Annotated in this window: 52 protein-coding genes and 2 tRNA genes (2 of these 54 only partly in view); 32 read left to right on the top strand and 22 right to left on the bottom strand. The window is 73.0% G+C overall.

Annotation, left to right across the window (positions count from 1 at the left end; genetic code table 11):
- The 5 genes in view from ACA514_RS10725 to ACA514_RS10705 are tightly spaced (at most 11 nt apart) and all read right to left on the bottom strand, a layout consistent with a single transcriptional unit that may run on beyond the window.
- On the bottom strand, positions 1–348 hold the 5' portion of the coding sequence (locus ACA514_RS10725; protein ID WP_375040900.1) for a hypothetical protein. 138 nt of this gene lie to the left of the window's left edge; 348 of the gene's 486 nt are visible here — the first part of the coding sequence; its start codon is at positions 346–348; its stop codon lies beyond the left edge, outside the window.
- A gap of 11 nt (positions 349–359) precedes the next feature.
- On the bottom strand, positions 360–1,433 hold the full coding sequence (locus tag ACA514_RS10720; protein ID WP_375040899.1) for an alanine racemase: 1,074 nt from the start codon (positions 1,431–1,433) through the stop codon (positions 360–362).
- Complete coding sequence (locus tag ACA514_RS10715) at positions 1,430–3,022, bottom strand: IucA/IucC family protein (RefSeq protein ID WP_375040898.1); 1,593 nt, start codon at positions 3,020–3,022, stop codon at positions 1,430–1,432. The genes ACA514_RS10720 and ACA514_RS10715 overlap by 4 nt, the downstream gene beginning before the upstream one ends.
- Positions 3,013–4,587: an IucA/IucC family protein gene (locus ACA514_RS10710; RefSeq protein ID WP_375040897.1), complete on the bottom strand. Its 1,575-nt coding sequence runs from the start codon at positions 4,585–4,587 to the stop codon at positions 3,013–3,015. Before ACA514_RS10710 ends, ACA514_RS10715 begins: the two co-directional genes overlap by 10 nt.
- Positions 4,584–5,726: an ATP-grasp domain-containing protein gene (locus ACA514_RS10705; protein ID WP_375040896.1), complete on the bottom strand. Its 1,143-nt coding sequence runs from the start codon at positions 5,724–5,726 to the stop codon at positions 4,584–4,586. The genes ACA514_RS10710 and ACA514_RS10705 overlap by 4 nt, the downstream gene beginning before the upstream one ends.
- A gap of 132 nt (positions 5,727–5,858) precedes the next feature.
- Here ACA514_RS10705 and ACA514_RS10700 point away from each other — a divergent pair, with 132 nt between their 5' ends.
- Positions 5,859–6,515 carry an HD domain-containing protein gene (locus ACA514_RS10700; RefSeq protein WP_375040895.1) on the top strand — a complete coding sequence of 219 codons (657 nt, stop codon included), beginning with the start codon at positions 5,859–5,861 and terminating at the stop codon, positions 6,513–6,515.
- Here the strand turns inward: ACA514_RS10700 and ACA514_RS10695 are convergent.
- Positions 6,512–6,802 carry a DUF4031 domain-containing protein gene (locus tag ACA514_RS10695; RefSeq protein WP_375040894.1) on the bottom strand — a complete coding sequence of 97 codons (291 nt, stop codon included), beginning with the start codon at positions 6,800–6,802 and terminating at the stop codon, positions 6,512–6,514. The two genes, ACA514_RS10700 and ACA514_RS10695, sit on opposite strands and share 4 nt — an antisense overlap.
- Before the next feature lie 73 nt (positions 6,803–6,875).
- Between ACA514_RS10695 and ACA514_RS10690 the strand changes: the two genes are divergently transcribed.
- Complete coding sequence (locus ACA514_RS10690; protein ID WP_375040893.1) at positions 6,876–8,261, top strand: dipeptidase; 1,386 nt, start codon at positions 6,876–6,878, stop codon at positions 8,259–8,261.
- Positions 8,262–8,313: 52 nt separating this feature from the next.
- A complete protein-coding gene (nudC, locus tag ACA514_RS10685; protein WP_375040892.1) occupies positions 8,314–9,231 on the top strand; it encodes an NAD(+) diphosphatase in 918 nt (305 codons plus the stop codon).
- Positions 9,232–9,323: 92 nt separating this feature from the next.
- Here the strand turns inward: nudC and ACA514_RS10680 are convergent, their stop codons facing one another.
- The gene (locus ACA514_RS10680) at positions 9,324–9,608 is read right to left on the bottom strand and encodes a mycoredoxin (protein ID WP_375040891.1); all 285 of its coding nucleotides are present in this window, start codon (positions 9,606–9,608) and stop codon (positions 9,324–9,326) included.
- Positions 9,609–9,783: 175 nt separating this feature from the next.
- Between ACA514_RS10680 and ACA514_RS10675 the strand changes: the two genes are divergently transcribed.
- The 5 genes from ACA514_RS10675 (at position 9,784) to ACA514_RS10655 (ending at position 14,102) form a co-directional block, all read left to right on the top strand.
- Positions 9,784–11,850 (top strand): ATP-dependent DNA helicase UvrD2, encoded by a 2,067-nt coding sequence (locus ACA514_RS10675; RefSeq protein WP_375040890.1) that lies wholly within the window; start codon positions 9,784–9,786, stop codon positions 11,848–11,850.
- 85 nt (positions 11,851–11,935) lie between these two features.
- Entirely contained in the window at positions 11,936–12,811 is an 876-nt protein-coding gene (gene tesB, locus ACA514_RS10670) for an acyl-CoA thioesterase II (protein ID WP_375040889.1), read from the top strand.
- Between the two features lie 247 nt (positions 12,812–13,058).
- On the top strand, positions 13,059–13,409 hold the full coding sequence (locus tag ACA514_RS10665; RefSeq protein WP_375040888.1) for a hypothetical protein: 351 nt from the start codon (positions 13,059–13,061) through the stop codon (positions 13,407–13,409).
- A gap of 122 nt (positions 13,410–13,531) precedes the next feature.
- Positions 13,532–13,810 carry a WhiB family transcriptional regulator gene (locus ACA514_RS10660; RefSeq protein ID WP_173099222.1) on the top strand — a complete coding sequence of 93 codons (279 nt, stop codon included), beginning with the start codon at positions 13,532–13,534 and terminating at the stop codon, positions 13,808–13,810.
- 97 nt (positions 13,811–13,907) lie between these two features.
- Positions 13,908–14,102: a hypothetical protein gene (locus ACA514_RS10655; protein ID WP_375040887.1), complete on the top strand. Its 195-nt coding sequence runs from the start codon at positions 13,908–13,910 to the stop codon at positions 14,100–14,102.
- Positions 14,103–14,333: 231 nt separating this feature from the next.
- Here the strand turns inward: ACA514_RS10655 and ACA514_RS10650 are convergent, their stop codons facing one another.
- Positions 14,334–15,665: an ABC1 kinase family protein gene (locus ACA514_RS10650; protein ID WP_375040886.1), complete on the bottom strand. Its 1,332-nt coding sequence runs from the start codon at positions 15,663–15,665 to the stop codon at positions 14,334–14,336.
- Positions 15,666–15,875: 210 nt separating this feature from the next.
- On the opposite strand from ACA514_RS10650, the gene ACA514_RS10645 reads away from it, so the two are divergent.
- The 3 genes from ACA514_RS10645 (at position 15,876) to ACA514_RS10635 (ending at position 18,089) form a co-directional block, all read left to right on the top strand.
- Positions 15,876–16,676 carry an enoyl-CoA hydratase/isomerase family protein gene (locus ACA514_RS10645; RefSeq protein WP_375040885.1) on the top strand — a complete coding sequence of 267 codons (801 nt, stop codon included), beginning with the start codon at positions 15,876–15,878 and terminating at the stop codon, positions 16,674–16,676.
- 106 nt (positions 16,677–16,782) lie between these two features.
- The gene (locus ACA514_RS10640; protein ID WP_375040884.1) at positions 16,783–17,382 is read left to right on the top strand and encodes a M48 family metallopeptidase; all 600 of its coding nucleotides are present in this window, start codon (positions 16,783–16,785) and stop codon (positions 17,380–17,382) included.
- Positions 17,379–18,089 carry a hypothetical protein gene (locus ACA514_RS10635; protein WP_375040883.1) on the top strand — a complete coding sequence of 237 codons (711 nt, stop codon included), beginning with the start codon at positions 17,379–17,381 and terminating at the stop codon, positions 18,087–18,089. Before ACA514_RS10640 ends, ACA514_RS10635 begins: the two co-directional genes overlap by 4 nt.
- On the opposite strand, the gene ACA514_RS10630 is transcribed toward ACA514_RS10635, so the two are convergent.
- From ACA514_RS10630 to ACA514_RS10620, 3 genes are read right to left on the bottom strand one after another with little or no spacing between them, the layout of a single operon-like run.
- Positions 18,086–18,643 carry an NUDIX hydrolase gene (locus ACA514_RS10630; protein ID WP_375040882.1) on the bottom strand — a complete coding sequence of 186 codons (558 nt, stop codon included), beginning with the start codon at positions 18,641–18,643 and terminating at the stop codon, positions 18,086–18,088. The genes ACA514_RS10635 and ACA514_RS10630 overlap by 4 nt on opposite strands.
- Positions 18,640–18,825 carry a hypothetical protein gene (locus ACA514_RS10625; protein ID WP_190852697.1) on the bottom strand — a complete coding sequence of 62 codons (186 nt, stop codon included), beginning with the start codon at positions 18,823–18,825 and terminating at the stop codon, positions 18,640–18,642. Before ACA514_RS10625 ends, ACA514_RS10630 begins: the two co-directional genes overlap by 4 nt.
- Positions 18,822–20,273 carry a zinc-dependent metalloprotease gene (locus ACA514_RS10620; RefSeq protein WP_375040881.1) on the bottom strand — a complete coding sequence of 484 codons (1,452 nt, stop codon included), beginning with the start codon at positions 20,271–20,273 and terminating at the stop codon, positions 18,822–18,824. The genes ACA514_RS10625 and ACA514_RS10620 overlap by 4 nt, the downstream gene beginning before the upstream one ends.
- An 89-nt stretch (positions 20,274–20,362) precedes the next feature.
- Here ACA514_RS10620 and ACA514_RS10615 point away from each other — a divergent pair, with 89 nt between their 5' ends.
- Entirely contained in the window at positions 20,363–21,445 is a 1,083-nt protein-coding gene (locus tag ACA514_RS10615; protein WP_375040880.1) for an NAD-dependent epimerase/dehydratase family protein, read from the top strand.
- A gap of 59 nt (positions 21,446–21,504) precedes the next feature.
- On the opposite strand, the gene ACA514_RS10610 is transcribed toward ACA514_RS10615, so the two are convergent.
- Complete coding sequence (locus tag ACA514_RS10610; protein WP_375040879.1) at positions 21,505–24,432, bottom strand: UPF0182 family protein; 2,928 nt, start codon at positions 24,430–24,432, stop codon at positions 21,505–21,507.
- A gap of 120 nt (positions 24,433–24,552) precedes the next feature.
- Here ACA514_RS10610 and ACA514_RS10605 point away from each other — a divergent pair, with 120 nt between their 5' ends.
- The 6 genes from ACA514_RS10605 (at position 24,553) to ACA514_RS10580 (ending at position 30,716) form a co-directional block, all read left to right on the top strand.
- Entirely contained in the window at positions 24,553–25,083 is a 531-nt protein-coding gene (locus ACA514_RS10605) for a PPA1309 family protein (RefSeq protein ID WP_375040878.1), read from the top strand.
- Between the two features lie 32 nt (positions 25,084–25,115).
- Positions 25,116–25,562 (top strand): molybdenum cofactor biosynthesis protein MoaE, encoded by a 447-nt coding sequence (locus ACA514_RS10600; protein WP_375040877.1) that lies wholly within the window; start codon positions 25,116–25,118, stop codon positions 25,560–25,562.
- Positions 25,563–25,590: 28 nt separating this feature from the next.
- On the top strand, positions 25,591–26,640 hold the full coding sequence (locus tag ACA514_RS10595; protein ID WP_375040876.1) for a PDZ domain-containing protein: 1,050 nt from the start codon (positions 25,591–25,593) through the stop codon (positions 26,638–26,640).
- 56 nt (positions 26,641–26,696) lie between these two features.
- Positions 26,697–26,770: transfer RNA gene (locus ACA514_RS10590), tRNA-Met, on the top strand.
- A 339-nt stretch (positions 26,771–27,109) separates the two neighbouring features.
- On the top strand, positions 27,110–29,107 hold the full coding sequence (locus ACA514_RS10585; protein WP_375040875.1) for a SpoIIE family protein phosphatase: 1,998 nt from the start codon (positions 27,110–27,112) through the stop codon (positions 29,105–29,107).
- 46 nt (positions 29,108–29,153) lie between these two features.
- Entirely contained in the window at positions 29,154–30,716 is a 1,563-nt protein-coding gene (locus tag ACA514_RS10580) for an acyl-CoA synthetase (protein WP_375040874.1), read from the top strand.
- Here ACA514_RS10580 and ACA514_RS10575 read toward each other — a convergent pair whose 3' ends face one another.
- Positions 30,717–31,823, bottom strand: coding sequence for a PucR family transcriptional regulator (locus ACA514_RS10575; RefSeq protein WP_375040873.1), 1,107 nt, complete (start codon positions 31,821–31,823; stop codon positions 30,717–30,719).
- Between the two features lie 107 nt (positions 31,824–31,930).
- Between ACA514_RS10575 and ACA514_RS10570 the strand changes: the two genes are divergently transcribed.
- The 3 genes from ACA514_RS10570 to ACA514_RS10560 all read left to right on the top strand — a co-directional run bounded on the left by ACA514_RS10570 (position 31,931) and on the right by ACA514_RS10560 (position 36,124).
- A complete protein-coding gene (locus ACA514_RS10570; RefSeq protein WP_375040872.1) occupies positions 31,931–32,845 on the top strand; it encodes a proline dehydrogenase family protein in 915 nt (304 codons plus the stop codon).
- Positions 32,846–32,857: 12 nt separating this feature from the next.
- Positions 32,858–34,489 carry an L-glutamate gamma-semialdehyde dehydrogenase gene (gene pruA / locus ACA514_RS10565; protein ID WP_375040871.1) on the top strand — a complete coding sequence of 544 codons (1,632 nt, stop codon included), beginning with the start codon at positions 32,858–32,860 and terminating at the stop codon, positions 34,487–34,489.
- Positions 34,490–34,645: 156 nt separating this feature from the next.
- Positions 34,646–36,124: a serine/threonine-protein kinase gene (locus ACA514_RS10560; protein ID WP_375040870.1), complete on the top strand. Its 1,479-nt coding sequence runs from the start codon at positions 34,646–34,648 to the stop codon at positions 36,122–36,124.
- Positions 36,125–36,139: 15 nt separating this feature from the next.
- On the opposite strand, the gene ACA514_RS10555 is transcribed toward ACA514_RS10560, so the two are convergent.
- Positions 36,140–37,342: a cytochrome P450 gene (locus ACA514_RS10555; RefSeq protein ID WP_375040869.1), complete on the bottom strand. Its 1,203-nt coding sequence runs from the start codon at positions 37,340–37,342 to the stop codon at positions 36,140–36,142.
- Between the two features lie 62 nt (positions 37,343–37,404).
- On the opposite strand from ACA514_RS10555, the gene ACA514_RS10550 reads away from it, so the two are divergent.
- From ACA514_RS10550 to ACA514_RS10540, 3 genes are all read left to right on the top strand, one after another.
- A complete protein-coding gene (locus ACA514_RS10550) occupies positions 37,405–38,049 on the top strand; it encodes a TetR/AcrR family transcriptional regulator (protein ID WP_375040868.1) in 645 nt (214 codons plus the stop codon).
- A 45-nt stretch (positions 38,050–38,094) separates the two neighbouring features.
- A tRNA-Met gene (locus ACA514_RS10545) sits at positions 38,095–38,168 on the top strand.
- 304 nt (positions 38,169–38,472) lie between these two features.
- Positions 38,473–38,922 carry a hypothetical protein gene (locus tag ACA514_RS10540; RefSeq protein ID WP_375040867.1) on the top strand — a complete coding sequence of 150 codons (450 nt, stop codon included), beginning with the start codon at positions 38,473–38,475 and terminating at the stop codon, positions 38,920–38,922.
- A 5-nt stretch (positions 38,923–38,927) separates the two neighbouring features.
- Here ACA514_RS10540 and ACA514_RS10535 read toward each other — a convergent pair whose 3' ends face one another.
- Together ACA514_RS10535 and ACA514_RS10530 are read right to left on the bottom strand one after the other, a co-directional pair.
- Entirely contained in the window at positions 38,928–39,728 is an 801-nt protein-coding gene (locus tag ACA514_RS10535; RefSeq protein WP_375040866.1) for an SAM-dependent methyltransferase, read from the bottom strand.
- A gap of 49 nt (positions 39,729–39,777) precedes the next feature.
- Positions 39,778–40,446: an alpha/beta hydrolase gene (locus ACA514_RS10530; protein ID WP_375040865.1), complete on the bottom strand. Its 669-nt coding sequence runs from the start codon at positions 40,444–40,446 to the stop codon at positions 39,778–39,780.
- A gap of 68 nt (positions 40,447–40,514) precedes the next feature.
- Between ACA514_RS10530 and ACA514_RS10525 the strand changes: the two genes are divergently transcribed.
- The 5 genes from ACA514_RS10525 to ACA514_RS10505 all read left to right on the top strand — a co-directional run bounded on the left by ACA514_RS10525 (position 40,515) and on the right by ACA514_RS10505 (position 48,094).
- On the top strand, positions 40,515–40,889 hold the full coding sequence (locus ACA514_RS10525; protein WP_375040864.1) for a DUF3054 domain-containing protein: 375 nt from the start codon (positions 40,515–40,517) through the stop codon (positions 40,887–40,889).
- 130 nt (positions 40,890–41,019) lie between these two features.
- Positions 41,020–42,669, top strand: a complete 1,650-nt coding sequence (locus tag ACA514_RS10520; RefSeq protein ID WP_375040863.1) for an AMP-binding protein — start codon at positions 41,020–41,022, stop codon at positions 42,667–42,669.
- A gap of 157 nt (positions 42,670–42,826) precedes the next feature.
- A complete protein-coding gene (locus ACA514_RS10515) occupies positions 42,827–45,778 on the top strand; it encodes an AMP-binding protein (RefSeq protein ID WP_375040862.1) in 2,952 nt (983 codons plus the stop codon).
- A 139-nt stretch (positions 45,779–45,917) separates the two neighbouring features.
- A complete protein-coding gene (locus ACA514_RS10510; RefSeq protein ID WP_375040861.1) occupies positions 45,918–47,288 on the top strand; it encodes a cytochrome P450 in 1,371 nt (456 codons plus the stop codon).
- The gene (locus tag ACA514_RS10505; protein ID WP_375040860.1) at positions 47,285–48,094 is read left to right on the top strand and encodes an SDR family oxidoreductase; all 810 of its coding nucleotides are present in this window, start codon (positions 47,285–47,287) and stop codon (positions 48,092–48,094) included. Before ACA514_RS10510 ends, ACA514_RS10505 begins: the two co-directional genes overlap by 4 nt.
- 3 nt (positions 48,095–48,097) lie before the next feature.
- On the opposite strand, the gene ACA514_RS10500 is transcribed toward ACA514_RS10505, so the two are convergent.
- Entirely contained in the window at positions 48,098–48,937 is an 840-nt protein-coding gene (locus tag ACA514_RS10500) for an oxygenase MpaB family protein (protein ID WP_375040859.1), read from the bottom strand.
- A 104-nt stretch (positions 48,938–49,041) separates the two neighbouring features.
- Between ACA514_RS10500 and ACA514_RS10495 the strand changes: the two genes are divergently transcribed.
- Positions 49,042–49,713, top strand: a complete 672-nt coding sequence (locus ACA514_RS10495; RefSeq protein ID WP_375040858.1) for a TetR/AcrR family transcriptional regulator — start codon at positions 49,042–49,044, stop codon at positions 49,711–49,713.
- A gap of 79 nt (positions 49,714–49,792) precedes the next feature.
- Positions 49,793–51,265 (top strand): carboxylesterase/lipase family protein, encoded by a 1,473-nt coding sequence (locus ACA514_RS10490; RefSeq protein ID WP_375040857.1) that lies wholly within the window; start codon positions 49,793–49,795, stop codon positions 51,263–51,265.
- 4 nt (positions 51,266–51,269) lie between these two features.
- Here the strand turns inward: ACA514_RS10490 and lhgO are convergent, their stop codons facing one another.
- The 3 genes from lhgO to hisN all read right to left on the bottom strand — a co-directional run bounded on the left by lhgO (position 51,270) and on the right by hisN (position 53,595).
- Positions 51,270–52,457: an L-2-hydroxyglutarate oxidase gene (gene lhgO, locus ACA514_RS10485; protein ID WP_375040856.1), complete on the bottom strand. Its 1,188-nt coding sequence runs from the start codon at positions 52,455–52,457 to the stop codon at positions 51,270–51,272.
- A gap of 48 nt (positions 52,458–52,505) precedes the next feature.
- A complete protein-coding gene (locus ACA514_RS10480) occupies positions 52,506–52,697 on the bottom strand; it encodes a hypothetical protein (protein WP_375040855.1) in 192 nt (63 codons plus the stop codon).
- A 94-nt stretch (positions 52,698–52,791) separates the two neighbouring features.
- Positions 52,792–53,595: a histidinol-phosphatase gene (gene hisN / locus ACA514_RS10475; protein ID WP_375040854.1), complete on the bottom strand. Its 804-nt coding sequence runs from the start codon at positions 53,593–53,595 to the stop codon at positions 52,792–52,794.
- 126 nt (positions 53,596–53,721) lie between these two features.
- Between hisN and ACA514_RS10470 the strand changes: the two genes are divergently transcribed.
- On the top strand, positions 53,722–54,585 hold the full coding sequence (locus tag ACA514_RS10470) for a hypothetical protein (protein ID WP_375040853.1): 864 nt from the start codon (positions 53,722–53,724) through the stop codon (positions 54,583–54,585).
- Positions 54,586–54,603: 18 nt separating this feature from the next.
- Here ACA514_RS10470 and ACA514_RS10465 read toward each other — a convergent pair whose 3' ends face one another.
- Together ACA514_RS10465 and rsgA are read right to left on the bottom strand one after the other, a co-directional pair.
- Positions 54,604–56,220: a serine/threonine-protein kinase gene (locus ACA514_RS10465; protein WP_375040852.1), complete on the bottom strand. Its 1,617-nt coding sequence runs from the start codon at positions 56,218–56,220 to the stop codon at positions 54,604–54,606.
- Between the two features lie 72 nt (positions 56,221–56,292).
- On the bottom strand, positions 56,293–56,742 hold the 3' end of the coding sequence (rsgA, locus tag ACA514_RS10460; RefSeq protein WP_375040851.1) for a ribosome small subunit-dependent GTPase A. It continues 516 nt past the right edge of the window; only the last 450 of its 966 coding nucleotides appear in the window; its start codon lies beyond the right edge, outside the window; its stop codon occupies positions 56,293–56,295.

Genomic DNA, 56,742 nt, shown 5'->3' with positions numbered 1-56,742 from the left:
GGCGCGGGCGCCGAGCCATTCGAGGAGCGGGTCCACGTGGTCGTAGTAGTCGGGGTGCAGCTCCTGGCGGGCGGTCAGGGCCCAGCCGCCGCCCTCGCGGGGTTCCAGGGCGGCGAAGAGGGCGCCGCCGATCTTCCAGCCCGGGCCGCGCTGGGCGAGCTGGGGTTCGGGGGTCTGGACGACCGCGGGCTCGCCGTCGTCGTCCACGACGACCTCGGAGAAGTCGATCGGGATCGTCAGGTCCTCGGGCTGCGGGCCGAGGCCGAGGTGCCAGCGGAGTTCGGCGACCTCGGCGTCCGGCAGCTCGCGCAGGTTGATCGCCAGGAAGAAGTCGTAAATGTCGGCCACGGACCGTGACCCTAGCGGAGGTAGTGGAACGCCGGTTCGGGATGCATGAGGAAGTCGTGGTGCGAGATGTTCCAGGCGTAAGCGCCGGCCATGGCGAAGGCGATCAGGTCGCCGGGGCGCAGCGGCGGGACGGGGACGCGGCGGGCGAGGACGTCCTTCGGGGTGCAGAGCTGGCCGACCAGGGTCGCGGGTGATTCCGGGCCGTTCGCGGTGAGTACGTGGAAAGGCTGGTCGTGGCCTTTCGCCACCGGGGTCCTGAGGTGGTGCGTGCCGCCTCGGAGAATGGCGTAAGTCTCGCCTCGCGTCGTTTTCACGTCCAGGACGTCGGTGACGTACCAGCCGTGATAGGCGGTCATGGCGCGGCCGGGTTCGATGCGGAGGCGGGCGGGGATGTCGGCCAGTCCGGCGCCGTAGGCGGACCAGTCGAACCGGGTGACGGGTGAGGTGTAGTCAACGGCCATTCCGCCGCCGATGTTCAGTTCGGGATCGTCCACGCCTTGGGTTTTCAGCCAGGGGATCGCCCATTCGGCTATCTGGTGGGCGAGGTCGAGCATGGTGGACGCGTCCAGGCCGGAGGCGAGGTGGGCGTGGACGCCGCGGAGGGTGATGTGCGGGATCCCGGCGATTCGTTCGGCGCAGGCGTCGAGGGCGTCCTCGTCCATGCCGAACGGGCCGCTCATGGTGAGCGCAGCACCCGGCACTCGGAACGGGAGATTGGCTCGGAGGAGGACGTTCGCGGGACCTCGCAGCCGGTCGAGTTCCCTGGGGCTTTCCACGTGGACGCGGTCGATGCCGGCGGCGAGAGCCAGTTCTTCGTCGGTTTTCCCGGGACCGCCGAAGGCGATCCGGGCCTCCGGGAGGGTTTCGCGGACGTGGGTCAGTTCTCCGCCTGACGAGACCTCGATTCCGTCCACGTGCGGTGCGAGGGCGCGGAGGATTTCGGCGTCGGGATTGGCCTTGGCGGCGTAGAACAGCTCGGTGCCGCCGAGAGCGGCGCGGATGGATGCCACGTGGGCTTTCAGGCCGGGCAGGTCGTAGACGTAGGCAGGGTGGCGGTCGAGGCCGCGAAGGTCGTCGAGGTTCACAGCGGAAGCGGTGCGGCGAGCGGGTTGGGGGCGGGGACGTAGGCGGCGCCGCGGTCGGCCGACCGGGACCAGCGGGCGCGCAGGTTGGCCTTCGCGGGCAGCGGGACGCCGGCGAGCAGGGCCCTGACCTGCGGGTGGTGGTCGAGGGACGCGAGGTGGGTCCGGGCCGCGGCCCAGAGGTCCGGTTCGAGCGCGGGATGCAGGTCGGCGACGGCCGCCGCCGTCTCGGTGAGGTGGTTGACGAGGAGGCAGTAGACGACGCGGTTCCAGCCGTGCGCGGGGGCGTAGGTGAGGCCTTCGGCGACGCGGGCGGGCAGGTGCGACAGGTCCCAGCGGCCGGCGGTGAGCTTGGTGCCTTCCAGGTCGCGGAACGCCGCGTGCACGGGCATGCCGTCCGGGTCGACGCAGACGAGGACGTTCTGGAGGTGCGGTTCCAGGACGACGCCGTGTTCGAGGTAGGCCCGCAGTACAGGGGGAGCCACGTGGGCGACGTAGGCGTTCCACCACGCTAGGGCGCCGTCGGGAGTCGCCAGGGCCGGCAGGTCGTCCAAGAGGGTGTTGTACGGGTCGGCCAGTGCGCCCGCCAGCAGCGGCGTGCCGGGGAGGTGTTTCACGCCCTCCCGGACGATGACGCCAAGGCCCTCGTAGAGACGGCGGTCGGCGAGGGCGACGCTGCGGTAGGCGGGCTCCGCGAGAAGCGTCGCACCCAGGGACGTGAACACGCGGGGCAGTAGTTCGTTCAACGCGACGGCGCCGGACAGCTCGTACCAGGCGTTCTTGCGGACGCAGTTGGTGATGCGCACGTCCAGGCTGAACTTGCAGAACAGGTCGGCGTCCGGCAGGTACACCGTGCGGACGGACGACGTGGGCACGGCCTCGACATCGGACGGCCCCAGGTCGCGCACGAGCCCCCGCGCCAGCGCCTCCCGGAGCAGCGGATTCCCCGCCAGCAGCGAGAACTGCCACGGGTGGACAGGAAGCGTCCGGCAACCTCGCACGGACGGCCCGCCCAACGCCGCGAACGCCTCCGGATCGCCTTCCTCCGCGACGACGTCGTCCCGCACGGCCAGCCAACGCGGACGGAAGCGGGCCCTCGTCTCGGGCGCGTACCGGAGCCAGTCGGCAGGCGCCCCCTGCCGGGACTTCGGCGAAGGGTGAAAGCGGTGGCCCGCCACAAGCGACTGCTCGGATTCCAGATACCGGTCGCCCTGGGGTTCGTGGCGCGCGGCGATGATGGCGGCCAGCGCGCTGTGGCTGTCGTCGACCTGCGCCAGGAACTCCGGGTTCGGCTGTCCCGTGGCCAGTTCGAGCTCTCCGGCGACGAGGTCGGCGAGGCGGTCCCAGGAGGCGGGGATCCACGCGTCGCCGCGCCGCTCCTCGTACGGCGGCGCCAGGCGGTAGGTGGGGCCGGCCGGCGGGCGGGCGAGGCCGGTGCGCAGCACGACGCCGGCGCGCGGCAGCCGGGCGACGAGGTGCCCGCCGTCCGGCCACACCTGCTGCTCGGGCCCGCACACCTCCCGGATCAGGCAGTTGAGCAGCGCGGTGGAGGTGGCGTCGTCGGCCGTCAGGGCCCGTTCGGTCAGAAGCACGTCGCATCCCGTAGGTAGTTCGGCCCGGGCGGGCCGTAGTGCTTGTTGATGTCGGCGGCGCCGGTCCTGGCCTTGTCGACGAGGGTCCCGGCGGTGACCATGGCCTTGCCCGGCAGCGCGCCGGCGTCGAGCGTGCGCGAGCGCAGGAACGCGTCCGGCGGGCCGAGCGCCGCGTCGAGCCGGTCGCGGATCAGGGCGCGGCCGGTGCGCCAGGGCAGCAGGCCGCGCTCGGCGAGCCCGAGCGCGGGCGCCGCCGCGCACAGGTGCAGGGTGATCGTGACGAACACGCGGGCGAGCGCGCCGGGGTCGGCGGTGACCATCCGCCGGTCGACGAGGTCGCGGGGGTCGGCGCCTGGGGACGGGCCGAGCCGCTCGCGGAGCCGGGCCGGGTCGATGAGCGCCCCGTCGTTGTCCTTGACGAGCAGCCGCGGCGGACCGTCGTCCAGGACGAGTGCCACGTTCTGCTGGTGGGCTTCCAGGGCGATCCCGTAGCGGAACAGCGTGACGTTCCACGAGAAGAGCGCCGACAGGTAGGCGTCGAAGAGCGGCTCCACATCCCAGCGCTCAATGACGTGGCCCCCGTCCGGGGCCGCCGCCAACAAGGCCGCGATGGGGACGATGTGCGCGGGCGCGGTTTCCGGTGGGAAACGCCGCACGAGGTAGGCCAGGAGCGGGTTGTCGGCGTGCCCGTAGGTCTGCTCGTCGGCCAGCAGTACGGGCAGGTGCGGTTCCCGGTCGAGGACGCGCCGCAGGATGCGTTCCACCAGCGCGCCGTCCGGGAGGGTGCCGGGCACGATCGTGCGGCGGTTGCGCAGGCCGAGCGTGCTCGTCGGCAGCGGAACCTTCACGTGCTCCAGCGGCGCCGCCGCCACCGTCCGCATCGACAGCGTCGGTGCCACTTGCAGGTACGGTTCCGGCGCCATGGTGGCGGCGGGCTCGTCCCGGACCAGGCGGACGGCCAGCGGGTGGACGGGGAACAGCGCGTCCGCCGAGCGCAGCCCCACATCGTCCGGGGCGGGCCACCAGATCGGCGTCTCGCCCACCAGCGTCGCGCCGCGGACGGCGGCCCACCGCAGCGGGAACGCCGGCGCGAACTCGGGGGCGTAGCGGCTCAGGTCCGCCATGCTGAGCCCGGAACGGCAGCGGCTCGTCGGATGGACGGGATGGTCGTTGTAGGCGGCGAGGCTCTCGTAGAACGTGCCGGGGCCCGTCCTCAGCTCGTCCGGTATCCGCGCCAGGCGCCGGTGCACGGCGGGACGCGCGTCGTTGTGGAGCTTCACCGTCGCCAGGGCGTCCAGGCACTCCCGCTCGAACGCCTCGGTGTCGTCGCGGGGGTCCGCCACGTGCCGCACCAGCGCGAAGACGTCATGTAACGCCAGCTTCTGCGAGGGGTCGACGCACAGCTCGGACAGGAAGACCGGGTCGGCGTCGACCAGACGCACCGAACGGCCCGGCAGCGCGAGCGTCCGATCGTCGACGAAGCGCCGCAGCCCGCCGTAGTCCTCCCGGAGCAGGGCGTCCAGAACCCGGGCCGCCAGCGGGCCCTCGATGTCGGCATCGGTCACGTGATGGTCCAGTGGTGCGCGGAGCGGAAGCGCGCCAGCGCGGCCTCCACCTCGTCTTGCGCCGGACCGATGGCGCGGACGGTCCCCAGGTAGTCGCGGTTCGTGCGTGTGAGGGCGACGGAATCGCCTACGGCGCGCTGCGGGCGATAGGCGAGCCGTACGGTGCCGTCGTGCAGCTCTATCGGACCGGGCGCGGCCCGCAGGACTCCGGCGCGATCCGCGATGACGGCCTCCGCGACGGCATGCCCCCGCACGGACGGGGCGTCGAGAGACAACGGCTCCCCTAGGTGGATGCCCAGGATCCGCTCGAACAACGGGATGCCCAACAGGTCCGCCAGGAGGAAGTCGCAGTGGTCGCCGATGAGTCGGTAGTTCACCTCGATGATGCGGGCGCGGCCCTCGTGCACGACGAACTCGGTGTGGCACGCGCCGAACCCGACGCCCAGCGCGTCCAGCTGCGCCAGGATCTGTGGCGTCTCCGGCGGCGGGGCCGCCCATTCGAGGCGTTCCTCCACGAAGAACGGCGGCGGCGACAGCGTCGTCCGGTACGAGCCCAGCACGTGCAGCCGCCGCCCGTCCCCGAGCGTCTCCAGCGTGTGCAGCTGCCCCGGCAGGTACTCCTCGGCCACCAGCGGGTCGTTGCGGCGCGCCGCGATCTCCTCGCGCCGCATCTCCAGCTCGCGCGCGTCGTGGACGAGGAACACGTCCTCACTGGCCACGCCCTCACGCGGTTTCAGGACGAGCGGGTACGGCGCGTCCGGCGGCACATGCCAGGCGTCCGACGAGAAGACCGGGTCCAGCGCGGAGAGATGGCGGCGCATCAGCGCCTTGTTCTTCGCGCGGGTCGCGGCGCGCCAGTCCTTGCCGGGCAGCCCGAAGTAGGCGGCGGCCAAGGCGGCCGGGGCCTGCAGGAAGTCGCTGTTGGAGAAGATCCCGGCGGGCTCGCCCCCGACCCGGTCGATGATGTGCCGGAAGTCGGAGACGTCGCATTCCACGACCCGGCCGGCGACGTTCCCGTGGGCGGCGGGACGGTCGGTGAGCAGGACCACGTCCAGCCCGAGGCGCGCGGCGGCGGGCAGGAACCCGTGCGTCACCGAGTCGGTCGCCTTGCCGGCGACGACGTAGAGGGAGGCGGCCACGGTCGGCCTTTCCAGTGAGTTCGGTGAGGTAAGCCTTGCCTAACTCGCAACCGTCACCATAGTGGCGGCGCCCGGGGCCCCAGGCAAGAACGATGGCACCGCGTGTCCCGCCGCGTCCGGCGATCCGGGAGGATGGTCCGCGTGGACGCACGGATGGACCTCGTCGGGCGGTGGGCGGCGCTGGCCGGCCCGCAGACCCGGCACATCGGGGTGGAGCTGGACAGTCGCTACGGCGAGCCGCACCGCAGGTACCACACCCGCGAGCACCTCGCCGCCGTCCTCGACCTCGTGGACGAGCTGGCCGGCGAGGAGGGCGGCACGGCCGCGGAGCCCGGCACGTTCGACCCGGACACCGTCCGGCTCGCCGCCTGGTTCCACGACGCCGTCTACGACCCCGAGCGCGCCGACAACGAGGAGCGCAGCGCCCGCCTCGCCGCCCGCATGCTCGCCGACACCGACCTCCCCGCGGCGACGGTCGGCGAGGTCGTCCGGCTCGTCGAGTTGACCGCCACCCACGCGCCCGAGCCCGGCGACCGCGCCGGCCAGGTGCTGTGCGACGCCGACCTCGCGATCCTCGGCGCCGATCCCGACCGGTACGCCGCCTACGCCGCCGCCGTCCGCGAGGAGTACGCCTTCGTCCCCGAGGACCTCTTCCGCGCCGGACGCGCCGAAGTGCTCAACGGCCTCCTCGCCCTTCCCCGCCTCTTCCACACCGCCACCGCGCGCGAACGCTACGAGGAGCGGGCGCGCCGCAACATCGAGACGGAGCTGATGCTCCTCAACGCCTAACCCACGCCCAGCCCCCCGGCGGCCCGCCGCCGGACCGCCTTCCGGCGCCGCAGCCCCGCACGGGTCAGACGCAAAAGCAGCTCTTGGCAGCCGACCGCCTCCGCCCCCTGCGAGACTGCGGCCTCGTACAGCTCGGACGGCACGTCGTAGTGGTCGCGGTCGAACGCCCGCACCGGCATCCCGAGACCCGCCGCGAACGCGTGCAGCTCGTCGTACGACACGTCGCTCACCATGTGCGACCACACGCGCCCGCGCGCGGGCCACAGCGGCGGATCAATGAGGATCAAAGCGCCTCCTGGGGGACGGGGGACCGGGATCCCATACAGTGCCTGACAGTACGACATGCGAAGGGGCATGCAGGTGAACGACGTAATCCAGTACATCGAGGCCGACCGCGACCGGTTCGTCGCCGACCTCAAGGAGTGGCTCGCGATCCCGTCGGTGTCGGGCGACCCCGCCTACGCCACCGAGGTGCGGCGGTCCGCCGGATGGCTCGCGGAGTACCTGCGCGGGCAGGGGTTCCCCACCGTGGAGGTCTGGGAGACGCCCGGCCTGCCGGCCGTGTTCGCCGAATGGCCCGCCGCCGACCCGGACGCCCCGGCCGTGCTGGTCTACGGTCACCACGACGTGCAGCCGGTCGAACCGCTGGACGAGTGGGACACCGCGCCGTTCGAGCCGGTCGAGCGGGACGGGCGGCTCATCGGGCGCGGCTCGTCCGACGACAAGGGCCAGGTGTTCTTCCACACCCTCGGCATCCGCGCCGGGCTCGCCGCGTCCGGCGCCGACGCCCCGCCCGTCACCATCAGGCTGCTGGTCGAGGGCGAGGAGGAGTCCGGCTCGGTGCACTTCGCCGACCTGCTCCGGGAGCGCCGCGACCGGCTCGGCTGCGACGCCATCGTCATCAGCGACACCACCATGTGGGCCGCGGACGTCCCGTCGATGTGCACCGGCATGCGCGGCCTCACCGAGGCGGAGGTCACGCTGCGCGGGCCGTCGTCGGACCTGCACTCCGGCTCGTTCGGCGGCGCCGTCCCCAACCCGCTGCACGCCATGGCGACGATGATGGCCGCGCTGCACGACGCCGACGGCCGCGTCACCCTCCCCGGCTTCTACGACGACGTCGTCCCGCTGACCGACGAGGAACGCGCGCTGTTCGCCAAGCTCCCGTTCGACGAGGCGGAGTGGCTGCGCACCGCCGGCGAGAGCCGCGCCGCGTACGGCGAGAAGGGCTACACCACCCTCGAGCGCGTCTGGGCGCGGCCGACCGCCGAGATCAACGGCATGTGGGGCGGGCACACCGGCCCCGGCGGCAAGACGATCGTGCCGCGCGAGGCGCACGCCAAGATCTCCTTCCGGCTCGTCGCCGGCCAGGACCCCGCCAAGGTGCAGCAGGCCTTCCGGAACTGGGTCGCCGCGAACACCCCGTACGGCGTCGAGGCCGAGGTGCGGATCCCGGGCGGCGGTGTCCGGCCGTGCTTCTCGCCGATCGACTCGCCCGGCGTCAAGGCCGCGCGCCGCGCCATGGAGCGCGCGTTCGGCCGCGAGGTGCTGTTCACCCGCGAGGGCGGCAGCGGCCCCGAGGCCGACCTCGCCGACGTCCTCGAGGCGCCGCTGATCTTCGTCGCGGTCGGCCTGGACGACGACCGGATCCACGCCCCCAACGAGAAGGTCGAGATCCCGCTGCTGCTCAAGGGCGCCGAGGCCGCCGCCTACCTGTGGGAAGAACTCGCCACCGCACTCCGCTGAACCTGTCGTGCAGGACCGCGGGACCGCAGGACCGCCGGAAGAGAGGAGCCCGATGACGGTGACCGAAGGACCGCTCGAATGGCTGGCGCTCGCGCGCGGCACCCTCGACCGGGTCGCGCTGAAGCGGCGCGACGACGCGTGGCTCGCCGCCGCGTGGGCCGACCCGGGGACGCGGGTCCTGGTCGTCCAGGACGGGCGGTCGCTCGTCACCCACGAACCGGAACCGGCGCTGGTGCTCCTCGCCCCGGACCGGGCCCCGGACGGCGACCGCTGGCTGCTCGGCGTCGACGGCGACGGGACCGCCTACTTCGGCGTGCCCGGTGAGCTGCCCGCGATCGAGGGCGCCGCACCCGCCGGGCTGCGCCGCGTCGGCGCGGTGCTCCCCGACCGCGACTCCGGCCTGCTCACGCACGCCGTCGCGCTGGAGCACTGGCACCGCACCCACCGGTTCTGCCCGCGCTGCGGCGCGGAGACCCGCGTCACCGCGGCCGGGCACGTCCGGGTCTGCCCGCAGGACGGCTCGCAGCACTTCCCCCGCGTCGACCCCGCCGTGATCATGCTGGTCACCGACGCCGACGACCGGATCCTGCTGGCCCGCGGCCCGCAGTGGCCCGCCGACCGCCGCTCGATCCTCGCCGGCTTCGTCGAGCCCGGCGAGTCCCTCGAGCAGGCCGTCGCGCGGGAGGTGGAGGAGGAGGTCGGGCTGGCCGTCCGGGACGTCCGCTACCTCGGCAGCCAGCCGTGGCCGCTGCCGCAGAGCCTGATGCTCGGCTTCACCGCCACCGCCGACGGCACCGTCCCGCTGCGTCCCGACCCGGAGGAGATCCTCGACGCCGCCTGGTACACCCGCGACGAGCTGCGCGCCGCGATCGAGTCTGGGGAGATCGTCGCCCCGGGCGTCCTGTCGATCGCCGCCCAGCTCATCATGCGCTGGTACGGCGGCGAACTCCCCGGCATGCCCGCGTTCTGACGGATGCGGACCGTAGCCTGAAGGCTGCTCCCCGCGCACGCGGGGATGCGAAAGGCCCGCCGACCGCATGGTCGGCGGGCCTTCGCTCGGCTCTACTTCGCGAGTTCCGCGAGGCGACGCTTGACTTCCTTCGCGCTGGGGTTCGTGGCGGCGCTGCCGTCCGGGAAGAGGACCGTCGGGACCGTCTGGTTGCCGCCGTTGACGCTCATGACGAACTCGGCGGCCTTCGGGTCGCGCTCGATGTCGACCTCGACCATCTCGATGCCGTCGCGGGCCAGCTGGCTCTTCAGCCGCCGGCAGAACCCGCACCAGGTCGTCGTGTACATGGTGAGCTGGCCGGTCGGGCCCTCGACCCGCTCGGTCGTCGGCGTCGCCATCGGTACGTCGTCTCCCTCGTTCGTTCGTACGGTCTGTGGACCTCGCCTCCCGGAGAACACTAGATACCCCTCCCGCATTCCGCGAGCGGCGCCGCGTCCGCCACCGGCGCGGCCGTCCGTCCACAATTCGTGTGGCGGGCGGATACGGTCGAGGCGGACTGGGAGTATGGGGAGCATGGTGGCTGAGTCGGTGCTGGAGGGACTGGACCCCGAACAGCGGGCGGTCGCGGAGGCGGTGCAGGGGCCGGTGTGCGTCCTGGCGGGCGCCGGGACGGGCAAGACGCGCGCCATCACGCACCGCATCGCCTACGCCGTGCACACCGGCGTCGTGACCCCCCAGCGCGTGCTCGCGGTGACGTTCACCACCCGCGCGGCGGGGGAGCTGCGCAGCCGGCTGCGCCAGCTCGGCGCGCCCGGCGTGCAGGCCCGCACGTTCCACGCGGCGGCGCTGCGCCAGCTCAGCTACTTCTGGCCGCGGGTCGTCGGCGGCGACCCCCCGAAGATCATCGACTCGAAGATCAAGCTGGTCGCGGACGCGGCGCGGATGTGCGGGCTGTCGCTCGGCCGCACCGAGCTGCGCGACGTCGCCGGCGAGATCGAGTGGGCGAAGGTCACCCAGAACCGCCCCGAGGACTACCCCGCCGCCGTCGTGCGGGCGGCCCGCAGGCCGTCCACCGAGGTGGTGGACGTGGCGCGCGTCTACGCGATGTACGAGCAGCTGCGGCGCGAGCGCAACCTGCTCGACTTCGAGGGGATGCTGGAGCTGACCGCCGCCGTGCTCACCGAGCACCGCGAGGTCGCGGGCCAGGTCCGCGAGCAGTACCGGTACTTCGTCGTGGACGAGTTCCAGGACGTCAACCCGCTGCAGAAGATGCTGCTGGACGCCTGGCTCGGCGGCCGGCACGACCTGTGCGTCGTCGGCGACCCGAACCAGACGATCTACTCCTTCACCGGCGCCAGCCCGTCCTACCTGCTCGGCTTCACCCGCGAGCACCCGGACGCGAAGGTCGTGAAGCTCGTCCGCGACTACCGGTCGACGCCGCAGGTCGTCCGGCTGGCGAACGGGGTGATCGGGCAGGCGAAGGGCGGCCGGCACGGGCTGGAGCTGGTCGCGCAGCGCGAGAACGGCCCCGATCCGGTGTTCAACGAGTACGACGACGAGGTCGCCGAGGCCGACGACACGGCGCGGCGGGCCCGCAAGCTGATCGACGAGGGCGTCCCGGCCCGCGAGATCGCGATCCTGTTCCGGATCAACGCCCAGTCGGAGACCTACGAGTCGGCGCTCGCGGCGGCCGGCGTCCCCTACGTGCTGCGCGGCGCGGAGCGGTTCTTCGAGCGGCCCGAGGTGCGCGAGGCGGTCGTCCGGCTGCGCGGCGCGGCACGGGCCGGCGCGGACGCCGAGACCGACGGGACGGGCCTGATCATGACGGTCCGGCACGTGCTGTCCGGCGCGGGGTTCTCCGACCAGCCGCCGGAGGGCGCGGGCGCGGCCCGCGCGCGCTGGGAGTCCCTCGCCGCGCTGGCGCAGCTCGCCGAGGACATGGCGGCCGACGACCCGAAGGCGGGCCTGCCCGAGTTCGTCGCCGAGCTGGAGGAGCGGGCCGCGGCGCAGCACGCGCCGCCGCTGGAGGGCGTCACGCTGGCCTCGCTGCACGCCGCCAAGGGCCTGGAATGGGACGCGGTGTTCCTCGTGGGCCTGGCCGAGGGCACGCTGCCGATCATCTACGCCAAGACGCCCGAGCAGGTCGAGGAGGAACGCCGGCTTCTCTACGTCGGCATCACGCGCGCGCGCGTCCACCTGGGGCTGTCGTGGGCGCTGGCGCGCTCGCCGGGCGGGTCGCAGCTGCGCCGCCCGTCCCGGTTCCTCGACGGCCTGACCGACAAGACCACCACGCACATGCCCGCGCGCGTCGACCGCGCCAAGCGCCGCGCCAGCAAGGGCCCGCAGCCGTGCCGGGTGTGCGGGCGGCCGCTCACCGCCGCCGTCGAGCGCAAGCTCGGCCGCTGCGAGGACTGCCCGTCCGAGCTGAACGAGGAGCTGTTCATCGCGCTGAAGGACTGGCGCGCCGAGATGGCGGCGGAGCAGCGGATCCCGGCCTACGTGGTGTTCACGGACGCGACGCTGCAGGCGATCGCCGAGCACTGCCCCGAGTCGGTGGAGGAGCTCGCCCGCATCCCCGGCGTGGGCCGGGTCAAGCTCGACCGCTACGGCGAGGCCGTGCTGAAGCTGTGCGGGGTCTGAGGCCGCCGCGCCGGCGGCCTCGGCGGAGGGTGTGGCGCAGGGGTGAGAGCCCTGTCACATGGGACGATACGGAAGACTGGCGGTCGTGAGCGAATCCCTGAAGGCACTGCTGGACCTGCTGGACCTCGAGCAGATCGAGAACGACATCTTCCGCGGCCGCAGCCCCGAAGAGCGCAGGCAGCGTGTCTTCGGCGGGCAGGTGGCCGGGCAGGCGCTCGTCGCCGCCGGGCGCACCGTTCCGGTGAACCGCCCGGTGCACTCGCTGCACGCCTACTTCATCCGGCCCGGCGACCCCCTCGTCCCGATCGTCTACACCGTCGACCGGGTCCGCGACGGCCGGTCCTTCACCACCCGCCGCGTCAGCGCCATCCAGCACGGCAAGGCGATCTTCACGCTGTCGGCGTCGTTCCAGGTCGTCGAGGACGGCCCGGCCCACCACGCGCCGATGCCCGACGCCCCCGACCCCGAGACGCTGCCGGACTCGCTGGCCCGGTTCACCCCGCTGTTCGGCGAGGCCGGCGCCCGCGCCTTCGTCGAGCGGCGGCCGTTCGACGTGCGGCACGCGACGCCGCTGACCTGGGAGGCGGCCAAGGACCCGGCGCTGGCCACGCCGGAGTCGGTGGTGTGGCTGAAGGTCATCGGGGACCTGCCCGACGACCCGCTGCTGCACGTGTGCCTGATGACCTACGCCTCGGACATGACGCTGCTCGACACCGTCCTGCTCAACCACGGGCTGGCCTGGGGCGACAAGCGGACGATGGGCGCCAGCCTGGACCACGCGATGTGGTTCCACCGGCCGTTCCGCGCCGACGACTGGCTGCTGTACTACCAGGACACCCCGTTCGCGGGCGGCGCCCGCGGGCTGGCCCGCGGCCAGGTGTTCACCCGTTCCGGGGAGCTGGTGGTGTCGGTGATGCAGGAGGGGCTCGTCCGCGTGTCCGACTCCGGCCGGGAGCGGTGACGGGACGCGCCGCGCCCCGTATGCGATGATCGTCTTGTAAGGCGCTCCCGGGAGTTTCGACGCCGCGCGAGCGGCGCCGGTTCCCGGGAACGAGGGTGAAGTCACCCACGAAACCGCAGGTCAAAAATATCTTGATTGCTTCGGCGGGATGCCCGTACGCTCGTCGCGAGCAATCAACCGGCCGACCGGTGTGGATCTTGGATCCGCCGGCCCCGGCCCGAGGAGCCAGAGAGGTGGTGTCAGTCCGGTGACCAACACGTCGATGAAATCGCTGTCGTCCTGGACCGCGGCATGCCCCGGCGCCTCGAACACGTATTCCGTCTCGAGCTTCCGGACCCCGCTCGGCGTGAAGCCCGGCGGCCCGGCGCGTCTCGGCGTCGCCCCGTCGGCCAATGCGGCCGGCCGGAGGCTCCACGTCGACGGCACCCGTCTGCGCGATCTACGTGATCTGCGCATCGAGCAGCGAATCCAGGACGAGCAGGGGCGGAGTGTCTTCGCATCCGAAGGCATGACCTCCCAGGCTCCGGCCACGGCCCACATGGGCGCCACCCCGCAGGGTGGCGTGTCGGGTCCGTACCCCTGGAGGCGACCGGTCTAGCAAGACACCGGCAAGCCCCCAGGCCGCGGATCCCGACACCGGATCCGCGGCCTTCTCTTTTGCCCGGACGACCCAACCGACACGCCCGTTGAGATCCAACGAGAGGAACAAGGGTGACTGTGATGCAGGGGGCTCTCGCGATCAGCGAGGAGGACCTCACTCTGCCGTGCCGGACCGACCCCGAGCTGTTCTTCGCCGAGGCGCCCGCCGACGTCGAGCTCGCCAAGGCGCTGTGCCTGGAGTGCCCGCTCCGCAAGGAGTGCCTCGCCGGCGCCCTCGAGCGCAAGGAGCCGTGGGGCGTCTGGGGCGGCGAGCTGTTCGTCCGCGGCGTGATCGTCGCGCGCAAGCGGCCCCGCGGCCGCCCGCGCAAGCACCCGCTCCCGGACGAGGCGGCGGTGTGAGGCCCTGATGCCGACCGCACCGACGATCAGCCGGATCGAACCCGCAGGCGCGGTCCCCGCGCGGGGACCGCGCCCGCGGGCGGCGAGGGAGAACGAGATGACGTTGCTCAGCCAGGACCTGTTCCGGGAGCGAATACCCGTGGCGGTGCCCGACGAGCTGGCCGCCCGCGTGCGCGCGCTGAGGCGCGCGCGCCGGGAGGCGCGGACGAGGGCGTCGCGGGTGCGGCGCGTGCTGCTGGCGCCGACCGCGTCCCGCGACACCGACGCGCACGTGTCGAAGCAGCACCGATGATCCACTGATGAAGCACCGATGGACCACTCCCGGTCCGCCGGTCGCAGGCCGTCCGCCCGCCGCTTCTTGGATGGTTTCGGCGGGCGCCACCTGAAATCCAGGGCGCGCCTCCCGGTGGACACCGGTGCGTCCGGTGACCCACTCGCCGGACGCACCGCAACGGGCCCCGCCCGCGCCTCATCAGCGCGGGCGGGGCCCGTTTCGTCGTCCTCGCGGTGGATCTACGGAGTTCTACGGGGTGACGAGCTCGCCGTCCTCGTCGTCGGCGAAGCCGGGCACCCACTTCAGCGACTCGGCGCGGGCCGGGATCTCGCACTCCAGCTGGCACAGCACCCCGGTGCCGGCCGACAGCACCCGGTGGATGATCACGTACTCGGGCGGCAGGTTGAGCTGCCGGACGACGTTGGTCGGCCGCAGGTCGGTGACGCGGGCGGCCATGTCGCGCAGCCACTCGCGGTTGAACTTGAAGGTCTCGGTGACGAACGGCTCGGTGATCGGGGCGAGGAACGCCTGCAGCTCCTCCGCGTCGACCTCCACGCCCTCGCGGATGAAGTCCTCGTCGCGCAGCGCGTCCTCGATCTCGTCGATGTCGGCCATCGTGCCGATCCGCAGCAGCAGCCCGAGCCGCCGCTGGAAGCCGCCGGGGATGCGGTCGACCGCGCCGAAGTCCAGGACGCCGAGCCGGCCGTCGTCCAGCAGCCGGAAGTTGCCGGGGTGCGGGTCGCCGTGCAGCATCCCGGACCGCTTCGGCCCCGACAGCAGGAACCGGCAGTACAGCAGCGCCGCGTGGTTCCGGGTCTCCTGGTCGCCGTCGCTGATGATCTTCGACAGCGGGGTGCCGTCCATCCACTCGGTGACGAGCACGTCGCCGGACTGGGCGATCACTTCGGGCACGTAGAAGTCGGGGTCGTCGAGGTAGGCGTCCCGGATGATCGTCTGGGACTCGGCCTCGATGGTGTAGTCGAGCTCCTCGACCACCCGCTCCTTCAGCTCGGCCAGCATCGACTTGACGTCCAGGCCCGGCATCAGCACGCCGAACAGCCGGCCGAGCCGGGCGAGCTGGTTGAAGTCGCTGATCAGCGCCTTGCCGGCGCCCGGGTACTGCACCTTCACCGCGACCGGGCGGCCGTCGGCCCACACGCCGCGGTGCACCTGCCCGATGGACGCGGCGGCGGCCGGCCTGTCGTCGAACGACGCGAAGTTGTCGCGCCAGTCCTCGCCGAGCGCCTCGGCGAGGACCTTGTGCACGGTCGACGCGGGCAGCGGGGGAGCGGCCTCCTGCAGCCGGGTGAGGGTGGCGCGGTACGGGCCGGCGATCTCCGGCGGCAGCGCCGCCTCGAAGATCGACAGCATCTGGCCGAGCTTCATCGCGCCGCCCTTGAGCTCGCCGAGCACCTTGAACAGCTGCTCGGCGGTGCGCGTCTGGATCTCCATGGCGACGGCCTCGGCGGGCCGGCCGATGGTCCGCTTCCCGATGCCGAGGGCGGTGCGCCCCGCGAAGCCGAGGGGGAGGGACGCCAGCTTTGCTGACCGCGTCACCGCGCGGCGGGGAAGATCGCTCACGCGGACCATTGTCCGTGATCGGCTGTCGTTCGCGCCACAACGACCGGGCAGCAAATCCGCGAGCCCGGCGGGGCGAACCGCCGTGACCTGCGGACCCTTGGTAAGTGTGCGCTTTCTCACGCAGGTCGCACGGCCGGACACGGCCCGCCCGGGACGCCGGCGGGGGGCGCGTGCGCGCGCCGCGGGCGCCGCACGGTACGGTGCGGAGCCATGTCCGGAGAACAGTCCGCTCCGCTGCGGGTCGAGCGCCGCCCCGACGGCGTCGCCGTCCTGACGCTGAACGACCCCGGCCGCCGCAACGCGATGTCCGACGAGATGACCGCCGCCTACAAGGAGGCCGTCGCGGACCTGCGCGGCGACACCGGGCTGCGCTGCGTCGTGCTCACCGGGGCCGGCACCGCGTTCAGCTCCGGCGGCGACCTCTCCTGGCTCGCCGACACCAACTCCGTCGCCGTCCCCCCGCTGCGCGACCGGATGCTGGAGTTCTACCGGACGTGGCTGACGATCCGGAGCCTCGAAGTCCCCACGATCGCCGCCGTCAACGGGCACGCCGTCGGCGCCGGGCTGTGCCTCGCCCTCGCCTGCGACCTGCGCTACGCCGCCGAGGACGCCAAGCTGCTCGCCCCGTTCACCGCGCTCGGCCTGCACCCCGGCATGGCCGCCACCTGGCTGTTCCCCGAGGTCGCCGGGCTGCCGCTGGCCCGCGAGATGCTGCTGGCCGGACGCGTCCTCACCGGCGCCGAGGCCGAGCGGCACGGCCTGGTCAACCGGGCCTTCCCGCGCGCGGACGTGCTGGGGGAGACATTGCAGATCGCCGAAAGGATCGCCGCCAACGCGCCCATCGCGACCCGCCTCACCAAGGTCGCCCTCGCGGACGGCGGGCACGCCGACATGGACGCCGCACTGCGCTGGGAATCGCTCGCGCAACCCGTCACCATGGCGTCGCAGGATATGAACGAGGGACTGACCGCCCAGCGGGAGAAGCGCGCCCCGCGCTTCACCGGCACTTGAACAGCTTGTGGAAAGTACCTGAGAGTCGAGCAAAAGATGGGCTCTGACCTGGGCTGACGTCAAACACCCCCTGTGGAGGACGCAAAATTTTGGGTACGGTTGCGCCGTGCCCCCTAACGTTGAGGTCCGCCGCAGCACCAGGCGCCGTCGGACCGTGTCCGCCTACCGCGACGGGGACAAGGTGGTGGTGATGGTGCCCTCCAGGCTCAGCAAGGCCGAAGAGGAACAGTGGATCGCCACCATCCTGGAACGGCTGGAGGAGCGCGAACGCCGCCGCCGCCCTTCCGACGCCGCCCTCCAGTCGCGCGCCCACGAGCTGTCCCGCCGCTACCTGGCCGGCCGCGCCGACCCGGTCAGCGTCCGCTGGGTCGCCAACCAGCGCACCCGCTGGGGCTCCTGCACCCCCGACGACGGCACGATCCGGCTGTCGACCCGGCTGCGGGGCATGCCGTCCTGGGTCGTCGACTACGTGCTGGTGCACGAGCTGGCGCACCTGCTGATCCCCGGGCACGGCGCCGACTTCTGGCAGCTCGTCGGCAACTACCCCAAGGCCGACCGGGCCCGCGGCTACCTGGAGGGCGTCGCCGCCGCCGCGCACCTGCCGATGGAGGCGGACGCGCCCGACGAGGAGCCCGTCCACGACGACGGCATGCACCACGGCGACGGCCTGCACGGCGAGGAGTTCCCGCACGAGGTCGCCGGGTGACCCTGCCCGGCAACCCGCCCGCCGCACAGATCACGGGCCGCTGCGCCGCGGTCCTGCCGTTCGACCCGTCCGGCCCGTCCGCCGCTCCCCCCGGGGTGGACGACGCCGAGTTCCGGCTGGCCATGCTCGAGGACGTCTACGAGGTCGCCGCCGGCCTGGAGTTCGTGGCGGCCGCGCTCGCCGTCGACCCGGACGGCCCGCCGGACGCCGAGACGATCACCTGGCCGGGCACCCCGATCGTCCGCGAACCCGCCCCCGCCGCCGCCTTCGCCGCCCTGCACGCGCTCGGCGCCGAGGAGGCCGCGCTGATCGCGCCGGACGCCCCCGACCTGCCGCCGCTGCTGATCGGCAAGCTGTTCCGCGCCCTCGGCAGCGCCCCCGCCGCCGCCTGCCAGGACACCGGCGGCCGCGGCCTGGTCGCGCTCGCCGCCCGGCTCCCCCTGCCCGGCTGGCTCGCCACCGCGCTCGACGACCTCTCCGCCGCGCCCGACTCCTCCGGTCGCGCCTCTTCCGGTCACGGTGCCGCCGCCCTCGACGTTCCGGACGCCCTGGCCCGGCTGCGCGCCGCCGCGCCCCGTCCCGGCCTCGTCCCGCAGGGCCCCGCCTGGCACCGCATCCGCACCCCCGGCGACCTGCGCCTTCTCGACCCCGGCCTGGAAGGCTGGGAGAACACCCGCGCGCTCCTCGAAGGCTCCCCGCTCCACTAGCCGCCGATCGCGCGGCCGACGAGGCGGCGCAGGGCGTCGTCGGAGTCCGCCGGAAGATCGTCCACGGGGAACCAGGCCAGGTCGTCCGACTCGTCCGACACCACCGGCCGGGCCCCGCCGGGGGCGATCACGACGTACTGGACGTCCAGGTGCCAGGTCCCCCGCGGGTGGCAGCGCACCCGGTGCCGGTCCAGCTGGACCGGCCCGGGCAGCGGCCGCAGGCCCGGGATGCCGGACTCCTCCGTCGCCTCCCGCAGCGCCGCGCCGGCCAGCGTCGCGTCCCCGGGCTCGCAGTGCCCGCCGAGCTGCAGCCACGCCTTGATCTTGGAGTGCAGCGTCAGCAGCACCCGGGACCGGGACGCGTCGAGCACCGCCGTGCTGGCGGTGATGTGCGCCTCGGCGCACTCGCGCCACATCCCGTCCGCCGGATGCTCCGCCAGGTGCGCCAGGAACTCCCGCCGTAGCCGCTCCTGATCCGCATCGGGCGCCCGCCACGACGACAGGACCTCGAAGGCGTCGGCGTGGAGCGGGGCCGTCGCGGACGGAGCGGTCACGTGCGGTTGGCGCGGGCGTAGGGCGAGCTGGCCGGATGCCGGCGCCGCCGCTCCTGGTCGACGGGCCGCTGCCAGCACAGGCTCTCCCGCGCGACCCGCCGCCGGATCACGTTCGTGGACGAGCCCGGCTCGTACCGGCAGCCGTTCACCCGCGACGCGTGCGGGACGCGCGTCCCGCTCACGACCGCGGCCCCGCGTCGTCCGGCCCCGCGCCGCCCGCGCCGGGGTCGTCGTCCGGCTTGTCGTCCGGCTTGTCGTCGGGCTTCCCGCCCGCCTCGGCGGAGCCCGCAGAACCCTTGGAGCCCTCGGAGCCCTCGGAGCCTTCGGAGGCGTCCTCCTCGGCGGCCGTGGTCAGGTTGGTCAGGTCGAGGTCGGACAGCCCCTCGATCTCCCGGCCGTGCACGAAGCCGTCCGGGTCGTCGAGGTCGTCGGCCGTCGGCAGCAGGTCGGGGTGCTCCCAGACCGCGTCGCGGCCCTGCGTGCCGCGCACCTCGGTCAGCCTGCGCCACAGCGCCGCCGCCTCGCGCAGCCGGCGCGGCCGCAGCTCCAGGCCGACGAGCGTGGCGAACGTCCGCTCGGCCGGGCCGCCGGTCGCGCGCCGCCGCCGCACCGCCTCGGCCAGCTTCACCGAGTTCGGCAGCCGGCCCTCGGCGACCTCGTTGACGACGGTGTCGACCCAGCCCTCGACCAGCGCGAGCGTGGTCTCCAGCCGGGCCAGCGCCGCCTTCTGCCGGGGCGTCTCCTCCGGCTGCAGCTGGATCTCGCCGCCCAGCGCCTCCTGGAGCGCCTCCGGGTTGCTCAGGTCGAGCCCCTGCACGGCCTGCTCGATGCCCGACAGGTCCACGGTGATGCCCCGCGCGTACTCCTCGACGGCGCCGAGCAGGTGCGCGCGCAGCCACGGCACGTGCGCGAACAGCCGCTGGTGCGCGGCCTCCCGCAGCGCCAGGTACAGCCGGACCTCGTCCTCGGAGACCTCCAGGCCCGCGCCGAACGCCTCGACGCCCGCGGGCAGCAGCGCGCCGACGCCGTCGGGCGCCAGCGGCAGGCCCACGTCCGCCGAGCCGGTCACCTCGCGGGCCAGCGCGCCGAGCGCCTGCCCCGCCTGGCCGCCGACCATCGCGCCGGCCATCTGCTTGACCATCCCGATCAGCGGGCCGGCCATCGCCTGCATCTCGGCGGGCATCTCGCCGCCGCCGAGCGCGCCGCCCATCGACTCGACCATGCGGGACGCGATCGGGTCGCAGACCTTCGCCCACACCGGGAGCGTCTGCTCGATCCACTCCGACCGGCTCCACGCCTTCGGCGCCCGGATGCCGGCGGGCAGCGTCGTGCCCGCGTCCAGCCACAGGTCGGCCAGCCGCAGCGCCTCCTCGACCTGGCGCCGCTCGGTGTCCACGACCGACGGGTCGCCCTGCTCGACCACCTGGTGGCGGGCGATGTTCTTGGCCAGGTCCCAGTTGAGCGGCCCGCCGGGCGCGCCGCCCTGCCCCTGCGCGCCGATCATGTCCGCGAACCGGTGCAGCATGTCGGCGAACTGCGCCATGTCGCCGCCCATGCCCTTGAATGGATCCTGGGGACGGTCGTCGTCTCCGTCGCCGGGACGGTTGAAGCCGAAGGGAGTGTCACTCATCGGTTCGCCCCTGGGATGCATGATGGGCTCATATCCGCAACGTTAGCCGGTCCCGGCAAGGTCGCGTACTCAAGGAAGGGGGCACCTCCGTGGCAACGGGCAAGGTTCGCCCTCGGCGTAGCAAGGCTCCGGTCGTCGCCGTCACCGGCGCGGCCTCCGGAGCGGGTCGGCTGCTGGCCGCCCGGCTCGCCGAACGGGAAGACATCCGCAAGGTCGTCGCCATCGACGGGCACCGCGGCGACGTGACCGGCGCCACGTGGCGCGTCGTCGACATCCGCGACCCGCTGCTGTCCAACCGGCTCTCCGACGTGGACGTGATCGTCAACCTGGACGTCGAGCACTCCCCGGACGCCGGCGGGAAGGAGCGCCGCACCCACAACGTGCGCGGCGCCCAGACGGTCGTCACCGCCGCCGCGGCGGCCCGCGTCCGCCGGGTGGTGCTGGTCACCAGCGCCATGGTCTACGGCGCCGGGCCCGGGAACGAGGTGCCGCTGCCCGAGGACGCGCCGCTGCTCGCCGAGGCCGACGTCAGCATCGCCGGCGACCACCTGGAGATCGAGGAGCTGGCCGCCACCGCGCCGCTCACCCACCCCGGGCTGGAGATCACCGTCGTCCGGCCCGCCGCCCTCGCCGGGCCCGGCGTGGACACCGTGGTCACCCGGCACTTCGAGGCGCCCCGGCTGCTGTCGGTGAAGGGCAGCACGCCCGGCTGGCAGTTCTGCCACATCGAGGACCTCGCCTCCGCGCTGGAGGTCGTCGTGGCCGAGGACCTCGCCGGGCCGGTCGCGGTCGGCTGCGAGGGCTGGCTCGGCCCCGAGGAGGTCGCCGAGATCACCGGCAAGCGCAGCTTCGAGCTGCCCGCCGCGCTGACCTTCGGGATGGCGCAGCGGCTGCACCGCCTCGGCATGACCCCGGCGCCCGCCACCGACCTGCACTACGTCGCCTACCCGTGGGTGGTCGACTGCGCCCGGCTGCGCGCCGCGGGCTGGAAGCCCGCCTACGACAACGCCGCCGCGCTGCGCGCGGTGCTGGAGGAGACCGCCGGGCGGCACGCCGTCGTCGGCCGCCGCGTCGGCGGCAAGGAGGCCACGATGGCGACCGCGGCCGGAGCGACCGTCGCCGCCATCGGCGCCGCCGCCGCGATCCGCCGCGCCCGCAAGCGCCGCCGCTGAACCGCCGCTGAACCGCCGGGGAGGCCGCCGCCGGGCCGGTGCACGGCCCGGCGGCGACGTCAGCCCGCCGACGCCCCGGCGGGCCCCGGCGGCGAGGCGGTGGGCGACGGCGAGGACGCCGCGGCGGTCTTCGGCTTCGCCTGGTTGCCGGCGGTCCGCTGGGCGGCCGTCAGCTGCTCCTGCGCCTCCTTGATCCGCTTCCAGGCGTTGCCCATGCCGGGGTAGTCGCCCTTCTTCTGCGCCGTCTCGTAGTCGGTCACGGCCTTCTGCAGCTCGTTGATCGCCTGCTGCTCCTGCGGCGTCAGCCGGCCGCCCTGCCCCGGCTCCGATCCCGTCACCGCCGGCGCCCCCGGCCCGCCGAGCACCTGCTTCAGCGCGTCCTCGAACGTGGCGGCCGCCGCGACCTGGTTGCCGTACCGCACCAGCACCTTGCCGAGCAGCGGGTACGGCTGCTGTTCCTTGCCTCCGGACGCCTTGGTGTACATCGGCTCCACGTACAGCAGGCTCCCGCCGAACGGAATCGTCAGCAGGTTGCCCGCGACGGTCTTCGTCCCGCCCTGTCTCAGCGCGAACAGGTCGTTCTTCACCTGCGAGTCCGTCTCGAACGAGTTCTGCACCTGCCCCGGACCGGGCGGCTGCGCGTTCCGCGGCATCTGCAGGATCCGGATCTGCCCGTAGTACGGGCTCGACGGGTCGGAGTCGACGGCCATGAACGCGGCGAGCTGCGGGTTGTCGCGCGGGTTGAACACCGTCGTGAGCGAGAAGGCCGTCGAGCCCTCGAACGGCGAGGGCATCTTCACGCTCTGGTAGTACGGCGGCTGCAGCTTGCCCTTGGTCGTCGGGTCCTGCGGCACCTCCCAGAACCCCTCGCCGTTGTAGAACGCGGACGGGTCCGTCACGTGGTACTTGGTCAGGATCTTCCGCTGCACCTTGAACAGGTCCTGCGGGTAGCGGAAGTGCGCCTCCAGCTCCTGGGGAATCGACGCCCGCTTGTCGACCGTGCCCGGGAACACCTTCATCCACGTCTTGAGGATCGGGTCCTCGGTGTCCCACTGGTACAGGTGGACGGCGCCGCTGTAGGCGTCCACCGTGGCCTTCACCGAGTTCCGCAGGTAATTGATGTGGTCGTCGGCCTGCCGCGCCACCGACGAGCGGGTGTCGGTGATGGTGTCGCGGGTCGCCTGCCCGAGGCTCGTCTCCTCCGAGTACGGGTAGCCGCCGGACGTGGTGTAACCGTCCACGATCCACACGATGCGGCCCTGCACCACCGCCGGGTACGGGTCGCCGTCCAGCGTCAGCCACGGCGCCGCCTTCTGCACCCGCTCCCGCGGCGACCGGTCGTAGAGGATCTTCGCGTTCTTCTTGATCGCGCCGGACAGCAGCAGGTTCTTGTCCTGGAACCGCGCCGAGTACAGCAGCTTGTGGAAGAACGAGTCGATCGGGACGCCGCCGTCCCCCTCGTAGGTGTTGCTCTGCTGCCCGTCGGGGCTGTTGTCGGGGTAGTCCAGCTCCTGCTGGCCCTTCCCCCCGACCACCGAGTAGCGCGGCGACCGCTCCCCGAAGTAGATCTCCGGCTTGGTCACCTGGATCTGCCGGGCGGACGAGGCGGGCATGTCGCGGGTGATGAAGGCCGGGTTCCCGCCCTGCGCCATCTGGTCGCCGTACGCCGACACGAACCCGTAGCCGTGCGTGTAGACCATCCGGTCCTTCACCCAGCTGCGCTGCCCCGACGGCGCGCCCGACAGCTCCCGCAAAGCCACGACCGTGTCGGTGGTCCTGCCGTCCACCGGGTAGCGGTCGACGTCCAGGGTGTCGGGGAACTTGTAGAACGGCCGGACCCGCTGCAACTGCTCGAACGTCGGACCCACCACGTTCGGGTCCAGGACCCGCACGCCGCCGAGCCCGTCCGCCTCGTCCTGCAGCTTCCCGGCGTCCTTCTCCGGCTGCGACCCGTACGGCACGACCTGCGCGTCCTTCACCCCGTAGGCCCGCCGGGTGAAGTCGATGTTGCGCTCGATGTACCTGCGCTCCTTGGCCAGCTCGTCCGGCTTCACCTGGAACTGCTGGATCAGCAGCGGATACACCCCGCCCAGCAGGATCGCCGACAGCACCAGCAGCGTGAAGCCCACGCCCGGCAGCATCATGCCGCGCCGCAGCAGGTTGCTGAAGAACATCACCGCGCACAACAGCGCGATGACCGCCAGAATCGTCTTGGCTGGCAGCAGCGCGTTCACGTCGCCATAGGACGCGCCCGTCGCCACCCCCCGCTCCGAATGGACGAGCCCGTACCGGTCCAGCCAGTACGCGACCGCCTTCAGCAGCACGAAAAGCCCCACCAGCACCGACAGATGGGCGCGCGCCGGCGGGCTCGCCTTGTCGCCCGGCCCCTGGAGCCGCAGACCGCCGTACAGGTAATGCACCATCACGGCGGCGAGGAACGACAGGATCACCGTCGCGAACACCACGCCCAGCACCAGCCGCAGGAACGGATAGGTGAAGACGTAGAACGACACGTCCTTATGGAACTGCGGGTCCTTCACATGGAACGGCGTCCGGTTCAGGAACGCCAGCCACACCTGCCACCGGCCCGCCACCGACGACCCGGTCAGCACGCCCAGCAGCGTCAGCAGCCCGGCCGACACCAGCCGGCGGCGCGGATCGATCACCGACCGGTACCGCTCCAGCCCCTGCTGCTCCACCGACAGCGGCCGGTACGCCGGCCGCAGCCGGTACGCCACCACCACGTTCGCGCCCACGACCAGCGACATCAGCAGGCCCGAGCCGAAGAACAGCACGGCCTCGGCGCGCAGTTGCGTCGTGTAGACCTCCGAGAAGCCCACCGAGCGGTACCACAGCAGATTCGTGTAGACCGCGGTGAAGACCAGGAAAGCGACCAGCAGGAACGCCAGCCCCACCAGGGCCGGCAACATCAGCCGGGTGCGCCCGGCGCCGAACCGGCGCCCGGTACCGGCAGTCCGGAAGGCCAATTGCCCCTCCGATCGAGATCGCCCCCCACCGGCCGCCGGCCGGTGCTGTGTAAGGCAACTTACCGACTACCGCCGGGGTTCCCGCATTTCCCGGCCCCCGGACGGGGAAAGATGGGGCCCGTGAGTCTTCTGGAAGAAGTCGTGCTGGACCTCGAACGCCACTCGGCGCAGGAGGGCTGGGACACCGCGCCCCGCCTCTACGCCCTCGTCCGCAGCACCGAACTGCGCCGCGCCGAGCCCGAACTCGCCGACCAGCTCGGCCTGCCCCCCGACACCGAGACCCTCGCCGCCCTCGAGCAGCCCGCCCTGCCGGAGAAGGCCGGCGTCGAGGACGCCCTCGCCGCCATCGCCTGGCCCGACACCGTCGAGGGCTGCGCCCTCGTGATCGAACGGGTCGTGCTGCCGCCGGACGCCGAGGAGGAGATCCCCGAGGACGAGGCGGAGGCCGCCGCGTACGCCGCGAACCATCCCGGGCGCGAGGACGTCCGCATGATCGTCGGCGTGCTGCGGGACGGCGCCCGGCACTCCGCGCTCCGGCTGCGCCGGCACGACGCCGACGACGAGGTCCTCGCCGGGCCCGACCTCGTCCCCGCCCTCGCCGAGGCCCTCGCCGCCACCTTCGAGCCGGACGAGCCCGTCCCCGCGCACTAGCCGCGGCGCGCGGGGAAGGTAGCCTGCGGAACGTGAGCGAAGACAGCGCCGCCGCCGGGAACGTCATCCGGCTCGCCGAGATCCGCGACACCCCGCTGTCGGTCGACGAGGTGTTCGGCGCCGTCGGCGACCCCGCCGCCGGCGGCGTCGCGCTGTTCGTCGGGACCGTCCGCGACCACGACCACGCCCGCGACGTCAGCGCCCTGTCCTACAGCGCCCACCCCACCGTGCGGCGCGAACTCCGCGCCGTCATGGAGAAGGTCGCCGCCGACCTCCCCGTCCGCGCCCTCGCCGCCGTCCACCGCGTCGGCGACCTGGAGATCGGCGACCTCGCCGTCGTCGTCGCCGCGTCCTGCCCCCACCGCGCCGAGGCGTTCGAGGCGTGCCGCCGCCTCATCGACGACCTCAAGGCGCAGGTCCCCATCTGGAAGCACCAGACCTTCGCCGACGGCGGAGACGAGTGGGTCGGGGCCTGCTGAAGCCCCGCGGGCGCATAGAGTTCCGACCATGTCTCGTCGTGCCGCCACGCTCACCGTCGCGAGCGTCCTCGTCCTCGCGCTGGCCCTCGTCGGGTCCCTCATGCCGGTGCCGTACATCGCGCTGATGCCCGGCCCGACGAGCAACACCCTCGGCACCAACGAGAAGGGCCAGCCGGTCATCGTCATCGACGGCCGCAAGACCTACCCCGACGAGGGGCACCTCAACTTCACCACCGTCACCTACCGCGGCGGCCCCGGCGGGCGCATCGACCTGTTCACCGCCCTGCGCGGCTGGTTCGACCACGACACCGCGATCGTCCCCGAGGAGCTCTACTTCCCCAAGGACGAGAGCCAGAAGCAGGTCGACCAGGAGAACACCCGGCAGATGCAGGACTCCCAGCAGAGCGCCAAGGCCGCCGCCCTGCACGAGCTCGGCGTCCCGCTGCAGACCCAGGTGATCGTCCAGGGCGTCCAGAAGGGCCGCCCCGCCGACGGAAAGCTGCAGCCCGGCGACCAGGTCACCGCCCTCGACGGCGCCAAGGTCACCAGCACCGCCCAGGTCACCGGCGCCATGGCCAAACGCAAGATCGGCGACAAGGTCGCCCTGACCGTCCAGCGCGGCGGCAAGGAGAGCACCCAGGCCTTCACCACCGTCGCCGACCCCACCGGCAAGCGCGCCGTCGTCGGCGTCGTCCTCGGCGACCAGTACAAGTTCCCCTTCAAGATCGACATCAGCGTCGGCGACATCGGCGGCCCCAGCGCCGGCCTCATGTTCGCCCTCGCCATCTACGACAAGCTCACCCCCGGCCCCCTCAGCGCCGGCAAGTTCATCGCCGGCACCGGCGAGATCGACCCGAACGGCCAGGTCAGCCCCATCGGCGGCATCCAGCAGAAGATGGTCGCCGCCCGCCGCGCCGGCGCCACCGTCTTCCTCACCCCCCAGAAGAACTGCTCCGAAGCCCTCGGCGCCCGCCCCGACGGCCTCCGCCTCGTCCGCGCCGATACCCTGCACTCCGCCGTCCAGGCCCTCAACGCCATCACCACCGGCAAAGGCACCGTCCCCGCCTGCACCAAGTGACCCCTCCGGGCCCGGTTTGCGCAAGCAACCCCCGCCCCATAGGCTTGAGTCATCACCGCGGGGTGGAGCAGTTCGGTAGCTCGCTGGGCTCATAACCCAGAGGTCGCAGGTTCAAATCCTGCCCCCGCTACGGGTCCTAGGGTCCTCCTGGTCGCAGGCTTCGCCTGCTTCCCGGGAGGGCCCTTCGCCGTTTTCGGGGGGGCGACCCCCCGGGCCCCCCGATGTGGGGGCTCCGCCCCCACGCCCCCTTGTTGGTGCGGGTTGTTGCTCTGCGCCCTGTTTTTGGGGCTTCGCCCCTTGCCCCCATTGGGGCTTCGCCCCCACGCTCCCGGCGCACGCTTTGGGGCTTCGCCCCTTGCCTCGCTTGGGCTTCGCCCTTTGCTGTTCCTTGGGGGTTTGCTGTTGGTGCAGGTCAGCTGGGGTTTCGCCTGTCGGGCGTGGTTGTATGGCGATTATGGTTCGGAGCCGCATGTGGGGGCGGGAGGCGGACGCTCCTGTTCCGGCGATCGGGGTGCTCAGCGCCGAGGGCGTCATGGTCGGCTGGTCGAAGATGGCCGAGGAGCTCCTCGGCTACCGGTCCGAGGAGATCCTCGGACGGCCGGGCACCGACCTGCGGATGGAACGGGACCGCGCGGAGCGGATCTGGACGTGGCGGGGCGGGCAGGGCGACGAGGACCACCGGGTCGGGATGCTGGACCTTCGCCACCGGGACGGTACGCAGATCGTCACGCGCTCCGAGCGGATCCGCATCGACACCCCGGGCGGCGCGCCCGCCTGGGTGATCGCGGCGATACCCGCCGCGGCCTTCACCATCGGCACCTCGGTGCTGGAGCCGCTGCTCGCCGCCGCCCCCGTCGTGATGGTCGCCTGGGACACCGACCTGCGGTCGGCCTGGCGCAACGAGCGGGCGCAGCGGCTGGAGGGCGTGTTCCCCTACTTCCAGGTCGGCCGGCCCCTGCCCGAGGACGGCTCCGTGGCCCCACCGGAACTGGTCCGCACGGTGCTCGCCGATGGCGAGCCCGTGCTGGACCGCGAGGTGCGCTGGTCGCGGGACGGCGAGGAACGCACCTTCTCCACCTTCCTGTTCCGGGTGGACGGCCTCGACGCACGCCATCTCGGCGTCTGCCTGACGGCCATCGACATCACCTACAGCAGGGCCCGCGAACGCCTGGCGCTGCTGCGGCGGGCCAGCGTCGAGATCGGCACCACCCTCGACGTCCAGCAGACCGCGCAGGAACTCTCCGACCTGGCCGTGCCGCGCCTGGCCGACTACGTCAGCGTCGACCTCACCGAAGCGGTCATGCCGGGGCCCCGGCCCCTGGAGCGTCTGGGGCCGATGGAGACGGGCTTCCCGGTGTTCCGCCGGGCCGCCCTCACCTCGGTGCAGGGCGGGGTCCCCGACGCGCTGTGGCCGCAGGGCCAGCCGGTGTACGTGCCGCCCTCGTCCCCGCTCAGCGCGGTCCTGGAATCCGGCACCTCGTACTTCGAGCCCGTGGTGCACATCTCGCCCGGGACCTGGCTCGACGACGACCCGCACCGCGCCCACGTCGTGCGCACGATGGGCATGCACACGCTGATGATGGTCCCGCTGAAGGCGCGCGGCAGGCTCCTCGGGGTCGCCACCTTCATCCGTACCGTCGACGAGACGCCCTTCACCAGGGACGACCTGCTGCTCGCCGAGGAGCTCGCCGCCCGGGCCGCGCTGAGCCTGGACAACGCGCGCCAGTACACCGTCGAGCACGACGCGGCCCTCGCCCTGCAGCGGCAACTGCTGCCGCGGAAGCTGTGCGGCGGTGACGCCATCGACCTGGCCTCGCGTTACCTGCCCTCGGACGTTCACCAGGGCGTGGGCGGGGACTGGTACGACACCATCCCGCTGGAGGACTCCCGCATCGCGCTGGTCGTGGGCGATGTGACCGGGCACGGCATCAACGCCGCCGCGAGCATGGGGCGCCTGCGCACCGCCATGCGCACGCTCGCCTACCTCGGCCTCCCGCCGGACGAGCTGCTCAGCCGCCTCGACGAGCTGTACGCCCGGCAGGACGAGGAGGAAGACCGCAGCGCGCTGTCCCCGATCGCCGCCACCTGCCTGTACGTCCTCTACGACCCGGCCACGCGGCGCTGCGTCATGGCCTCGGCCGGGCATCTGCCGCCGGCGGTCGTCCGGCCCGGCGGCGAGGCCGCCTTCCCCGACCTTCCGACCGGCACGCCGATCGGGCTCGGGCTGGGCTCGCACCGGTCCGTCGAGTTCGAACTCGAAGGGGGGACCCTGCTGGCCCTCTACACCGACGGGCTGATCGAGCGCCGCGAGTCCGACCTCGGGGAGGGCATGCGGCGCCTGAGCGCCGCACTGGCCGGCGGCGGCGCGTCGCTGGACGGCCTCTGCACGAGCGTGATCGACACCATGGTGACCGAGCGCGCCGAGGACGACGTGACACTGCTGCTGGCCCGCACCCGGCCACTATGATCCAGATCACTTGAGCAGGTGGTTCGTCCGGAAATGGTGGTGTCTCATGTCCTCGTCGGTGGCGCGTGCCCGGCAGCACTCCTATGGCGATCTGCTGCATCGGACGGCTCGGCGGTATCCGGGGAAGCTCGCGGTGGTCGACGGGGAGCGGCGGTTCACGTACGCGGAGTTCGACGCGGCGGTGAACCGGGCGGCGAACGCGCTGGCGGGGCGGGGGCTGGGGAAGGGCGACCGGCTCGCTCTTCTGTCGCACAACTGCTGGCAGTACGCGGTGCTGGCGTTCGCGACGGCGAAGCTGGGCGTCGTGCTGGTGCCGGTCAACTTCATGCTGGGCGCCGATGAGATCGCCTACATCCTCGGGCATTCGGGCGCGTCCGGGATCGTGGCCGAGGGCGCGCTGGTGCCCGTGGCGGAGAAGGCGCTGGCGGCGGCCGGTGTCGAGGGCGGGGTGCGGGGGCGGATCGGCGGGGCGTCCGAAGGGTGGGAGGACGTCGACGGGTGGTGCCGGGACGGTTCCGCCGCGGCGCCGGACGTGCTGGTCGGGGACGACGATCCGCTGCGGCTGATGTACACGTCGGGGACCGAGTCGCGGCCCAAGGGCGTGATGCTGACCAGCCGGTCGCTGATCAGCCAGTATGTGAGCTGCATCGTCGACGGGGAGATGTCCGCCGATGACGTCGAGGTGCACGCGCTGCCGATGTACCACTGCGCGCAGCTCGACTGCTTCTTCTCGGTGGACGTGTATCTGGGCGCGACCAGCGTGATCCTGCCGGGGCCCGACCCGGCGGTGCTGCTGGAGACGATCGAGCGGGAGAAGGCCACGAAGCTGTTCTGCCCGCCGACCGTGTGGATCTCGCTGCTGCGGCATCCCGACTTCGACCGGCGGGACCTGTCCAGCCTGCGGAAGGGGTACTACGGGGCGTCCGCGATGCCGGTGGAGGTGCTGCGGGAGCTGCTGCGACGGCTGCCGGACGTGCGGTTGTGGAACTTCTACGGGCAGACGGAGATGGCGCCGCTCGCGACGATCCTGCGTCCGGACGAGCAGTTGGAGCGGGCCGGCAGTGCGGGGCGGGCGGCCGTCAACGTGGAGACGATGCTCGTCGACGACGACGGGAATCCGGTGCCGGCGGGTGAGGTCGGCGAGATCGTGCATCGCAGCCCGCACGCGGCGCTGGGGTACTACAACGACGAGGGCAAGACCGAGGAGGCGTTCCGGGGCGGGTGGTTCCACTCGGGCGACCTCGGGGTCATGACCGAGGACGGCTACCTGTCCGTGGTCGACCGCAAGAAGGACATGATCAAGACGGGCGGGGAGAACGTCGCCAGCCGGGAGGTCGAGGAGGCGATCTACGAGCTGGACGGCGTCGCGGAGGTCGCCGTTTTCGGCATCGGCCATCCGCGCTGGATCGAGGCCGTCACGGCGGTCGTCGTGCCGAGGCCAGGGGCCGCCCTGAGCGTCGACGACGTGCACGCGCATGTGCGGGACCGGCTCGCGGGGTACAAGCGGCCGAAGTACGTGGTGCTGGCGGAGTCGCTGCCGAAGAACCCGAGCGGAAAGATCCTCAAGCGGGAGCTGCGGAGCCTGCACGCTCGTCTCGCCGAGTCCTGATCAGGTCTCGGCGTTGCGCTCCTGGCCGACGTAGGGGGCGAGGGTGAGGGCCAGGTGGAGGGTGAGGCGGTCCTGGCCGTCGGCCAGGGTCAGGGCCGTCAGTTCCTCGATGCGGCGGAGGCGGTGGTAGAGGGTCTGCCGGTGGATGTTGAGGGCCTCGGCGGTCTTCTGGACGTTGCCCGCCCGGTCCAGGTAGGTGCGGGCGGTGCGGGCCAGGTCGGGGTGGTCGAGGAGGCGCTCGGTCCCCGGGGTCCGGGTCGTCTGGACGAGCGCCTCGTCGCCGGCGGCGCGCAGGAGGCGCAGGACGCCCAGGGACGTCCAGTCGCGGGTCTCGCCGGCGGCGGCGGTGCGGGCGGCGACGCGGGCGCGCAGCCAGCCCTCGTGGACGGTCTCCAGGGTCGGGCAGGGGGAGAAGAAGCCCGCGTGGACGGGGCCGGTGCGCTCCTCCAGGAGGCGGCGGGCGCGGTCGACGATGGCGTGCGGGGCCGCCGACGCCGGGATCACCAGGACGTGGTCGCGCTGCCAGACCGTGGCGAGGACGGAGTGGGGGAGCAGCCACGGGTTGAGCGGGTCGGTGCTCGGGGTGCGCAGGACCGCGACGGCCAGCGGCGGGTCCGGGACGCCGGCCTCGGCGAGCTCGTTGGCGGCCTGGGCGCGGACGTCGGGCTGGGCGGACAGGAGGTCGGCGACCTTCCAGCCGAGGTCGTCGCGTTCGCGGGCCTGGCGGGCCATGAGGAGGCCGGCGCGCTCGCAGAGGGGCATGGCGCGGGCGGCGTCGGTGATGCGCTCCTGGTCGTCCAGCAGCCAGAGGTAGCCGTAGGTGACGTTGTTCCAGCGGACGGGCAGGCAGAGCCGGCCGAGCTGGCCGAGCGCGTGGTCGGCGGGGATGCGGACGGGCCCGGTGGCGCGGGCGATGCCGTGGGACTCGAAGCGGGTGCGGACGGCCTCGGTCGCGCGGCGGTGCAGGATCGAGTCCATCCGGACGGGGTCGATCGTGTCGCCGTGCGCGGCGTAGGCGACGAGGTGGAAGTCGCGGTCCTCCAGGGTCGCCGGGGCGCCGAGGAGGTCGGCGGCGAGTTCCACGATCTCTTGCAGGTCAGGGGCCATGTGACATCTGTATGAAGAGGGAGTCGAATGAAAGTGGCATTTGACTATACGAGATGACGGGCTCCGGCTCCTAACGTGCGAGGTGACCGACTTCGTAGGAGGCCCTCATGCTCAGCCCCCTTCTGCTTGCCGCCGCGCGCAGCGACCGGACGCGCGGCCTGGTGACCTCCGTGCCGTTGACGCGGCGGGTCGTCGACCGGTTCGTCGCCGGGGAGGACCTGGACGCGGCCGTCCGGGCGGTGCGGGAGCTGACCGGCGACGGGCTCCGGGTCACGCTGGACCACCTGGGCGAGTACACGCGCGAGCGGGCGCAGGCCGAGGCCACGCGGGACGCCTACCTGGCGATGTTCGACGCGTTCGCCGAGCGGGGCCTGGCGGACGGCGCGGACGCGTCGGTGAAGCTGTCGGCGCTCGGGCAGGCGCTGCCCGGCGATCTCGCCCTGGACCACGCCCGGGAGATCTGCTCGGCGGCCGACCGGGCGGGCATGACGGTCACCCTGGACATGGAGGACCACACCACCGTCGATTCCACGCTGGAGGTCCTCGGCAAGCTGCGGGCCGACTTCCCGCGGACCGGTGTCGCGATCCAGGCGATGCTGCGCCGGACGGAGGGCGACCTGCGCGACCTGGCGCACGAGGGGTCGCGGGTCCGGCTCGTCAAGGGCGCCTACGCGGAACCCGCGTCGGTGGCGTTCGAGAGCAGGGCCGAGATCGACCGCGCCTACGTGCGGGGCCTGCGGGTGCTCATGACCGGGGACGGCTACCCGATGGTCGGCAGCCATGACCCGCGGCTGATCGACATCGCGCGGACGCTGGCGATCACGAATGACCGGTCGCCCGATTCCTACGAGTTCCAGATGCTGTACGGCATCCGTGCCGGTGAGCAGCGGCGGCTCGCGCAGGACCACCGGATGCGCGTCTACGTGCCGTACGGGAGCGACTGGTACGGCTACTTCATGCGCCGCCTGGCCGAACGGCCCGCCAACCTCGTCTTCTTTCTCCGTTCGTTCGTCTCTCACTAGGAGGCCCCTTCCATGGACGCCGTGACCACCGTTCCGACGCCCGCGAACGAGCCGGTGCGCGGGTACGCGCCCGGCAGCGCCGAGCGGGCCCGGCTGGAGGCGAAGCTGGCGGAGCTGGCCGCCGCGGCCCCCGCCGACCTGCCCATGACGATCGGCGGCGAGCGGCGGCTGGGCGCGGGCGCGAAGGTCGCCGTGGTGCAGCCGCACAGGCACGCGTCGGTGCTCGGGACGTTCGGGACCGCGACGGCCGGCGACGCCCGCGACGCGATCGGCGCCGCGCTCGAGGCCGCTCCGGCGTGGCGGGCGCTGCCGTTCGACGAGCGCGCCGCGGTCTTCCTGCGCGCCGCCGACCTGCTCGCCGGGCCGTGGCGGGAGACGATCCTCGCCGCGACGATGCTCGGGCAGTCCAAGACCGTCCAGCAGGCGGAGATCGACAGCCCGTGCGAGCTGGTCGACTTCTGGCGGTTCAACGTGAGCTACGCGCGGCGGCTGCTCGCCGAGCAGCCGGTCAGCAGCCCCGGCGTGTGGAACCGGTCGGACCTGCGGCCGCTGGAGGGGTTCGTCTACGCGATCACCCCGTTCAACTTCACCGCGATCGCCGCGAACCTGCCGACCGCGCCCGCGCTGATGGGCAACGTCGTGGTGTGGAAGCCGTCGCCGACGCAGACCTACGCGGCCGTGCTGACCATGCGGCTGCTGGAGGAGGCCGGACTCCCGCCGGGCGTCATCAACCTGGTGACCGGGGACGGCCTGGCCGTGTCGGAGGTGGCGCTCGCGCATCCGGAGCTCGCCGGCATCCACTTCACCGGTTCGACCGCGACGTTCCAGCACCTGTGGAAGACGGTCGGGAGCAACATCGAGAAGTTCCGGAGCTATCCGCGGCTCGTCGGCGAGACGGGCGGCAAGGACTTCGTCGTCGCCCACCCGTCCGCCGACCCGGACGTGCTGAAGACCGTCCTGGTGCGCGGCGCGTTCGAGTACCAGGGGCAGAAGTGCTCCGCCGCGTCGCGCGCCTACGTCCCGCGCTCCATCTGGGAGAACGGGTTCAAGGAGCGGCTCGTGGACGAGGTGGAGGGCCTCACCATGGGTGACGTGTCCGACCTGTCCAACTTCATCGGCGCGGTGATCGACGAGCGGGCGTTCGCGAAGAACAAGGCGGCGATCGACCGGGCGAAGCAGGACCCGTCGGTCGCGGTCGTCGCGGGCGGCACCTGCGACGACTCGGTCGGGTACTTCGTGCGGCCGACCGTCCTGGTGTCGGACGACCCCGAGAACGAGATCTTCCGGACGGAGTACTTCGGGCCGATCCTCGGCGTCCACGTCTATGACGACGACCGGTACGAGGAGATGCTCGCGCAGATGGAGTCGGTCGCCGACTACGCGCTGACCGGCGCCGTCGTCGCCACCGACCGGGCCGCGATCGCGCACGCCTCCGAGGTGCTCCGGTACGCCGCCGGCAACTTCTACGTCAACGACAAGCCGACCGGCGCCGTCGTCGGGCAGCAGCCGTTCGGCGGGGCCCGCGCGTCCGGCACCAACGACAAGGCCGGCTCGGTGTTCAACCTGCTGCGCTGGACGTCCCCGCGCTCGATCAAGGAGACGTTCGTGCCGCCGACCGATTACCGGTACCCGCACATGGGCTGACGCCGTCCTGCGGCGTGGCGCCCGCGGCCGGGATCCCGCTCCCGACCGCGGGCGTCAGGCGTCCCGTCCCCCGGCCGGCGCGCGAGTCAAATGGACAACAGCGTTCGTCTGAACGCATAATCGGCTCGTGAGCGCGAAGGCCGCCGGGAGGCGGGCATGACGGACGGGCCCCGGCTCGCCGCCGGAACGGAACTCGACGGCCGGTACCGGCTGGAGAGCCTGATCGGCCGCGGCGGCATGGGCGAGGTCTGGCGCGCCGTCGACGCCCGGCTGCGCCGCCCGGTCGCCGTCAAGGCGCTGCCCGCCGAACTCGTGGACGTGCCGGGCGCGATGGACCGCTTCGAGCGGGAGGCGGAGGCCGCCGCCGCGCTCCAGCATCCCGGCATCACCGTCGTGTTCGACGTCGGACGCACCGGCGACGGCCTCGCCTACCTGGTGATGGAGCTCCTCGAAGGCGAGGACCTCCGCACGATCGTGCGCCGGCACCCCGGCGGGCTGCCGGTGGCCGAGGCCGTCGCCCTCGCCGTCCAGCTCGCCGACGCCCTCGCCGCCGCGCACTCGCGCGGGATCGTGCACCGCGACATCAAGCCCGCGAACCTGTTCGTCCTCGCCGACGGGCGCCTCAAGCTGTGCGACTTCGGCATCGCCGGCCTCGCCGACGCCGCGACGCGGCTCACCCAGGACGGCGGGTCCGTCGGCACCCCCCTCTACATGGCGCCCGAGCAGTTCCGCGGGGAGGCCGCCGACTTCCGGTCCGACCTCTACGCCTTCGGGTGCGTCCTGCACGAGCTCCTGACCGGTGCGCCCCCCTTCCGCTCGGGCTCCGGACTGCCCGGCCTGCTGTACGCGCACCTGAACGAGCCGCCGCCGCGCGTGGGCGCCGTCCGCCCGGACGTGCCGCCGCAGCTGGAGCGGCTCCTCCTCGACCTGCTCGCGAAGTCGATGGAACAGCGTCCGGCGAGCGCCGCCGCCGTCGCGTCCTACCTGCGGGCCACCGGGCACGGCCCGATGACCCCGCCGCCTCCCGTGGTCCCGCCGCCCGCCGGTCCGCCCCCGCTGGGGTTCGCGCACCTGGGCCCGGCGACGAACCCGGGAACGGCGGTCCTGCCCGGACGGCCGCGCGGGGGCCGGCCGTCCGCGCGGGTGCTGGTCCCGGCGGGTGCGGCGCTCGCCGTCGCCGCCATCGTGGTCGCCGCCGTCGCGCTCGCCGTCCTCAGCGGCCCCCCGGACGGCGGTGGGGTGAGCGCCGGGAGCGGCCGGTCGTCCCCGGTCGCCACCGCCCTGACGACCTCCGCGTCCCCGTCCCCGACCGAACCGGCGGTCCACAAGATCGTCTACAAGGTGACGGGGAGCGTGTCGCCCCTGTCGGTCATGATCTTCCCGCCGGACGGCGGCATGACCCGGGAGTCGGTGAAGCCGCCGTGGAGCAAGAAGTACGAGGCCACGCGCTTCACCTTCCTGAGCATCGGCGGGAACACCGGGATCGAGGCCGGGACCGTCCACTGCAGCATCTCCGTGGACGGCAAGGTCATCCAGGAACGCTCCGCCAAGGGGCAGTTCGCCAGCGTGAGCTGCCTCTTCCAGGCGCCCTTCGGCTGGACCGGCGACCCCTCGCCCGCGCCGTCGGCCGGGTGAGCGGCCCGCCCTCGCTTATCCGAGCCCGGTCGCCGGGAGGGAGATCCAACCCCGCGTGAACGGGGACGCGATGCGCCGGGCGTTCGCCCGGTCCACGCCCACATGCGGATGGGCCCTCAGCAGCTCCTCCAGGGCGACGCGCGCCTGGAGCTTCGCCAGGTGCGAGCCGATGCAGAAATGGACGCCGCTGGAGAAGCCCAGGTGGCGCGGGATCTCCCGGGTGACGTCCAGCGCGCCGGCGGTCGGGCCGAACTCCCGCTCGTCCCGGTTCGCGGCCCCGAACAGCATCATCACCTTCTGCCCTGCGGGGATCTCGGTGCCCCGGACCGTGACCGGGCGCGTCGTCGTCCGCCCGAGGGCCTGCACGGACGCCTCCAGCCGCAGGAACTCCAGCAGCGCGTTCGGGATCAGCGAGAAGTCGGCCGCGAGCCGCTCGCGCTGCGCGTGGTCGGTGTCCAGCAGCGCGACCCCGTGCGAGATCAGGTTGGCGGTGGTGTCGTTGCCGCCCGCGACCATCACGAAGCAGAACCCGAGGATGTCCCAGTCGGTGAGGCGCTCGCCGTCCGCCTCGGCCACCGTCAGCGCGCTGATCAGGTCGTCGGACGGGTCGTCCCGGCGAGCCTGGATCACGCCGGTGAAGTACTCGAACATCTCCCCGACGGCGGCGACCGCGTCGTCCTTCAACGCCTTCAGGTCGAACCCGTCGTCCTGGAGCGTCGTCAGCGCCCGCACCCACGGGGTGAACCGCGCCCGGTCCTCCTCCGGGACGCCCAGCAGGTGCGCCAGCGCGAACGTCGGAAGCGGCGCGGAGAAGTCGCCGTGCAGGTCGGGGATCTCGCCGTCGGCCGCCTTCCGCTCCATCCGGGCGATGTTCTCCCGGACGAACGCGCGCAGCATCTCCTCCAGCGCCGCGATCCGGCGCGGCGTGAACCCGTGGCTCACCAGCCTGCGCAGGACGGTGTGGCGCGGCGGATCCAGCATCACGATCGTCGGCGCCAGGCCCAGCGTGCCGATCTCGTCCGGATAGAACGTCAGGCCCTGCGCGGACGAGAACGTCTCCGCGTCGCGCGTCGCCGCCCAGATGTCCTCGAACCGCGACAGCGCCCAGAACGGCGGGCCGTCGTGCCGGTGGACGGGATCGTCGTCGCGCAGCCGCCGGTACGCGGGGTACGGGTCGGCCTGGAATCCGGGATCGAACGGGTCGTAGACGTCGTCCATGGCGCGGCCCTCCGAGGGTTATAACGAGCACCGTTATTAACGCCCCCTGTTAGTATCATCGCGTGCCGAGAGACGCAAGCGCCACCCGAAACCGCCTCATCCGCGCCGGCGCCCGCCTCTTCGCCGCCGAAGGCATCGACGCCGCCCGCACCCGCGACATCGTTGCCCTCGCCGGACAGGGCAACGACTCCGCCATCACCTACCACTTCGGCTCCCGCGCAGGCCTCCTCCAAGCCATCCTCCGCGCCGGCGTCGACCGCATGGAACCCGCCCGCGCCGCCTCCCTCCCCACCCTCGACCCCGCCGACCTGCACGCCGTCGTCGCCGCCATCGTCGAACCCACCACCGCCGAACTCCGCACCCCCGAAGGCCGCGACTTCCTGCGCATCACCGCCCAGCTCGCCGGCCGCGCCGGCATCCGCGGCCACCGCGTCCCGCCCCTCCTCGCCGGTACCGCCCTCACCCGCCAGCTCGACCTCCTCCAGACCGCCTGCCGCGCCCGCCTCCCCGAACCCCTCGCCCTCGAGCGCATCGCCGTCGCCATCGCCTTCCTCACCGCCGCCCTCGCCGACCGCACCGGCCGCATCGAACCCGGCCACCCCGACCCCACCCTCCTCGACCACGACACCTTCACCGCCGACCTCACCGCCATGCTCACCGCCGCCCTCCAAGCCCCCGTTCACGCCACCGCCACGCCCCCGCCCTAACCGGTTTGCGCAAGCACCCACCGCCCCATAGAGTTAAGACATCACCGCGGGGTGGAGCAGTTCGGTAGCTCGCTGGGCTCATAACCCAGAGGTCGCAGGTTCAAATCCTGCCCCCGCTACGGGTCCTAGGGTCCTCCTGGTCGCAGGCTTCGCCTGCTCCCCGGAGGGCCCTTCGCCGTTTTCGGGGGGCGACCCCCCGGGCCCCCCGATGTGGGGGCTCCGCCCCCACGCCCCCTTGTCGGTGCGGGTTGTTGCTCTGCGCCCTGTTTTGGGGCTTCGCCCCTTGCCCCCTGCTCGGGCTTCGCCCTTCGCCTCACGCTCGGGCCTCACGCTCGGGCTTCGCCCTTCGCGCTTCTGCATGTATTCCTGTTGCGCAGCTTGAGTGACCAGTTCGTTAGAGGGGAACTCGCAAGGTTTTCTTCTGTGGGCGTTGCTCTGATCGCCGTCCACGTGCGCGAAAGTGCGGCCGTCGGCGAAAGGGAGTGCATGACGTCGACCGCCGCCTGGCGAGAGGGGCGCGGGCGGCTGTACCCGGGGGTCGCCGGCGTTGTCACGTTGGGGATCTGCATGCGCGACGAGTCGGTGAGCGTGGTGGTCGGGCATTCCGGCGTCGGCGGCATCCGTGAGTTCACGGACCGCATCGACGCCGTCCACATGCTGTATTGCCTAGTGACGGAGTTGGGCACCAGCGAGGTGGTCACGCGTGCGCCCTCGGCGGTCGCGGTGGCGGGGGTAGCCGTGCTGGGCAAGCGTCTGTACTCGGCGCGGGCAGGGCTGTACGGGGGGCTGCTCTACGGCATGCTGCCGATCACCAGCCGGTATGGCCCTCGCGGCGGTCACCCCCGGCTCGCCTTGTACACCCGGCACCGGTGACCTGGTTAGTTGGTTGGTTTGCGGGCCACGGCGCTTGCGCCTAGGCCGGCCAGTTCCTCGATGGGGGCCGCTTCCTGAGGGGCCAGGTCGGGCCTCCACAGGTACGGGTCCACAAGGCCGGGGTCCAGGAGTTCGAAATCGCCGAACAGGGCGGTGATCTCGTCTTTGCCGCGCAGGGTGCCCAGGCCCATCGCGCCCTGGTACGCCTCGGCCACCTCGCGCAGCGCCGGGAGGACGTGGCTGATCGTCAGGAAGCTGCCGGGCGCCAGGCGGTCGCGGAGGCTCGCCAGCAGGTCGGCGGGGGCGGGATCGGGCAGGAAGTGGAACAGGGCCAGCGCGCTGACGGCGACGGGTCGGCTGAAGTCCAGCGTCCGGGCCGCCTGCTGCATGATGCGGTCGATGTCGACGACGTCGGAGTCCACGTAGTCGGTGGAGCCCTCCGGGCGGCTGGTCAGCAGCGCGCGGGCGTGGACGAGGACGATCGGGTCGTTGTCGACGTACACCACCCGGGACTCGGGAGCGACGCCCTGGGCGACCTCGTGCAGGTTCGGCGAGGTCGGCAGGCCGGTGCCGAGGTCGAGGAACTGGTGGACCCCGTAGTCGCGCGTGAGCACGCCGACGGAGCGGGCCAGGAACCTGCGGTTGGCCTGGGCCAGCGGCCGCAACTGCGGGCAGAGGCTCAGGATCTTGCGGCCGAACTCGCGGTCGGCCCCGAAATGGTCCTTGCCGCCGAGGTAGAAGTCGTACACCCGGGCGGGATGCGGCACGTCCGTGCGCAGGTCCACGGGAGGTGAGGTGTCGGTCATGAGGGCTTCTTCCTAAAGGGTCCGCCACGACCGTTTCATCCTTCCATGATCAAGAGGCGGCGTTGATGATCTCAGCCAGGTCGGTGGGGTGGGAGAGGAAGGCGGAGTGGCTTGAGGGGAGTTCGTGGACGTGGGCGGCGCGGGTGCTGAGGGTTCTCTGGACGCCTACGGCGGTCGCGCGGTCTTCGGTGCAGATGACGTAGGTGGAGGGGATCGTCTTCCAGGCGATGCTGTCGGGGGACTGCTGGGCGAAGGGCGGGGCCATGGGGCGTAGGTGGCTTGCGGCCTCGCGGGGGTCCGGGCAGTCGTGGAAGAGGACGTCCTCGGCGCGGTCGGGTTTGAAGACCAGGAGGCCGTCCTGGAAGTCGCAGTCGACCTGGGGGTTGATGTTGGGTTCGGTGCCGGCCATGGCGGCGAAGGTCATGAGCGTCTCGTTCTCGTCGGCGTTGTAGGCGGCGACGTAGACGAGGTGGCGCACGGCGGGGTGGCCCGCGGCGGCTTCGGTCGCGGGCATGCCGCCGTAGGAGTGGGCGACGAGGGTGACGTCGGTGTGGGCGTCGAGGGCCTCCTTGATCGCCCGGGCGTCGTCGTGCAGGTCGCCGTGGGCGGGGCCGCAGCTGGGCAGGTCCACGGTGACGGCCGGGGTGTTCAGGTGGGGCGTCACCTCCCGCCAGTACCAGGGGCTGTGCCAGGCTCCGTGCACCAGGACGATCGTCATGGAAGCATCGTAGAACGATGTGCCGGGGGCGTCGCGGGGCTTCGGGAAGGCGGACATAACCTGGAGTTATGCGGAACGTGGTGGCGGGTGTGCTCGATGTTTGCTGCGTGCTCGTGTTCGTGGGGATCGGGCGTAGCTCGCATGACGAGGCCGGAAGTGTGAGCGGGTTCCTCGGTACCGCGTGGCCGTTCCTGGTGGGCATCGCGGCGGGGTGGGCCTTGCTGCGGGTGTGGCGCCGGCGGGCCGATGCGGTGCCGGTGGGGGTCGGCGTCTGGTTGTCGACGGTCGCGGTGGGGATGGTCCTGCGAGTCGTTTCGGGGCAGGGGATCGCGTTCACGTTCGTGCTGGTCGCGCTGGTGTTCCTGGGCCTGGTGCTGGTCGGGTGGCGGGGTGCGGCGCGGGGTCTGGAGGCCGCCCGGGGTGACAAACCGGAGCGTGTCTGAGTTGTTGGATCTCTCCAAATGACCGGCCGGTCTGTTTGCCGGTCGGGCCGGTTGACGCCGGATGCGAGGTGCTGGTGAAGTTACCCGCGAGTCACGTGGGTGACCGAGCAAGCATGTCGAAGGGGACACGATGGCATCTGCGCTGCGGGACTGGCTGGACAAGCCGAACACCGGACGCGGCGTCCACCTGGCGGCCGACGACGGCGGCTGGGACTTCCGCGGCTACGGTGAGCTGGCGTCCGCGGCGCGCCGCACGGCCGGAGCGCTGATCGAGGAGGGCGTCCGGCCCGGCGACGTGGTCTGCTTGATCCTGCCCACGGACTTCACCTGTGTCGAGACCTACTTCGCGGTGTGGGCGGCCGGCGCCACGGTGTGCCTGATCACGCCGCCGCTGTTCCAGGACGGGGACGACTACGTCGCGCACGTGGCGGCGATCCTGGCGCAGGCCCGGCCGGCGCTGGTCGTCGCGTCCGAGGGGCTTTCGGACTACGCGGGACGCGCGATGGCGCAGGCGGGCCTGGACGGGGGCCCGTGGCTGCCGCGGCGGGCCGAGGCCGAGGCCGCGGTGCAGCCCGCCGGGGAGCTGGCCCTGCTGCAGTTCACCTCCGGGTCCAGTGGCGCGCCGCGCGGCGTCATGGTGACCTGGGACAACCTGGAGGCCAACTGCGAGCTGATCGCGCGGACGGCCGGGTTCGAGGACACCGACGTCGTCGCGTCCTGGCTGCCGCTGTACCACGACATGGGCCTGATCGGGACGTTCATCACCCCGATCGCGCGGCAGGGGAACCTGCGGCTGATGCGTCCCGACCACTTCATCCGCGACCCCGCACGGTGGATCCGGTGCTTCGCGGACGCCCAGCACACGGCGGCGCCGCCGTTCGCCTACGCCTACTGCGCGCGGCGGGTGAAGCCGGAGCAGCTGGAGGGGCTCGACCTGTCGGGCTGGAAGATGGCGCTGATCGGCGCGGAGCCCATCGACCCGCATTCGCTGGAGGTCTTCGCGGAGCTGCTGGAGCCGTTCGGGTTCTCGCGCACGGCGTTCCGCCCGGCGTACGGGATGGCGGAGACGACGCTGCTGGTCACCATGGACAAGGAGCTGCGCGACCCGCTGGCCGTCCGGCCCGATCCGCAGTCGCTGTCGTTCGGGGAGCCGGTGCGGATCCTGGAGGAGCACACGCTCGGCCCGCGGTCGCGCGGGGCGAAGGCCGGGTGGATCGTCGGGTGCGGGACGCCGGAGGAGGACGTCCCCGTCACCATCGTCGACGACGACGGGCGCGAGATGCCCGCGGGCGTGCTCGGCGAGATCGTCGTGGGCGGCGCGTCGGCGTGCCCCGGGTACTACGCGGGCGCCGAGGCCAAGTCGACGCGGTTCATCGACGGGAAGGTCTACACGGGCGACGCGGGCTTCTTCCACGAGGGGCAGCTGTTCGTGCTCGGCCGGATGGGCGACAGCATCAAGGTGCGCGGCCGGTCGGTCTACGTGGAGGACCTCGAGTCCAAGATCGCCGAGGTGAGCGGGCTCGGGAAGGGCCGCATCGTGGTCGTCGGCGTGCCCGGTGCCGGGCAGAAGGGCCTGGCGCTGTTCGCCGAGACGCAGGACGAGGCGTGGGTGCCGGAGGTGCGGGAGATGCTGCGCCGCCGGGTCGGCGAGGACGTCGAGGTGACCATCGTGGTCGGCGCCGGGCTGATCCAGCGGACGTCCAGCGGCAAGCCGCGCCGCCGCTACATGTGGGAACGGCTCAAGGACGGGCAGATGGACGGTGCCCGCGTGGTGAAGTGAGCCGCTGCACGCGCCGTCCAATTGCTAATGCCGGTGATAACGGACAACATGGCGTTGACGCTCTGAAGGGTCGACGATGCCGGTTGCCAAGTCCCTGTTCCGTGCAGTTCGAGGGGGGACGACCCCCCACGCCCCCCGGGTCGCTGCGCTCCTGAGTTTGGGATCCCGCCTGGGCTCCACCGCCCAGAACGCCCTGGAAGTCGCCCGGTTCGGCGGGCTCGACACCGAGGAGGACGCCTCCCCGTTCGAGGTGGTGACCGAGCAGCGGGTGTACCGGCTGCGGCACTACTTCCCGGAGTCGGCGGACGGTCCGGTGATGCTGCTCGTCCCGCCGCTGATGATCACGGCGGAGGTGTACGACATCTCCTCGCGGGTCAGCGCGGTCGGGGTCCTGCGGGACCTCGGCGTGGACCCGTGGGTGGTCGACTTCGGCGCCCCCGAGCGGGAGCCGGGCGGGCTGGAGCGCACCGTCACCGACCACGTGGTGGCGGTCAGCGACGCCGTCGACCGGATCCGGGCGATCACCGGCAGGGACGTGCACCTCGCCGGGTACTCGCAGGGCGGCATGTTCGTCTACCAGGCGGCCGCGTACCGGCGCAGCGAGGGCGTCGCGTCGGTGGTGACGTTCGGCAGCCCGGCCGACACCAGCGTGGGGCTGCCGTTCGGGCTGCCGAGCTGGATCGCGACGGAGGGCGCCGAGCGGATCCCGGACTGGATGCTCGGCGGGTTCGCGGTGCCGGGCTGGGTGACGCGGCTGGGGTTCCAGCTGCTCAGCCCGGTGAAGTCGGTGCGGTCGCGGGCCGAGTTCATCATGCAGCTGCACGACCGGGAGCGGCTGGCGCCGCGCGAGCGGCAGCGCCGGTTCCTGGAGCGCGAGGGCTGGGTGTCGTGGCCGGGCCCGGCGCTGGCCGAGTTCATCCGGCAGTTCATCCAGCACAACCGGATGCTCACGGGCGGGTTCGTCATCGGCGACCGCCTCGTCACGCTGGCCGACATCACGTGCCCGGTGCTGACCTTCGTCGGCGAGGTCGACGAGATCGCGGCGCCGCCGATGGTGCGCGGGATCCGGCGGGCCGCGCCGCGCGCCCAGGTGTACGAGGCGTGCCTGCGAGCCGGGCATTTCGGGCTCGTCGTGGGCAGCCTCGCGATCTCGCGGACGTGGCCGTCGGTGGCGGCGTGGGTGCGCTGGCGCGAGGGCGACGGGGAGCTGCCCGAGATCGTCGCGCCGGTGAACGGGGACGAGGAGGCGCCGCCGGCCGCCCTGCCCGGCGGGCCCGCCGGCTACGGGCTGCAGCTGGCGATGGGCATCGGGACGAACGCCGCGCGCTCGGCGTTCCGGACGGCGGCGCGGGCCGTCCAGGGGACGCGGCAGCTGACCGGCGAGGCGGCGCAGAACCTGCCGCGGCTCGCCCGGCTGGAGCGGATCCACTCCAACACCCGCATGTCGATGGGGCTGCTGCTGGACGAGCAGGCCCGGCGCATGCCGGCGGAGGTCTTCTTCCTCTACCAGGGGCGCGCGCACACCCACGACGCGGCGAAGCGGCGCATCGACGCCATCGTGCGGGGGCTGATCCACATCGGCGTCCGGCACGGGGACGCGGTGGGCGTGCTGATGGGGACGCGGCCGACGGCGCTGGCGCTGGTCGCGGCGCTGAGCCGGCTCGGCGCGGTCGCGGTGCTGCTGCGCCCGGACGGCGATCCGGCGGCGGAGGCCGCGCTGAGCGGGATCACGCGGGTCATCGCCGACCCCGAGCACGCGGCCCGCGCCGCCCGGCTGGACGGGGTGGAGGGCTACGTGCTCGGCGGCGCCGGACGCGGCGACCGGGGCCCGCTGACCGACATGGAGCGGATCGACCCGGACGCCGTCGAGCCGCCGAAGTGGTACCGGCCGAACCCGGGCCGGGCCGGCGACCTCGCGTTCGTGATCTTCAGCGGGGACGGCGAGCACCTGCGGGCGAGCCGGATCACCAACCGGCGGTGGGCGCTGTCGGCGTTCGGCACGGCCTCGTCCGCCGCGCTGTCGCCGGCCGACACCGTCTACAGCATCACGCCGCTGCAGCACCCGTCGGCGCTGCTGATGAGCCTCGGCGGCGCGGTCGCGGGCGGCGCGCGGCTGGCGCTCGCCGGCGGCTACGACCCGGAGACGTTCTGGGACGAGGCGCGCCGCTACGGGGTGACCGTCGCGTCCTACACCTGGACGCTGCTGCGCGACCTGGCCGACGCGCCGCCGGACCCGGCGGAGCGGCACCACGCCGTCCGGCTGTTCATCGGGTCGGGGATGCCGCGCAACCTGTGGCGGCGGGTCGAGGACCGGTTCGCGCCCGCGCGGGTGCTGGAGTTCTACGCCTCCACCGAGGGCGAGGCGGTCCTGGTGAACCTCAGCGGCAAGAAGCCCGGTTCGCTGGGCCGGCCGCTGCCGGGCAGCGCCGAGGTGCGGCTGGCCCGCTACGACCTGGAGAGCGGCCGGCTCGTGCAGGGCCCGGACGGCCTCGCGGTCGAGTGCGGGCCCGGCGAGATCGGCATGCTGCTCGCGCGGGTCCGGCCGTCGGCGGTGGGGTCCGCGGCGCGCCCGGTGCGCGGGGTGTTCCGCCCCGAGGACGCGTGGACGATCACCGGCGACCTGTTCCGGCGGGACGACGACGGCGACTTCTGGCTGGTCGGGCGGGACGCCGAGCTGATCCATACGGCGGAGGGGATCGTCCCGCCGGGGCCGATCCGCGACGCGCTCGGCGACCTGCCCTACATCGACACCGTCGCCGTCTACGGCATTCCGGCGGGCGACGGCGAGCTCGCCGCGGCGGCGGTCGGCCTGCGCGGCGGCGCCGGGGCCGGATCGGCTCCGGAGGGCGCCGGGCTGAAGCCGGTGGACCTGTCGGAGGCGTTGCTGCGGGTCGATCCCGGGCTGCGGCCGTCGATCGTCCGGGTGGTGGACGAGGTGCCGGTCACGGCCGGGCGGCGGCTGCGGACGGCCCCGCTGCGCGAGGAGGGCATCCCCGCCGCGGACGACGGCCGGGTGTACTACCGGGACCGGGCGGGCGCGTACCGTCCGCTGACGGAGGCGGCGCGGCGGCGGCTGCTGCGCGCGCCCGCGGCCCGCGAGGCGCGCTGAGCGCCAGATCTGATCCGAGGCGTAACTAACCTGGCGTAAGCCTGGACTTACGGATGTCCGCTGCGTTACAACAAAGCGACAGAAACTGCACTTTTGTTGCACGCCCGGCATCGGTCCGGGCGGCGCGTCCGGAGGGTTCATGACGAGCGTGCTCGCGCCGCCGCCGGAGGGCAGCGGTCTCAAGGCGGTCCCCGGCGTCCCCGGAATCCCGTACGTCGGCAACACCCTCAGCGTGATGCGCGACCCGATCGGGATGGCCCGGCGCCGCTACGAGGAGTACGGGCCGATCGCGTGGGGCTGGCTGCTCGGCATGCGGACCTGCACCGTCCAGGGCCCGGAGGCCGCCGAGGCGGTACTGGTCAACCGGGACAAGGCGTTCGCGAACGGGCCCGCCTGGAGCTACTTCATCGGGCCTTTCTTCAACCGCGGCATCATGCTCCTGGACTTCGAGGAGCACCTGCACCACCGCCGGATCATGCAGCAGGCGTTCACCCGGCCGAGGCTGCGCGCCTACATGGACGCGATGGTGCCCGGCATCGTCCGGGGCGTCGAGGCGTGGGACCCCGGATCCGGCTTCAAGGTCTACGACCACGTCAAGCAGCTGACCCTCGACCTCGCGACGGACGTCTTCATGGGCGTCGAGCTGGACCGCGCCGAGGCCGACCGGGTCAACGGCGCGTTCATCGACGCCGTTCGGGCCGGCACCGCCTACGTCCGGTTCAACGTCCCCGGCCTGCGCTGGAACAAGGGCCTGCGGGCCCGCAGGGAGCTGGAGGCGTTCTTCTACCAGCACCTGCCCGCCAAGCGCCGGGACGGCGGCGACGACCTGTTCGCGGCGCTGTGCGAGGCGGAGACCGACGACGGGCAGCGCTTCACCGACGAGGACGTCGTCAACCACATGATCTTCGCGCTGATGGCGGCGCACGACACCACCACCATCACGCTCACCACGATGGCGTACTACCTGGCCAAGTACCCCGAATGGCAGGAGCGGCTGCGCGACGAGTCGTTCGCGCTGGCGGAGCGGCTCGGCCGGCCGTCGCTGGAGTACGCGGACCTGGACGAGCTGACCGGCATCGACATGGTGATGAAGGAGTCGCTGCGGATGGTCCCGCCCGTCCCCGCGCTGCCGCGCCGGGTCGTCAAGGACACCTCGATCCTCGGCTACCACATCCCCGCCGGCACGACCGTCGTCGTCCCGATGCTCAGCAACCACCGCATGGCGCAGTGGTGGAAGGACCCCGACACCTTCGACCCCGACCGGTTCTCGCCGGAGCGCCGCGAGGACAAGGTGCACAAGTACGCGTGGTCGCCGTTCGGCGGCGGCGCGCACAAGTGCATCGGGATGTACTTCGCGGGGATGCAGGTGAAGACGATCCTGCACCAGGTGCTCCAGCGCTACCGGTGGAGCGTGCCCGCGCGGTACGAATGGCCGTTGGACACCACGTCCCTGCCGTCCCCGAAGGACGGCCTGCCCGTCCGCCTAGACCGGCTTCAGGAGGCCCCGTGAGCAAGGTCATCGCGATCACCGGTGCGGCGCGCGGCATCGGCCTGGCCACCGCCCGCGCGCTCAAGGCGCGGGGCGCGGCGGTGGTCGTCGGCGACATCGACGAGGCCGCCGTCAAGGAAGCGGGCGAGTCGCTGGGCGCCGCCGCGTTCCCGCTGGACGTGACGGACCGCGCGTCGTTCGAAACGTTCCTGGCGAACGCCGAGGACGCCGCCGGGCCGCTCGACGTCCTGGTGAACAACGCCGGGATCATGCCGATCGGGCCCGTCACAGACGAGAGCGACGCCGACGCCCGCCGCTGCCTGGACATCAACGTGCACGGCGTCATGCTGGGCACCAAGCTCGCGCTGGCCCGGATGCTGCCGCGCGGGCGCGGCCACGTGATCAACGTGGCGTCCGTCGCGGGGGTGATGCCGACGCCGGGCCTCGCCCTCTACAACGCCAGCAAGTCGGCCGTCGTGGCGTTCACCGAGGCGGCGCGGCTGGAGGTGCAGGGCAAGGGGGTGCACGTCAGCGCGGTGCTGCCGACGTTCACCAACACCGACCTGATCGCGGGGACGCGCAGCCCGAAGGGGATGCGCAACTGCGAGCCGGAGGAGATCGCCGCCGCGGTCGCCGCGCTGATCGGCCGTCCCCGCCCGCAGGTCGTGGTGCCGAAGGCGCTCGGCCGGCAGATCAGGTTCGGCGCGCTGCTGCCGGACCGGCTGAAGCAGGCGGTCGCCCGCCGCTACGGCCTCGACACGATCTTCCTCGACTACGACCCCGAGGCCCGCAAGACCTACGACGCCAGAATCCGCTCCGGCGCGTGAGCGTCACCGCGTGCGGGCGCGGCGGAAGGCCCTGCGGGCCTGGGGGAGGTAGCGGACGGAGTCCGGGAGCAGCGGCCACAGCGCGTTGCCGCGGCGGACGACCGCCGCGAACCGGCGGTACCGGCGCTCGTCGGCCGCGCTCCACGGGAGGTCCAGCAGCTCGCGCATCCGGGGATGGAGGCCGCCGACCGTGATGAACCGGGCGACCGCGTTCAGCGGCGGCGACACCGCCCGCCACACCGGCGCCGGGACCTTCGGCGGCGCGGGCAGGCCCTTGGTGACGTAGCCGACGCCGTACCGGGCGGTCTTGTGCGCGACGATCTCCTCGTCCAGCATCCGCTTCCAGTACGCCTGGAACGCCTCCCAGTCGTCCGGCATGGCCCGGTCGCTGACCCCGTACATCCGGAACCAGGTCTTGGACTCCTCGTAGATGCGGCGCTTCTCCGCCTCGCCGAGGGGCCGGACGAACGTCTCGATGCAGTAGAGCATGCTGTCGAGGAAGGTCGCGTGCGCCCAGTAGTAGGTCTCGGGATCGAGCGCGTGGTAGCGGGAGCCGTCCGGCATCGTCCCCTTGATGCCGACGTGGAAGTCGCGGACCTGACGTCCCGTCGCGGGGGAGCGGTCGCCGCCGTAGACGGTGTCGAGGATCGGCCCGGCGGATCGCTTCAGCCGCGCGAACGTCTCGGAGAAGAACACCGAGTGGTCCAGGACGCCCTGGCCGAGCGCCGGGAGCATGTTCTGCAGCACGGCGGCACGCGGGCCGACCAGCAGCATTCGGGTGTCGCCGAAGTACCGCCAGGTCAGGGAGCCGGGGCCGAGGGGTGTGGGCGCTGGGTCGGTCATGGGCACCGCCGGGGGGAGACGCGTGTGGAACAGAACGACGATAATTGTAGCTATGTTGCGCCGCCCGGCGCGGACGGGGCCTTCGGGGCGGTTAGGGTGCGTCCATGACCACGGACGCGACCTCCCTGACCGGCGCCCCGCCGTCCGACCGCCGGGCGGACGGGCTGCTCGCCCGCCTCTCCGATCCCGCCGCCGACGGCGACGGCCTCGACGCCCGGATCCTGGACGCCGCGCTCGGGGAGTTCGAGACCTACGGGCTGCGCCGGGTCAGCGTGGAGGACGTGGCGAAGCGGGCCGGCGTCGCGCGCACCACCATCTACCGGCGGTTCAGCAACAAGGAGCAGCTCCTCCAGGCGGTGATCCTGCGCGAGTGCCGCCGCTTCCTGACCGGGATCGCCCGCGCGACCGAGGGCCTGGCGTCGCCCGAGGACGCGGTGGTCGAGGGGTTCGTGGCCGGCCTGCAGAGCGCCCGCACGCACCCGCTGATGACCCGCGTCCTGCAGAGCGAGCCGGAGGCGTTCCTGCCGCAGCTCAGCATGAACGGCGGCGCGGTGATGCTCGCCGCCCGCGACGTCCTCGCCGACCGGCTGCGCCGGGCCCGCCCCGAGCGGGCCGAGGAGCACAACGCCGTCGCCGAGGTGCTGCTGCGGGTCGCGGTGTCGCTGCTGCTCGTCCCGGGCGGCGGGCTCGCCCTGGACGACGAGGACGCCATCCGCGCCTTCGCCCGCGACTACCTCACCCGGATGCTCCGCTCCGGAGCCGACGGCGTCGGCTGATTCCGGCCCATTCCGCTCGAGGGCGCCCGTCCCGTACTCTCTGATTTGTCGAATTTCGTTCTAGAATCGGAGGCGCGGCATGGAGGCGGTCGTTCGGACGGCGTACGGCGACGTTCGCGGCACGACCAGGGACGGCGTCACCGCCTTCCTCGGCATCCCCTACGCGGCGCCCCCGTTCGGCGCGAACCGGTTCAAGGCGCCGCAGCCGCCCGAGCGGTGGGACGGCGTCCGGGACGCCGTCGAGTACGGGCCGACGGTGCCCAAGCCCGGCTACCCGCGCCCCTACGACCGGCTCCTGCCCGACCCGGTCATCCCGGGGGAGGACTGCCTCAACCTGAACGTCTGGACCCCTGAGCCCGGCGGGTCCGGGCTGCCGGTCATGGTGTGGATCCACGGCGGCGCGTTCCGCAACGGGTCCGGCGCCGTCGACGTCTACAACGGCCGCAACTTCGCCCGCGACGGCGTCGTCTGCGTGAGCATCAACTACCGGCTCGGCGTCGAGGGCTTCGCGCATCTGCCCGGCGCGCCCGCCAACCGGGGGCTGCTCGACCAGATCTTCGCGCTGGAGTGGGTCCGCGACAACATCGCCGGATTCGGCGGCGACCCCGCCCGCGTCACGGTGTTCGGCGAGTCCGCCGGAGCGATGAGCGTCAGCACCCTGCTCTCCCTCGACCTCGGCCTGTTCCACCGCGCGATCGCGCAGAGCGGCGCCGGATCCATCGCGCAGGACCCGGCGGACGCGCTGCTCGTCACCAAGGAGATGGCCGCCCGGCTCGGCGTGGAACCGACCGCCGAAGGGTTCGCCGGACTCGCTCCGGCCGCGGTCCTGCCGATCCAGTCCGCCGTCGCCGCCGAGGTCACCGCGCTGCCCGACCCCGGCCGGTGGGGCGCCACGACCGCCGCGGGCGGCATGTCGCTCACCCCCGTGCTGGACGGCGAACTGCTCTCCCGGCGGCCCGAGGACGCGGTCCGCGACGGCGCCGGACGCGACGTCGACCTGCTCGCCGGCTACACCTCCGAGGAGTTCCGGCTGTTCCTGATGCCGACCGGGATCGCCGCCGCCGTCAACGACGACCTGGTGTTCGCCGCGACCGCCGGGATGGGCGTGCCGCCGGCGGTCGCGGCCGCCTACCGGGAGCGCCACCCCGACGCCGCGTCCGGCGAGCTGATGGCGACGATCATCACCGACAGCCTGTTCCGGGTCCCCGCCAACCGGCTCGCCGAGCGGCACGCCGCGTCCGGCGGCACCGGCGGGACCTGGATGTACGAGTTCGGCTGGCGGTCCCCGAACCACGACCTCGGCGCCTGCCACGCGCTGGAGCTCGGGTTCGTCTTCGACAACCTCACCGCCGAGCCCGAGGGCCTCGCGGGCCCGAACCCGCCGCAGGACCTCGCCGACCGGATGCACCGCGCCTGGGTGTCGTTCGCGGTGGACGGCGACCCCGGCTGGGACCGGTTCGACCCGTCCGCCCGCGCCGTGAAGCTGTTCGGCCACCCGTCGGACGAGCTCGTCCACGACCCCCGCGGCGCCGACCGCGAGCTCTGGTCCTGACGCGTCACAGGCCGGCGGTGATGTGCTCGGCGATCGCCAGGGACGACGTCGCCGCGGGCGAGGGCGCGTTGCGGACGGTCACGACCGGGCCGATGCGGCCGATGCGGAAGTCGTCGACCAGCGAGCCGTCCGGGTCCACGGCCTGGGCCCGGACGCCCGCCGGCGCGGCGACGACGTCGTCCGCGGTCAGCTCGGGCACGAACCCGCGCGCCTGCGCGACGAACGCCCGCTTGACCGCCGACCCGTACAGCTCCTTCGCGCCGGTCCGCCAGTGCCGCCGCGCGAGATGCCGGAAGCCGGGCGAGCGCAGCGTCTCCCACAGGTCGGCGGGACGGACGTCGCGGCGCCGGTAGCCCTCCCTGGCCAGCGCCAGGACGGCGTTCGGGCCGACGTCGACGCCGCCGTCCACGCGGCGGGTGAAGTGGACGCCGAGGAACGGGTAGCGCGGGTCGGGCACCGGGTAGATCAGGCCGCGCACCAGGCCCGTGCGGGACGGGACGAGCCGGTAGTACTCGCCCCGGAACGGGACGATCGCGGGGTCGGGGGAGTCGCCCGCCAGCCGCGCGACCCGGTCCGACTGCAGGCCCGCGCACACGATCAGCAGGTCGAAGAGCAACTCCTCGTCCGGTGAGCCGACCCGGACGCGCCCGCCCGCCCGGCCGAGCCGGACGACGTCGAAGCCCAGCCGGACCTCGCCGCCGCCGTCGGTGACGTCGGCGGCGAACGCGCGCGCCACCGCCGGGAAGTCGACGATGGCGGTGGTCGGGGAGTGCAGCGCCGCGACGCCGGCGGCGTGCGGCTCGATCTCGCGCAGTTCGGCGCCCGTCAGCCGCCGCAGCCCCGGCACCCCGTTGGCGGCCGCGCGCCGTTCGATCTCCTCCAGCGGGCCGATCTCGCCCGCGTCGCGCGCCACGACGAGCTTGCCGCACTCCTCGTACGGCAAGCCCTTCTCGGCGCAGTAGTCCTTCAGCAGGCCGATGCCGCGGCGGCACAGGGTCGCCTTGAGCGATCCCGGCGCGTAGTAGAGGCCCGCATGGGCGACGCCGCTGTTGTGGCCCGTCTGATGGGCCGCGACGCGGGCCTCCTTGTCCAGGACCGTCACCTTCATGTCCGGCCGCGTCCGGGTCAGCCGGCGCGCTATGGCCAGCCCCAGGATCCCGGCCCCGACGACACCGACCCGTATCTCCGCCACGGCGGAATGCTACGGCCCGCCGGGCGGGCGCCCGTCAGGCGGGCGGGGTCAGCTGCCCAGGCGCTTGCGTCCCTGGGCGCGCAGCCGCTTGCGCTGCGACGGGTCGAGCATCAGGTACCCCGCCACGGGGATGCCGAGCGCCACCAGGATGATGATGAGGCTCGCCCACGCGGGCAGGATGAACAGGGTGATGAGTCCGACGACGACGCCGCCGATAGCGATCTTGGTCTGGGTCGACATCCGATACCTCCGTTTGCGGGCCGCTCACATGGTTCAACGGCCGTCCGCCGACCGCTGTTCCACGATATGTCGCGAGTCCGCGGGAAACCAGCGCTCAGACCCGCAGGGACAGCTGGCCGCCGCCCAGGGTGCGCAGCACCTCGGCGTGCAGCCGGCCGTTGGTGCACACCACGCTGCCGCCGTCCGGGCCCGGCACGCCGGACAGGTCGGTGAACATCCCGCCGGCCTCCTCCACGATCACCTGGAGGGCGGCGAGGTCCCACAGCGACACCTCCGGCTCGGTGGAGATGTCGATCGCGCCCTCCGCCACCATCATGTGCGACCAGAAGTCGCCGAACGCCCGCGTCCGCCACACCTGCCGGGTCAGGTCGATGAAATGGGGCAGGCGGCCCTGCTCCTCCCAGCCGCTCAGGCTGGAGAACGACAGTGACGCGTCCGACAGGTCCGTCACCGCCGACACCGTCATCCGGGACGCCCGGGTGAGGCTGCGGCCCGTCCAGGCGCCGCCGCCGCGCGCCCCCCACCAGCGCCGGCTCAGCGACGGCGCCGACACCACCCCGACCACGATCTCGTCGTTCTCCATCAGCGCGATCAGCGTCGCCCACACCGGGACGCCCCGCACGAAGTTCTTCGTCGCGTCGATCGGGTCGATGATCCAGCACCGGTTGCCGTACCCGGTGCGGCCGTACTCCTCGCCGAGCACCGCGTCCCGCGGCCGGGCCCGCTTCAGCGTGCCGCGGATCTGCTCCTCCACGCTGCGGTCGGCGTCGCTGACCGGCGTCAGGTCCGGCTTGGTCTCGACGCTCAGGTCGAGGGCGCGGAAACGCCTGGTCGTGATGTCGTCGGCCCCGTCCGCCAGCACGTGCGCGAGACGCAGGTCATCGGAATAGCCCGCCACGGCGTGCCACGCTACCGCGATCACGCCCCGCGCCGACACACTCACCCCGGGCCGTTACGGCTTTTCGGCCCGCCCGTGAGGCGCGGCGGCCGGTCCCCGCGGCGCGCACCTGGCAGCATGGGGCGCATGGCCCACGACCTACCCGGGTGGGTCGCCGAGCTCACCGACCCGCGCCGCGCGCGGACGCTCGACGAGCTCGCCGACCGCCTCGTCCCCCTGGCCGAGCACGCCATCGACGTCTCCCGCCGATTGCAGACCCAGCTGAACGAGCTGAACGACCCGTTCAAACGGGAGGCGCTGTACGGCCGGGTGGAGCGGCTGAAGGCCCGGTCCGGCGAGGCGTTGGAGGAGATCACCGCGGAGATCGCCGCGTCCGGCGACGAGCGCATCGAACGACTCTGGGCCGACTGGGCGCAGCGCGCCGGGACCGGCGAGCGCGACGCCCGCGAGCAGGACCTGCGCCGCCGGCTGGACCGCGACGTCGCCCCCGTGCTGGCGCGCAGCCGCCAGGACGTGGCCGAACGGGTCGCCGCGCGCTCTTCCGCCGCCCTGGAGGACGCGACGCAGACCCTGCTGACCCGGGTGGAGGAGCTCGCCAAGGCCGTCACGGACCTGATCACCGAGGTGCTGCCGCTGGCCCGCGAGGGGCTGATGCTCGCCAGCCGCATCTCCACGCTCTCCGGGCAGGCCCGCAAGTCCGGCCGCGGCCCGATCCCGGACGGGCTGAGGGACGCGGGCGCCGACACCGCCCGCGCGTTCGACGAGGCCGTCGCGCGGCTGGAGCTGGAGTGGGCCGCGCTCGGCGCCCGCTCCGCGAGCGTGCGGGCCGCGCTGCGCGCCGCCGAGGAGAGCGCCTTCAGCGGGGTCACCGAGGAGATGACCCGGTGCGTGGAGGAGCTGGCACCCGAGCACGTCCGGGCGCTGAACGAGGCCGAGGCCCGGGCTCGCAGCCTGTTCGAGGAGCCCCGGGACGCCGCGTCCGGCTCGTGAGCCGGGCCGGCGAGCGGCTCAGCCGGGGGCCTGGAAGGTATTGAGGAACGTGTCGTAGACGGGCAGCGTCGCGTCCCAGTGCGCCTGGTCGGCGACCGCGAGGACCTGGTACAGCGCGCCGTCGAACGCGAACACCCGCACGCGGGCGCGGCTCGGCGTCCCGTTCTTGACGAACGTGAAGTCGATCTCCGCCGCGTCCCGGCCCTTGTAGGCGATGTTCCGGTGGAAGTACACCTGCTTGTAGCCGGTGTAGCCGGAGTCCTTGTCGTCGAAGCCCTCGGCCGCCGACGCCAGCGCGTCCCCGGGGTCGCGGGTGTCGAACAGGCCCGGCTGCACCCGCGAGACGGCCACGCCGCGCGTCGCCCCCTTCGCCGGGTCGGAGAAGGTGACGTCGTCCCCGGAGCCGTCCGCCTTCCACCCGTCGCGGACGGCCGCCACGAACGCCGACCCCTGGTACCGGTGGTACCCGGACGGGATGCCGGTGCTCGCCGCGCCGGTGCCCGCGCTGCCGGAGGCGGACGGGGTGGAACGCTGGGTCGGCCCGCCGTTGCCGCCGTTGGAGACGAAGACCGCGAACACGACCGCGGCCGCCACCACCGCCGCCGCGAAGACGCCCGCCGGGACGATCAGCTCCCAGCGATGCCGCCGCTGCGGCTGCGACTGCGGCTCCGATGGCCGCGGCGAGGGACCGGGGACCGGAGCCGGCGGCACGGTGTCCTGTCCGCCGCCGCCGAGGGTCGTGTCGAGCCCGATCGGCTCGGGCGGCGGCTGCGGTCCGGGAGGCGGCTGCGGGCCGGGGACCGGCGGCGCCGGCGGGGGGAGGGGCGCGCCCGGCACGACGAGGCGCAGCAGCCGCTCCGCCTCGTCGTGGCCGATCCGGGCCCGCGCGTCCCGGCGCAGCAGCCCGTGCAGCACCGGCTCCAGCGGCCCGGCCCGGCGCGGCGGGTCCGGGTCGTCCCTGAGCAGCGCCCCCATGAGGCCGAAGATGTCCGGTCGCTCGTACGGGCGGCGGCCCTCGACCGCCGCGTACAGCGTGGCGCCGAGCGACCACAGGTCGGACGCCGGGGTCGCGTCCTCCCGGCGGGCCTGCTCGGGCGACAGGTAGGCGGGCGAGCCGACGATCGCGCCGGTCTGCGTGAGCGTCTCGTCGCCGACGATGGTCGCGACGCCGAAGTCGGTGAGGACGGCGCGCCGGTCGGTGAGCAGCACGTTCGCCGGCTTGACGTCGCGGTGCACGACGCCCGCCGCGTGCGCCGCCCGCAGCGCCTCCAGCAGGTCGAGCCCGATCCGCGCCACCCGGTCCGGGGCGAGGGGTCCCTCCCGCCGGATCACCTCGTCCAGGGCGGGGGCCCGCACCAGCTGCATCACGATCCAGGGCCGGCCGTCCTCCCGGACGACGTCGTACACGGTGACGATGCCGTGGTGGTCGAGCCCCGCCGCCGACCGCGCCTCCCGCATCGTCCGCGCGTACATCCGCTCGGCCTGCGCCTCGTCCAGGCCGCGCGGCGGCGCCACCTCCTTGATCGCCACCTCGCGGCGCAGCACCGTGTCGCGGGCCAGCCACACGACGCCCATCCCGCCCCGGCCCAGCTCCTCCAGGAGCTCGTAGCGGCCTTCGTGGATGGTCTTCGGCATGCAGGCGACGATACCGATGCCGCCCGCGTTGTGAAGCGCCGTTCCGCCCGGATCGCGGCGCGCGGCGGAGGGCTACTCCGGCTCGCCCTCGCGGCTGGCGAGCAGCCGGCGCAGCGACTCCAGCCGGGCCCGGCTGGCGTGCCCGTCCGCGACCCATCCGTCCAGGCCGCAGGACTCCTGCAGGTGGTCGCAGAGCGGCGGGCAGCGCTCCGCCGCGCCCGCCGCCAGGTCCTCGAACGCGTTGATCACGTTCCCCGGTTCGACGTGCGCCAGCCCGAAGCTGCGCACCCCCGGGGTGTCGATGATCCAGCCGTCGCCGCCGGGCAGCTCCAGCGCGATCGCCGACGACGAGGTGTGCCGGCCCCGCCCGGTCACCGCGTTCACATGGCTGACGGCCCGCTCGGCGTCCGGGACCAGCGCGTTGACCAGCGTCGACTTGCCGACCCCCGAATGCCCGACGAGCACGCTCATCCGGCCGGACAAATGCCCGCGCAGCTCCGCCAGGTCGCCGCCGCGCCGCGT

The sequence above is a fragment of the Actinomadura sp. NTSP31 genome (assembly GCF_041951385.1).
Lineage (GTDB): Bacteria > Actinomycetota > Actinomycetes > Streptosporangiales > Streptosporangiaceae > Spirillospora > Spirillospora napierensis.
The sequence above is the reverse complement of the archived record's forward strand: the minus strand, read 5'-3'. Positions and strand labels throughout refer to the sequence as shown.

Bases quoted from the DNA above. Each gene is read 5' to 3' on its own strand.
- ACA514_RS10700 (WP_375040895.1), top strand. From the start codon at position 5,859: ATGGTCCGCGTGGACGCACGGATGGACCTCGTCGGGCGGTGGGCGGCG.
- nudC (WP_375040892.1), top strand. From the start codon at position 8,314: ATGACGGTGACCGAAGGACCGCTCGAATGGCTGGCGCTCGCGCGCGGC.
- ACA514_RS10680 (WP_375040891.1), bottom strand. From the start codon at position 9,608: ATGGCGACGCCGACGACCGAGCGGGTCGAGGGCCCGACCGGCCAGCTC.
- ACA514_RS10675 (WP_375040890.1), top strand. From the start codon at position 9,784: ATGGTGGCTGAGTCGGTGCTGGAGGGACTGGACCCCGAACAGCGGGCG.
- ACA514_RS10660 (WP_173099222.1), top strand. From the start codon at position 13,532: ATGCAGGGGGCTCTCGCGATCAGCGAGGAGGACCTCACTCTGCCGTGC.
- ACA514_RS10655 (WP_375040887.1), top strand. From the start codon at position 13,908: ATGACGTTGCTCAGCCAGGACCTGTTCCGGGAGCGAATACCCGTGGCG.
- ACA514_RS10645 (WP_375040885.1), top strand. From the start codon at position 15,876: ATGTCCGGAGAACAGTCCGCTCCGCTGCGGGTCGAGCGCCGCCCCGAC.
- ACA514_RS10620 (WP_375040881.1), bottom strand. From the start codon at position 20,273: ATGAGTGACACTCCCTTCGGCTTCAACCGTCCCGGCGACGGAGACGAC.
- ACA514_RS10595 (WP_375040876.1), top strand. From the start codon at position 25,591: ATGTCTCGTCGTGCCGCCACGCTCACCGTCGCGAGCGTCCTCGTCCTC.
- ACA514_RS10585 (WP_375040875.1), top strand. From the start codon at position 27,110: ATGTGGGGGCGGGAGGCGGACGCTCCTGTTCCGGCGATCGGGGTGCTC.
- ACA514_RS10580 (WP_375040874.1), top strand. From the start codon at position 29,154: ATGTCCTCGTCGGTGGCGCGTGCCCGGCAGCACTCCTATGGCGATCTG.
- ACA514_RS10575 (WP_375040873.1), bottom strand. From the start codon at position 31,823: ATGGCCCCTGACCTGCAAGAGATCGTGGAACTCGCCGCCGACCTCCTC.
- ACA514_RS10570 (WP_375040872.1), top strand. From the start codon at position 31,931: ATGCTCAGCCCCCTTCTGCTTGCCGCCGCGCGCAGCGACCGGACGCGC.
- pruA (WP_375040871.1), top strand. From the start codon at position 32,858: ATGGACGCCGTGACCACCGTTCCGACGCCCGCGAACGAGCCGGTGCGC.
- ACA514_RS10560 (WP_375040870.1), top strand. From the start codon at position 34,646: ATGACGGACGGGCCCCGGCTCGCCGCCGGAACGGAACTCGACGGCCGG.
- ACA514_RS10555 (WP_375040869.1), bottom strand. From the start codon at position 37,342: ATGGACGACGTCTACGACCCGTTCGATCCCGGATTCCAGGCCGACCCG.
- ACA514_RS10535 (WP_375040866.1), bottom strand. From the start codon at position 39,728: ATGACCGACACCTCACCTCCCGTGGACCTGCGCACGGACGTGCCGCAT.
- ACA514_RS10530 (WP_375040865.1), bottom strand. From the start codon at position 40,446: ATGACGATCGTCCTGGTGCACGGAGCCTGGCACAGCCCCTGGTACTGG.
- ACA514_RS10525 (WP_375040864.1), top strand. From the start codon at position 40,515: ATGCGGAACGTGGTGGCGGGTGTGCTCGATGTTTGCTGCGTGCTCGTG.
- ACA514_RS10520 (WP_375040863.1), top strand. From the start codon at position 41,020: ATGGCATCTGCGCTGCGGGACTGGCTGGACAAGCCGAACACCGGACGC.
- ACA514_RS10510 (WP_375040861.1), top strand. From the start codon at position 45,918: ATGACGAGCGTGCTCGCGCCGCCGCCGGAGGGCAGCGGTCTCAAGGCG.
- ACA514_RS10500 (WP_375040859.1), bottom strand. From the start codon at position 48,937: ATGACCGACCCAGCGCCCACACCCCTCGGCCCCGGCTCCCTGACCTGG.
- ACA514_RS10495 (WP_375040858.1), top strand. From the start codon at position 49,042: ATGACCACGGACGCGACCTCCCTGACCGGCGCCCCGCCGTCCGACCGC.
- ACA514_RS10490 (WP_375040857.1), top strand. From the start codon at position 49,793: ATGGAGGCGGTCGTTCGGACGGCGTACGGCGACGTTCGCGGCACGACC.
- ACA514_RS10480 (WP_375040855.1), bottom strand. From the start codon at position 52,697: ATGTCGACCCAGACCAAGATCGCTATCGGCGGCGTCGTCGTCGGACTC.
- ACA514_RS10470 (WP_375040853.1), top strand. From the start codon at position 53,722: ATGGCCCACGACCTACCCGGGTGGGTCGCCGAGCTCACCGACCCGCGC.
- ACA514_RS10465 (WP_375040852.1), bottom strand. From the start codon at position 56,220: ATGCCGAAGACCATCCACGAAGGCCGCTACGAGCTCCTGGAGGAGCTG.